The organism is Stenotrophomonas sp. YJH_SMC_32, from assembly GCF_059369975.1.
This window is the reverse complement of the sequence record NZ_JCAFTE010000003.1, coordinates 166,269-219,758: the sequence shown is the minus strand read 5'-3', so window position 1 is coordinate 219,758 and position 53,490 is coordinate 166,269. Positions and strand designations below refer to the sequence as shown.

Here is a 53,490-nt window from a genome sequence, read left to right as displayed (position 1 = left end):
CGGCTGCATCGGCTGTGGCTGCCTGTCACTGCAGCATTGCCGCCTGGCCAACCCTGGCGACGTTCTCGGCGAACGCGGCGATGGCCCGATGCGCTGGGAATGAAAAAGGGGACGCGCTCCCGGTAGCGCCGGGCCATGCCCGGCGGACGAAAACGACTTGATCCCCTCCGTCCCCTTTTTCTTACCAGACCGTGATCGTCTCGCCGCTCTGGATGCCTTCCACTGCACGCTGGAAGGCCAGCGCCGCGCGTTGCGCGCTTACCGCTTCAAAGCCCGGGAAGTAGGGGCCGTAGGCCGCCATCGATTCGATCAGTACGTTCGGGCTGACCACGTTGATGCGCAGGCCGCGCGGCAGCAGCTCCAGTGCGGCAGCGCGCACGAAGCCTTCCAGTGCGGCATTCACTGCGGTGGCGTTGACGCCGTCGCGGATCGGCTGCGCGCTGATGATGCCGCTGGTCAGGGTGATCGAGCCACCGGCATTGAGGTGGTGCTGGGCGGCCAGTGCCAGCCGCACCTGGCCCAGCAGCTTGTCCTGCAGGCCGCTGTTGAACTGTGCCGGCGTCATCTCCTGCAGCGGTCCGAAATGCACCGAGCCGGTGGTGGAGATCACCGCATCGACTGCACCGGTGCGGGCGAACAGTTCGGCGACGCTGGCGTCGTCAGTCAGGTCCACACGCAGTTCGCCACTGCGGCGGCCGGCGGCGAGAATCTGATGCTGTTGGCCGAGCTGACGGGCGACTGCCTGGCCGAGGGTGCCGCTGGCACCGACGAGGAGGATCTTCATGGCCGTTCCTTGCGTGTGGGAGTGAGCGCAGTCTGCGCCGTCACAGCGTGGTTAGGTAAGCGGCGTATGATTTGCAGATTCCTAACTCTGGATTAGCAATGGATACCCTTCGCTGCATGCAGGCCTTCGTCGCCGTGGCCGAACGCGGCAGCTTTGCAGGGGCCGCCGAACAGCTGCAGGTGTCGGCGGTGATGGTGGGCAAGTACATCCAGCAGTTGGAAGCACATCTGGGCACCGCGTTGCTGCAACGGAACACCCGCCGCCAGCGCTTGACCGAAGCCGGCAGCGCCTACCTGGCCGGGTGCCGGCAGGTGCTGGAGCAAGTGCAGCAGGCCGAGGCCGATGTGGCCGGCCTGCAGGTACAGCCGCGTGGCCTGTTGCGGGTCAGCGCGCCCACCACCTGGGGCAGCTGCGTGCTGGCGCCGCAGCTGGCTGGCCTGCTGCGTGCGCAGCCGCAGTTGAATATCGAGCTGGACCTGAGCAACCGCCGCGTGGACCTGATCGAAGATGGCTTCGACGCGGCGATCCGGGTCGGGCCGTTGCCATCGCAGGAGGTGGTGGCGCGGCCGCTGCCGCCGTATGCGATGAGCCTGTGCGCGGCGCCGTCTTACCTGCGCAGGCGCGGCACGCCGCGAACACCGGATGACCTGCAGGGGCACGACTGCCTGAGCCATCTGGCCTGGCGCGGCGGGCATGGCTGGCAGTTGGCCAACGGCGAACAGGTCGACTGGGAGGCGCGGCTGAGCAGCAACGATGGCTTCGCATTGCGTGAAGCCGCCGTAGCCGGGGCCGGGCTGGTACTGCAGCCCACCGCACTGCTGGCGGCGGAGATCGCAGCGGGGCGGTTGAAGCCGCTGCTGCGCGACTACCTGCCCGAACCGCGGCCGATGCACCTGATCTACCTGCCCGATCGACGCCCGCGCCCGCGTTTGCAGTGCTTCGTGGATTTCGTCATGGCCACGTTGGGGCAGTGATCATCGGGGTAGATGGGGTCAGATCCCTTTGCCTCGGCAAAGGGATCTGACCCCAGGGGATCAATCATTCGCCGCAGACAATTCCTGTCCACGCACCTGCGCGGCGCGCAGTGCGGTGTCCACCAGTGCCTCGAAGCCGCCAGCCTGGAAGCTCTCGATCGCGGCCTGGGTAGTGCCGTTGGGTGACGTCACGCGTCGGCGCAGCTCTGCGGGGCTCTCACCGGCCTCATCCAGCATGCGCGAGGCGCCCAGAAGGGTCTGCACCACCAGCGTGCGCGCGGCGTCGGCCGGCAGGCCCTGGGCAATACCCGCCGCTTCCATCGCTTCGGCCAGCAGGAACACGTAGGCTGGTCCGCTGCCGGACACGGCAGTCACCGAATCCATCAGCGCCTCACTATCGATCCACACCGTGCGCCCGGCACTGGCCAGCACCTGTTCGGCCTGCGCGTGCTGCTGCGCATCCACCGATGCAGTGGCATACAGGCCGGTCACGCCGGCGCCGAGCAGAGCGGGGGTATTGGGCATCGCACGCACCACCGGCAGGTTGCCACCCAGCCAGCGTTCCAGCTGCGCGCTGGTGATGCCGGCGGCGATCGACACCACCAGCGGCCGGTTTGCCTGGGCCAGTGCCTGCAGCGACTGGCAGACCTCACGCAGCACCTGCGGCTTCACCGCCAGCAACCAGGTGCCGCCCTGTGCGGCGGCATCGGTGGCGTTGTCGTGCACTTGCACGCCGAAGTCGGCAGCCAGCGACTCGCGCAGCGCTGCAACCGGTTCGGCCACATGGATGTGCGCGGCGGGCACGCCCTGGCGGATCAGGCCGGTGATCAGGCTGCGCGCCATGTTGCCGCCGCCGATGAAGGTGATGGAATCAGCTGCCATGGATGTCTCCTTGGAAAATCAGGCCGGTCGCGCGCGCGCGCCGAACAGGGCGGTGCCGATGCGCACCAGGGTGGCACCCTCGGCGATGGCTTCGGCGTAGTCGCTGCTCATGCCCATCGACAGCGTGTCGACCTGTGCATGCTGGGCGGCCAGCGACTGGAAGAGTGTGCGCATGCGCACGAACGCATCCCGACGGCGCTCGGCCTCGGGCCACGGCGCGGGAATCGCCATCAGGCCACGCAGGCGCAGGGTGGGCTCGGCGGCAATCGCCGCGGCCAGCCCCTCGACATCCTCCGGTGCACAGCCGTGCTTGCTGGATTCATCGTCGATGTTGACCTGGATCAGCACGTTCAGCGGGCCGCGTGCGGCCGGGCGATGGCGCGCCAGCGCCGTTACCAGCTTGGGCCGGTCCACGCTCTGCACCCAGTCGAAATGGGTGGCCACCGCCTCGGCCTTGTTCGACTGCAGGTGGCCGATCAGATGCCACTCCAGCGCCAGGTGCTGCAGCGCCTGCATCTTGGCCAGCGCTTCCTGCACATAGTTCTCGCCGAAGGCCTGCTGGCCCTGTGCGGCCAGCGCAGCCACGGCCTCGGCCGGTTGGGTCTTGGAAACGGCCAGCAGGCGCGGATCGGGCCGGCCGGCCGCCTCGGCGGCGGCATGCAGGTTGCTCAGGATCTGGGGCAGGGGAGTGGCCACGTAACGCGTTCCGTTGAATCAGGAGGCTATACTGCCGCCCGGGGAAAGATCCTTCCAGTCGAAGCCGTTATTGGGGAGTAGCCGCTCATGGATATCGCCGAACTGCTGGCGTTTTCCGTAAAGAACAAAGCGTCCGACCTGCACCTGTCTGCAGGCCTGCCGCCGATGATCCGCGTGGACGGCGACGTTCGCCGGATCAACATCCCGGCCCTGGACCACAAGCAGGTCCACGCGCTGGTGTACGACATCATGTCCGACAAGCAGCGCCGCGATTACGAGGAATTCCTCGAAGTGGACTTCTCCTTCGAGATCCCGTCGCTGGCGCGCTTCCGTGTGAACGCGTTCAACCAGAACCGCGGCGCCGGTGCGGTGTTCCGTACCATTCCGTCCGAGGTGCTCACCCTCGAAGACCTGGCCTGCCCGCCGCTGTTCCGCGAGGTGATCCAGCAACCGCAGGGCCTGATCCTGGTGACCGGCCCGACCGGCTCGGGCAAGTCGACCACGCTGGCGGCGATGATCGACTACATCAACAAGAACGAATACGGCCACATCCTCACCGTCGAGGATCCGATCGAATTCGTGCATACCTCGCAGAAGTGCCTGATCAACCAGCGCGAAGTGCACCGTGACACGCATGGCTTCAACGAAGCACTGCGCTCGGCACTGCGTGAGGACCCGGACATCATCCTGGTCGGCGAACTCCGCGACCTGGAAACCATCCGCCTGGCACTGACCGCCGCGGAAACCGGCCACCTGGTGTTCGGCACCCTGCACACCAGCTCGGCGGCCAAGACCATCGACCGTATCATCGACGTGTTCCCGGCCGGCGAAAAGCCGATGGTGCGTTCGATGTTGTCCGAGTCGCTGCGTGCGGTGATCTCGCAGGCACTGCTGAAGAAGGTCGGTGGCGGCCGTACCGCAGCGTGGGAAATCATGGTCGGCACCCCGGCCATCCGCAACCTGATCCGCGAGGACAAGGTGGCGCAGATGTACTCGGCCATCCAGACTGGCCAGCAGTACGGCATGATGACCCTGGACCAGCATCTGCAGGACCTGGTCAAGCGCAGCCTGATCACCCGCAACCAGGCCCGCGAGTACGCCAAGGACAAGCGCCTGTTCGAGTAAGGCGGGACAGCGGCGGGCGGCGCGCGCAATGGCGCGGCCGCTCCGTGTTGTTTCCTCCACCGACCGTTACCTGGTACACCGCTTTCCGGGAGCCCGCCGTGAACACCACCGCGACCACCATCGATTTCACTTCGTTCCTCAAGCTGATGGCGCACCAGCGCGCCTCGGACCTGTTCATCACCGCCGGCATGCCACCGGCGATGAAGGTCAACGGCAAGATCTCGCCGATCACGCAGACGCCACTGACGCCGCAGCAGAGCCGCGACCTGGTCCTCAACGTGATGACCCCGGCACAGCGCGAGGAATTCGAGAAGACCCACGAATGCAACTTCGCCATCGGCCTGTCCGGTGTCGGCCGTTTCCGCGTGAGCTGCTTCTACCAGCGCAACCAGGTCGGCATGGTGCTGCGCCGCATCGAGACGCGCATTCCGACCGTGGAAGAGCTGAGCCTGCCGCCGATCATCAAGACGCTTGCGATGACCAAGCGCGGCATCATCCTGTTCGTCGGTGCTACCGGTACCGGTAAATCGACTTCGCTGGCGGCGATGATCGGTTACCGCAACCAGAACTCGACCGGCCACATTATCACCATCGAAGACCCGATCGAATTCGTGCACAAGCACGAGGGCTGCATCATCACCCAGCGCGAAGTCGGCATCGATACCGACAGCTGGGAAGCCGCGCTGAAGAACACCCTGCGCCAGGCGCCGGACGTGATCATGATCGGCGAGGTGCGTACCCGCGAAGGCATGGACCACGCCATCGCGTTCGCCGAAACCGGCCACCTGGTGCTGGCCACGCTGCATGCCAACAATGCCAACCAGGCGATGGACCGCATCGTCAACTTCTTCCCGGAAGACCGCCGCAACCAGCTGTTGATGGACCTGTCGCTGAACCTCAAGGGCGTGGTCGCGCAGCAGCTGGTGCCGTCGCCCGATGGCCGCTCGCGCAAGGTGGCGATGGAGATCCTGCTGGGCACGCCGCTGGTGCAGGATTACATCCGCGACGGCGAGATCCACAAGCTGAAGGAAGTGATGAAGGACTCGGTCCAGCTGGGCATGAAGACCTTCGACCAGAGCCTGTTCGAGCTGTACCAGGCCGGCGAGATCAGCTACGAGGACGCGCTGCGCTACGCCGATTCGCAGAACGAGGTGCGCCTGCGCATCAAGCTCAGCCAGGGCGGCGACGCGCGCACCCTGTCGCAGGGGCTGGATGGGGTGGAGATCTCCGAAATCCGCTGACCTGGCCGGCAACGGTCATGACCGGATTGATGAATTCCAGTCATGACCGACTGCGGTCCAGCCGGCTCAATCCATCGCCACCGCAGGCGTATCGTCAGCGCTCCCCCTCTGGAGTACGACGATGCAGACACGTGAACTCGGCCGCAGCGGCCTGAAGGTTTCCGCTCTGGGCCTGGGTTGCATGGGCCTGACCCATGCCTACGGCCAGCCGGTCGAACCGAGCCAGGGCATCGCCCTGCTGCACGCTGCCGTCGAGCGCGGCGTGACCTTCTTCGACACCGCCGAGGTGTACGGCCCGTACACCAACGAAGACCTGCTCGGCCAGGCCTTGGCGCCCTACCGCGACAGGCTGGTGATCGCCACCAAGTTTGGTTTCAAGGACGCGCGCACCGATGCCGGCCTGGATAGCCGCCCGGAGAACATCCGTGCCGTGGCCGAAGCCAGCCTCAAGCGCCTGCGTACCGACCATATCGATCTGTTCTACCAGCACCGCGTCGACCCGAACGTGCCGATCGAGGATGTGGCCGGCACCGTGCGCGACCTGATCGGCGAGGGCAAGGTCGGCCACTTCGGCCTGTCCGAGGCCAGTGCTGCCACCGTGCGTCGCGCGCATGCCGTGCAGCCGGTCGCCGCCGTGCAGAGTGAGTACTCGCTGTGGTGGCGCGAACCGGAGCGTGAGCTGCTGCCGACGCTGCAGGAGCTGGGCATCGGCTTCGTGCCGTTCAGCCCGCTGGGCCGCGGCTTCCTGACCGGTGCGATCAACGCCGATACCACCTTCGACGCCAACGACTTCCGCAATACCGTGCCGCGTTTCGAAGTGGAGGCGCGCCGCGCCAACCAGGCGTTGGTGGATCGCATCAGCACGATTGCGGCAGCGCGCGGTGCGACGCCTGCGCAGGTCGCACTGGCCTGGCTGCTCGCGCAGGCACCGTGGATCGTGCCGATTCCGGGCACCACCAAGGTTCATCGCCTGGAAGAAAACCTGGGCGCGGCCGACCTGCAGCTGGCGCCGGAAGAACTGCAACGCATCGCGCAGGCGCTGGACGAAGTGTCGATCGTTGGCGAGCGTTACAACCCGCAGCGTGCGGCACAGGCCAAGGGCTGATCACCGGGTGCGGACCGAGGTGGGTGCGGACCGTTGGTCCGCACACCTCATCCAGCCATCGGCCCGCGCAGCGCATCAAGCACCGTCCGCATCGCCACGGTCACGTGGCGGCGCGAAGGGTAATACGCGTAGTAACCATCGAAGTGCGGGCACCAGTCGTCCAGCACTGATTGCAGCCGTCCATCGTCCAGCATCGGCTGCACCTGGTCTTGCGGCAGCCAGGCCAACCCGCTGCCGGCCAGCGCAGCGGTGCGGGTCATGCCCATGGTGTTGAACGTCCACTGGCCGCTCACGCGCACGCTCAGTTCATTGCCGTCCTGGCCGAAATCCCACGGCATCAGCCCACCATGCGTAGGCAGCCGCAGGGTCACGCAGTTGTGCCCGGCCAGGTCGTCCGGGTGCCGCGGCACCACGTGCTGGCGGAAGTAGCTGGGCGCCCCGACCACGCGCATGCGCAGCGGCGGGCTGATCGGTACGGCGATCATGTCGCGCGCCAGCCGCTCGCCCAGGCGGATGCCGATGTCGTAGCGCTCGGCCACGATGTCGGCCAACCCGTAGTCGGCCGCCAGTTCCACCTTCAAATCCGGGTACTGCTGCAGCAGCGGCGCCAGCCTGGGCCAGGCGATGTACTCGGCGGCGTGGCCGGTGGCATTGATGCGGATGGTGCCGGCCGGGCGTTCACGGTACTCGGCCAGCGCGGCCAGCCCGTCCTCGATCTCGGCCAGGCGCGGGCCCAGGGTATCGAGCAGGCGGGCACCGGCTTCGGTGGTCGAGACGCTGCGGGTGGTGCGGGTCAGCAGGCGCACGCCCAGGCGCTGCTCCAGTCCGCGCATGGCATGGCTTAGCGCGGACTGGGACACGCCCAGCTGGGCGGCAGCCTTGGTGAAGCTGCCCTCGCGGGCAACGTGGACGAAGGCCTGCAGGTCGTTGAGGTTTTCGCGGGGCATGAGGGGATGATACGGCCGGGCTGCGCCCGGCACCTGCTTCAAGCCAAGGCAACGTCAACGTCAAAAGCGGGCATTCCGTGGAATGGCGGGGCGGTGTCGGATTGCGGGGACGCCGCAAGTACGTCCATGTAGCCTCGGTCGTCGCTTGCTCGTGTGCGCTGTCCTGCGCACACGGCAAGACCGGGGTTGGGCGTCTTGCCCAACCCGCCCGAGGCATGCCTCGGGCCCATGCGGCTCACGCCCCCTCAACCGGACCCGCCCCGCCTTCGACAGTTTCCCGCGAGCTGTTGGAACGGCATTCTGCTTTGGTGGGTGCCGACCGTTGGTCGGCACTGGGTCGGGCGTGTAGGGATGTCGATTTCAGGGACTGTGGTTCGTCGAATGAATGACTTCAACGGGAGCTGCAGATGAGCACTGACATCAAGCCGAAAGGCCCGGCCTCGTATTTCCCCTCCATCGAGAAGACCTACGGGCAGCCGGTGGCGCACTGGTTCGGGCTGCTGGCGGGGAAGAACGGCCTGAAACACATGGAACTGGTCAGCTTCCTGAAAAGTGAGCACGGTCTGGGCCATGGGCACGCCAACGCGCTGGTGGCGCACCATCTGGCCGGCAAGGGGTGACCGGCGGCCGGCGGAGCGGGCTGGGGCGCATTCAGCTGAACGATTTCATCTGCAACTGTCATGCAGATCGTGTCTAATACCGCTCCCCACCTGCTGTTCCCCACCCGCATGTCCCTTCCCTCCCATGGCCCCGCGCCGTGCGACGACGCTGACGGCCACCTGGTCACCGCCGGTCCGCTGACCCCGCCGCCCGACAGCGCCGGCACCACCGCCGACGACAAAGCGCTGCGTCACTCGATCGCCGAGGACGTGCAGGGCATGGTGCTGGCCACGATGGTGGCCTCGCTGGGCCTGGCCATCTTCGCCAAGGGCGGGCTGATGATCGGCGGCATGGCGGGCATGGCCTTCCTGCTGCACTACGCGATGGGCTGGAACTTCGGCCTGGTGTTCGTGCTGGTCAACCTGCCGTTCTACTGGGTGGCGCTGCGGCGCATGGGCTGGGAATTCACCCTGAAGACCTTCGCCGCGGTCACCGCCTGTGGCGTGCTGACCGACCTGCTGCCGCGCTGGATCGACTTCTCGCACATCAACCCGCTGTACTCGGCGATTGTCGGCGGTGCGTTGTCCGGCCTGGGCATCCTGTTCTTCATCCGCCACCGTGCAAGCCTTGGTGGCATCGGCATCCTGGCGGTGTACCTGCAGCGCACCCGTGGCTGGAGCGCGGGCAAGGTGCAGATGTCCTACGACGCGTGCCTGATGGTGGCCGCGTTCTTCGTGTTGTCGCCGTCGAAGGTGCTGTACTCGGCCATCGGCGCGGTGGTGCTCAGCCTCGTGCTGATGTTCAACCACCGCCCTGGCCGCTACATGGGCGTGTGACGTTCAACGGTGTTGCCGGCCAGCGGCCGGCACTACCGGAACCCATGCATGGCAGCGCCGGGCCATGCCCGGCGGATATCCATCAGCGGGCGGCGGCCTTCAACCACGGCGGCGACAGCATCAGCAGCCGCGCATGCACCGGGCAATCCTCGGCGTGCGCACCGGGCAGGTAGCCCAGGCTCATCAGGAATTCGCCGGTGATCTCGCCGCCGGTGAAGCGGAAGGTCTTCTTGAACAGCTTCACCCAGTCGGCCTTGCTGCGCGGGTGGTGTGCATCCAGCCACGCCGCGAAGCTGCCATGGCTGGCCCGCAGCTGCTGAATCACCTGCGCGTTGTGGATCGCCGCCAGCACCTTCAGGCGGTTGCGGATGATGCCCGCGTCCGACAGCAGGCGCTCGATGTCCTGCTCGGCATACGCGGCCACGCGGTCCACATCGAAGCCGTCGTAGGCCGCGCGGAAGCCCTCGCGCTTCTTCAGGATCGTTTCCCAGCTCAGGCCGGCCTGGTTGATTTCCAGCACCAGTCGCTCGAACAGCTCGCGCTCGTCACGCTGCGGGAAGCCGTACTCGTTGGCGTGGTAATAGTCGTGCACCGGATGGCCCGGGGCGATGAGGCAGTAGCCGCTCATGGGGAAGGCTCGTTGGAATCGGATTCGGATTCGGGATCGATGGCCACCGCAGGGTGCCCGCCGATGGACAGCATCGGCCAGCGCGGTGGAATGAGCGTGAGTCTGCCGTCACGCAGGGCCTGGTTGATCGTCTCGGCCTGGCCGCTGACGGTGCCGAACAGCGCACCGGCCCGGCGCCACTGCGAATCCTTGCCACGTGCGTACAGTACGCAGTCCGGTCCACGGTGGGTGTTCAGCTCGCACAGCAGCACCTCGCCGGTACCATCGCCGTCCAGGTCGCGATGCACGATCAGGCAGTCGCGCTCGCTCTGGGCGCAGGATTCGCCATTGATCGATCGGGTGGCCAGTGCTTTCCACCAGTCGTCCGGTGGCGAACTGGATCCCTTGGCCAGCTTCAGCGCGCGCTGAAGCGCGGCGACGTCCTGCGGCCCCTTGTCGAGGCGATGGCCGTCGTCCCAGCGTGAGGTGCGTGCCAGTGCAGCAGCGATCACCTGTGGCGCGTTGGCATCGGCGGTGATGGCCGGATCGCGCTGCAGTTCGCGCAGCGCCCGCACGCCACGGCGCCCCAGATCGAAGCGCAGCACGTTGACGTCGCTGCTGGTGATCGCCGGCGGATCCGCACGCAGGCGCGCCAGCTGGCTGGACAGGGTCAGCCGCACCGGATCCAGCAGCGGCGAGTTGCCCAGCAGTGCCAGTGCCAGCACCGCCCAGCACATCCAGCGGTTGACCGGTTCCAGCGCCTGCAGCCAGCGGCCCTGGCGACGCAGTACCGCCAGCGCATAGCCCAGGGCATAGCCGGCCACGGCCAATGCGACGAGCACCGCCCAGAAGCGATCCAGGGTCCAGCCGTACTGCGCCACGCGCAGGCCCAATGCATACAGTGCCAGCGCGGCGTAAACTGGCAGTGTCAGCAGGCTGGCTTCGACCAGCCTGCGCAGCACCAGAGGGTAGGAGACACTGTCTTCCCCCTGCTGGTAGACCGCATTGGTGAACGTCACCAGCAGCAGCGACACCACCACCAGCAGGCTGGCGGCCGAACGGGTCTTCCACAGCGGCTCCAGCCCGGTAAGCGGCAGGCTCAGCACGAACAATACGGCGATGAACGACAGCAGCGGCAGCAGCCCGCGGCAGATCGCGAACAGCACCTGGCGGGTGATCTGGATCGCGCGGTGCTGGGTGCGCCCGATCAGCACGCCGAACCCGGCCAGGCTGCCGGTGGCCAGTGCGATGAAAGCGTCCTGCCGGAACAGGTCGCGGAAGACATTCACGTCCAGCAGTTGGAACAGCGCTGCCCACAGCCACAGCAGCAGCCAGGTCAGCCCGGTGAACAGCGCCGCCAGGGCCAGGGTCAAACCGTTCTGCCAGGCGCGCTCGAACAACTCGGGGTAGCTGGCGCGCCAGTGCCCATGCTGCAGCTGGAACTGCCACCAGGGCAGGGCCACGAACACCGCCACGGCCATGCCCAGGGTCAACGGAAACTGCAGTGCGCCCGATTCCAGTGCTGCCTCGCCAGTGAGGTTCCATCCGATCCAGGCGGCCAGCGCCAGCACCACCGTCGAGCCAAGCACGGCCTGCAGCCACAGGCGGCGCTGGCCCAGTTCCACCAGGCTCAGCGCCACTGCGCTGGGAATGGCCAGCACCCAGGCGTACCAGCAATAGCGCCAGCCGATATCGCGGAACGGCCACGCATCGGACAGCTCCTGCGCGGCATACAGCATCAGGCCCTGCAGCAGGGCAAGCAGGACGATGGCGCTGCGTGCCGGCAGGGTCAAGGGCGATGAAGACGGCATCAATGACCTTCCGTGGCAAAGCACCATCCTAGCCCATCGTGGTTCGGCGCCATCGCGCGACCATCCCGCCCCCAGCAGGTAGAATGGGCCCATGCCTGTAATGCCGACCTCCCTTGCCGATCACCTGCTCGTCGCGCTGCCGTCGCTGCTCGACGCGACCTTTGCCCGCAGCGTCGCGCTGATCTGCCAGCACGACGAGAACGGGGCGATGGGCGTGCTGGTCAACCAGCCTTCCGAATACACGCTGGGTGAAGTGCTCGCGCAGATGGACATCACCACCGGTGATGGCGAGCTGCAGGCGCGCATGGTGCTCAATGGCGGCCCGGTGCATCCCGAGCGCGGCTTCGTCATCCATGACGACGCGCGCGCGTGGGATTCCAGCCTGACCGTGGGCCACGGCCTGTACCTGACCACCTCGCGCGACATCCTCGAAGCGATGGCGCGCGGCGAAGGCCCGGCCAATGCCGTGGTCACCCTCGGCTGTGCCGGTTGGGGTGCAGGGCAGCTGGAAACCGAGCTGTCCGAGAACAGCTGGCTGACCGTGCCGGCCGATGCCGAGCTGGTGTTCCAGCTGCCGCTGGAGCAGCGCTGGCAGGGGGCGGCTTCGCGCATCGGCGTGGATCTGTTCCGGCTGACCGACTACAGCGGCCATGTCTGAGCCGGCCGCGCCCGCACCGGTTCCTGCAGCCCCGGCGATCCGCCGTGACGGCACCGTTCTGGGTTTCGATGTTGGCTCGCGACGCATCGGCGTGGCCATCGGCAGTGCTTTCGCCGCCCATGCGCGCGCGGTGGCGGTGGTCGATGTGCACGGCAACGGCCCGGACTGGACCGCGATCGAACGCCTGCTCAAGGAATGGAAGCCCGACGGCCTGGTGGTCGGCGACCCGCTGACCCTGGACGGCCAGGACCAGCCCAACCGCAAGCGTGCGCAGGGCTTTGCCCGCCAGCTGCGGGAGCGCTTCAAGCTGCCGGTGGTGATGATCGACGAGCGTTCCAGCTCGGTCGAGGCTGCCCGCCGTTTCGCCGTCGAGCGCGCCGAAGGGCGCAAGCGTCGCCGTGATGCGGCCGCCCTCGACGCCGTGGCCGCGGCGGTGATCATCGACCGCTGGCTGTCGTCCCCCGACGACGCCACCCCCATTCCCTGACTGCACGACTCCCGCCATGACTGCCCAGCAAATCGATGCCTCCGGACGCCTGCGCCACCTGCTGACCCTGGAGGGCCTGCCGCGCGAAACCCTGCTGCAGTTGCTCGATCGGGCAGGGCAGATCCGCGACGCCGCAGTCGGCCGTGTCGGCAACAAGCGCCACGTGCTGGCTGGTTCGGCGGTGTGCACGCTGTTCTTCGAGCCGTCCACGCGCACCCGCAGCTCGTTCCAGCTGGCCGCGCAGCGCCTCGGGGCCGATGTGCTGAACTTCGATGCCTCGACCTCGTCCACGCGCAAGGGCGAAACCGCCTGCGACACGCTGCGCAACCTGGAAGCGATGGGCGTGCGCGGCTTCGTGGTGCGCCACCCCGATGACGGCGCCGTGGCCGCGCTTGCCGACGCTGCGGGCGAGGGCACCGCGCTGATCAATGCCGGCGACGGCCGCAGCTCGCACCCGACCCAGGGCCTGCTCGACATGCTGACCCTGCGCCAGGCCAAGGGCCCGGATTTCTCGAAGCTCAAAGTGGTGATCGTCGGCGACGTGAAGCACTCGCGCGTGGCCCGCACCGACCTGCATGCGCTGCGCACGCTGGGCGTGGGCGAGATCCGCGTGTGCGGCCCGCAGTCGCTGCTGCCGGATGATGAGACCCTGAAGGGCTGCGTGGTCGGCGATGATTTCGACGCGATGCTGGAAGGCGTCGACGCGCTGATGATGCTGCGCCTGCAGCGCGAGCGCATGGAAGAAGGCCTGGTGCCGTCGCTGGAGCAGTACCACGCGCAGTACGGCCTGACCCGCGAGCGCCTGGCGCGTGCCGGCAAGGACGCTGCGGTACTGCACCCGGGGCCGATCAACCGCGGCGTGGAAGTGACCGACGACGTGGCCGATGGCCCGCAATCGTGGGTGCTGCGCCAGGTCGCCAACGGCGTCGCGGTGCGCATGGCCGTGCTGGAAACCTTGCTGGGCTGACCACTTTGGTGGGTGCCGACCGTTGGTCGGCACTGAACCATCAGTGCGGTGAAGTGCGGGCCTGGCCATTGAATGGTTTCGGGCCTACCTGTATTGACGTGTTGCCCGATAGAAGAGAGATACCGGCAGGCGCACGCTTGGGCCCATGAACCGCGCACGCCTACGCCTTGGCCGCCATTCCCGGATCGGGCAATCCTGCATCCTGACCACCGTCACCCAGGAACGTCGACGCTGCTTCGATGATGCCACTGTGGCACAGGAGGTGATGGATGTGTTCCGTCGCATTGATGATGAGGGCCTGACGCACTCACTTGCCCATGTGGTCATGCCGGACCACATCCATTGGCTTGTGGAGATCCGTGCGTTCTCGCTGGACTACATCATGCAACGCTTCAAATCGAGCAGTGCATTGCGGATCAACCGCATGCTGGGCAAGACAGGACCATTTTGGCAATCGAGCTATCACGATCACGCCATTCGTTCTGAAGAATCACTGTTTCGCCATGCGATGTACATCGTCGCCAACCCGGTCAGGGCGAACTTGGCGAGCTGCGTGGGAGAGTATCCGTATGCCTGGTGCCGATGGGAGATTGATGGGAGGTACCAAGCAGTGGATTACCCCGAAGCGGAGAGATAGTGCCGACCAACGGTCGGCACCCACCCATACCCAAGCCGACCAACGGTAGGTATCCACCAACAGATGTTTCCCAGCAGAAGCCGCGGTTCAGCGCTTCTGCGCGAACAGCCATGCCCACATCGCCGGGTCCGCGTAGGTGGCGTCCCAGGCATTGTGGTTGCCCTCCGGGTACTCGGTGTAGCGCACGTCGCGTGCAGCGGCGCTTTGGAAGGCGGCGTGCAGCTTGCGGTCGTCGTCCGGCGGCACCACGTCATCCAGCGCACCATGGAAGATCCAGATCGGTGTGTGCCGAAGCCGCTTGGCGATCACGGCATACGGATCGGATTCCTGGGCCACCTGTTCGACGAACAGGGTCGGACGCACCGCGCGCGGCGCCAGCACCGCGCCGCATACCGGCACGATCGCGGCGAAGCGGCCGGGGTCATCCAGCGCGATGTTCCAGCTGCCATAGCCGCCCATCGACATCCCGGTCAAGTACTGCCGCGAGGGATCGGCACCGAACTCGGCGATGGTGGCGTCCAGGGCGGCCAGCGCAACGCGGTTGTTGCGCCCGCTCCATTCCTGGCGGCCCGGCACCTGCGGGAATACGGCCAACGCGGGGAAGTCGGCCGCGTGCCTGCGCAGGTGCGGCCCCAGCCCGGCATGGGTCTGCTTGACGCCGTCGCCGCCACGCTCGCCGGATCCATGCAGGAACAGCACCACCGGCAGTGCGCCAGGCGTGCGCGCCGCGGTGGCCGGAATGAACACCTGGTAATAGGCGGTACGGCCATCCACTTTCACCGCACGCGATTCGAAGTGGCCGCGCGCGCTGTCCGGCTGCGAGGCGCAGCCGGCCATCATCAGGATCGCCAGCATCGGCAGCCAGCGCATCATCGTACGGACCATTGACGTTCCAGGAGCGGTGGGTTCAGCCGCATCCTAGTCCGCCGCAGGTCAATGCGGCATCATGCGCCGCATCACTGCGGGCGCGGAAAGCTGGCGATGATGTCCAGCTGTTCCTGCGCTTCGGCATTGCCGCTGGCGGCCGCGGCCTGCACCTGTGCCATGTCCGGATGCAGCACCACCAGCAACGGGTTTTCGCAGACCGGACAGGCGTACTCGGTGGCGTCCTCGTCCAGCTCCATCTCCATGGCACGCGAGCTGCCCTTCCATTCGCAGGCCGGGCAGGTGTGCTGCTGGTCGCGCCAGCCGGGCTGGAAATAGTTTTCGATCGTGGTGGCCATGAGGGTCCAGTTGGAATCGGGTCAGAGCCCCGCGCTGCGGGGATCCGACCCTGGGTCTTGGTGTGGGTCGGAGCTCCGCGTTGCGGGGATCCGGCCCGGCAGGGATCAGTGCAGCAGCACCAGCGTGGCCAGGCCGAGGAAGGTGAAGAAGCCCATCGAGTCGGTCACGGCAGTCAGGAAGATGCCACTGGCCAGCGCCGGGTCGAAGCCGAAGCGTTTCAGGGTCAGCGGCACCAGTACGCCGGCCAGCGCCGCAAACAGCAGATTGCAGGTCAGCGCGATGGCGATCACCGCCGACAGCCCGGGCGAGTGGAACCAGGCCAGCACGATCAGCCCCAGGATCGAGCCGAGCAGCAGGCCGTTGAGCGCGGCCACCCGCACTTCCTTCCACAGCAGCGTGCGCGCGTTGGAGGCGCCCACCTGGCCCAATGCCAGGCCGCGCACCATCAGCGCCAGCACCTGGGTGCCGGCATTGCCGCCGAGGCCGGCCACGATCGGCATCAGCACCGCCAGCGCCACCAGCTTGTCGATCGTACCCTCGAAGTGGCCGACCACGCTGGAGGCCAGGAAGGCCGTGCACAGGTTGATCGACAGCCACATCAGGCGGCGGCGCATGGCGCGCCAGACCGGGCTGAACAGGTCCTCGTCCTCGTCCAGGCCGGCGGCGCCCAGCGCCTGGTGCTCGGCCTGGCCGCGGATGATGTCGACCACGTCATCGATGGTGATGCGGCCAACGAGGATGTTGTTCTCGTCCACCACCGGTGCGGAGATCCAGTCATGGTCGGAGAACTGCCGTGCCACTTCCTGGTCGCTCTCGCCGACGTCGATGGCCGGCTGCTCGTCGTCGATCAGGCGGTTGATCGGGGTGGTGTCCTCGTGGGTCACCAGTGCCGCCAGCGACACCCGGCCGAGATACTGGTGCCGCCGGCTGACCACGAACAGGTGGTCGGTGTGGTCAGGCAATTCGCCGCGCAGGCGCAGGTAGCGCAGCACCACGTCGACGTTGACGTCGGCGCGCACGGTCACCACGTCCGGGTTCATCAGGCGGCCGGCGCTGTCCTCGGGATAGGACAACACCTGTTCCAGCCGCTCGCGGTTCTCGCGGTCCATCGACTTGAGGACTTCATCGATGACCGTATCCGGCAGGTCTTCGACCAGGTCGGCCAGATCGTCGATGTCCAGGTCTTCGACCGCGGCGATGATCTCGTCCGGGTCCATGTCCGCGAGCAGGCTTTCGCGCACGTCCTCGCCGACGTGGACCAGCACCTCGCCGTCGTCTTCAGGATCGACCAGGCCCCACACCACCTCGCGCTTGCCCGGCGGCAGCGATTCAAGCAGGTTGCCGATCTCGGCCGGGGCCAGGGTGTTGACCAGGCGACGTACCGGGCCCAGCCGGCCGCTGTCCAGTGCATCGGACAGCATCCGCAGTTGGCGCGCAGTCTTGTCGTGGCGTACAGCTTCAGCCATCGCAGCTCCCGCGGGATAAGAAAAGCCGCGATCCCGGCAAGGATGCGGCAACAGGGGTGTTCAGCGCGTCATTATCGCAAGGCGATGTTTCACCGGATACCCCGCTGGCCTGCGGCCACCGGGGTCCACGCATTCAACCTTATCCCCCGCCTGTCGGCGCGCCCCTTGAACAACAAGGGGCTGCTTCTGCGGATCGAATCTGCGTCGGGCCAGCGGCCAGCGGTTCCACATGTTTCGCCGGGCCATGCCAGGCGAGCGCGTAGCGCGCAAATCAGGACGCGTCCGCCACCAGCGCCAGCCAGCGTTCGATGGCGCGGCGGTCGCGCGCGGCCAGCAACTTTGGGGCACGGGCGCGCAGCGCACCCAGATCGGCTTCGCGTATCGCGCGGCGTACCTCCAGCAACGTACCCGGGTGCAGGCTGAACTCGCTCAGGCCCAGCGCCAGCAGCAGCGGGGTCATCCGGGCATCACCGGCCATCTCGCCGCAGACCGCCACCGGGATGCGGTGACGCGCGCCGGTCTCGATCACCATCTGCAGCAGCCGCAGCACGGCCGGGTGCAACGGTGAATACAACTCGCCCAGCGCCTCGTTGTTGCGGTCGGCAGCCAGCAGGTACTGCACCAGATCGTTGGTGCCGATCGACAGGAAATCGACCAGGTCGATGAAGCTCTCCAGCGCCAGCGCAGCGGCGGGGACTTCGATCATCGCGCCCAGCGGTACGTGGTCGGACACCATGTGCCCTTCGCCGCGCAGCTGTTCGGTCAGTTTGAGCATGCGCCGGCGCACGGCCAGCAGCTCCTCGCGGGTGCTGACCATCGGCACCAGTACGCGCAGCTTGCCGTATGCAGACGCGCGCAGGATCGCGCGCAGCTGGGTGTCGGCCACTTTCGGCCGTGCCAGCGACAGGCGCACCCCGCGCAGGCCGAGTGCAGGGTTCTCTTCGTTGCTCAGGGTCAGGCCGGTACGGTCGGCCTTGTCCGCGCCCAGGTCCAGCGTGCGTATGGTGACCGGCCGCCCGCTCATGCCCAGCGCGGCATCGCGGTAGGTCTGGAACTGCTCTTCTTCGTCCGGCAGCTCATTGCGCTGCAGGAACAGGAATTCGGTGCGGTACAGGCCGAGCCCCTGCGCGCCCAGTGCATGCGCCTGGGTCACGTCTTCCAGCGATTCGGCATTGGCCAGCAGGGCAATGTCGACCTGGTCGCGGGTACGGCTGGGCTTGCTGCGCAGGCGGCCGAGCTCGCGCTGCTCGCGCGCATGTTCCTTCAGCCGGACGCGGTAGTCCCGCAGGTTGTCGGCCTGCGGGTTGACGGTGATGCTGCCGTCGGCGCCATCGATGATCAGCACATCGCCATCGGCGATGCGGCTGAGCAGCTGCGGCACGTTGACGATCAGGGGCAGGTGCAGGCTGCGCGCCAGGATCGCGCTGTGCGACAGCGCGCTGCCGGCGGCCGTGACGATGCCGACTACGCCCTGTGCCTGCAGCTGCGCCAGCTCGGAGGGCGCGATGTTGTCACAGACCAGGATCTCGCCGGCCAGGCCTTTCACTGCCGACGGCCGTTCGGGTTGCAGGAAGGCGTGGATGCGCCCGATCACATGGTCGAGATCGTCCATGCGGCTCTTCAGATAGGCATCGTCCATGCCATCGAAGACCTTGGCCAGGCGGTCGCGCTGCAGGCGCAAGGCATAGCCGGCGCTGTACGGGCCACTGCGGATCAGCTCGTCCAGGCCGTACAGCAGCTCGGGGTCGTCCAGCAGCAGCGCGTGCAGGTCGAGGAACTCGCCTACTTCCTGGTTCAGGGCGCCATGCAGGCGCTGGCGCAGCTCGTGCATTTCCGTACGCGCGGCATCCAGCGCCCGGTGCAGGCGCGCCAGTTCGGCCTCGACCTGGTGGGCGGCCACGCGCTGCTCGGCCACCTCCAGCGCATGCGGCAGCCGCACGCGTGCCCGGCCCATCGCCGTTCCGCGCGCGGCGCCGTGGCCGGCCAGCAGCTGTACCGGCCGTTGGCCGGAAGGGACCTGGCTGGCGCGTGCGCGCGGCACGCTCAGCTGTCCTCGTCGAAGCGGCGTTCGAACAGGCCGACCACCGCTTCCATCGCGGCGGCTTCGTCCTCGCCGTTGATGCGCACGGTGACCGGGGTGCCCTGGCCGGCGGCCAGCAGCATCACGCCCATGATGCTCTTGGCGTTGATCTCACGGCCCTTGGCGGCCATGGTCACGTTGCAGCGGAACGGCGCCAGGGTCTGCACCAGCTTGGCGGTGGCCCGGGCATGCAGGCCCAGGCGGTTGCTGACGGTGAGTTCTCGTTCAAGCATCGTCGACTATCGCTCCATTACGGGTACCCGCCGCGGCTGTGGCGGGCAGTTGATCCAGTCCCTGTTCCGGATAATTCATCACCCGCAGCAACATCGGCAGGCTCAGCGCCGATACCCGGCGAACCGGGGTCCCCAGCCGGGCCAGCTGCCCGGCAAGGTTGGCGGGGCTGGCGCCGTACAGGTCGGTCAGGATCAGCACGCCGTCACCTCCATCGACCCGCCGCAAAGCGGCCGAGGCGAGCGGGAGCAGGGCGTCCAGGTCTGCGTCGAACGGTACTTCGAAAGCTTCGGTTTTCAGCGGCAACTGCCGCAGGAGCCGGGTCGCCACGTCAAGCAGGGCGGTCCCGACCCCGGGATGTGTTACGAGGAGAATGCCACAGGTCATTACTGCACGTTAACAGGTCAAGGTGAATCGGCGATAGCAGCAGATGAGGGGTACTGTGTCCCGTATTCAGTGTTGCTCGGGTCGGGGCCCTTTTTCATTGAAAAAGGGATCCGACCCCATGCGTTTTTCGATGCCTGGCAGCGATTCATCCACGCATGGCGTGGATCCATCGTGTCGACCAAGGTCGACACCTACCAACAGCGCACGGAATCTGTCAGAGGCGGGGCGGTGTGGGTAGGCAGGACCGTTGGCGCCATGGATGGCGCCATCGAGCCCCCATGGACGGGTTCACGGCGTGTCCTGCCTACCCACACCGCCCCGCCATCCCACGGAATGCCGCTTTTGCTTTTGCTGTTGCTGTTGCTGTTGCCGGCCAGCGGCCGGCACTACCGGTGGGTGCCGGGCGCAGCCCGGCCGACCACCCTCAATCCTGTTCGCGGTGGTAGGTGGCCACGTCCTGCCAGCCCATCTCGCGGGCGTGCCGGGCCATGCGCTCGGCCAGGAACACCGAGCGGTGCTTGCCGCCGGTGCAGCCGAACGCCACGGTCACGTAGCTGCGGGTGCCATCCCCCAGTTTCGGCAGCCACGTATCGAGGAAATCCATCAGCTGGGCCAGGTAGCGCTGCACGTCCGGCTGCGCTTCCAGGTAGTCGCGCACGCCGGGTTCGCGGCCGCTCAGCGCGCGCAGGTCCGGGTCCCAGTGTGGATTGGGCAGCACCCGCGCATCGAACACGAAGTCCGCCTCGGCCGGTACGCCGCGCTTGTAGGCGAATGATTCGAACAGCAGCGACAGGCCAGTGGCATGGTCCATCGCGAACTCGGTGATGATCCGCCGCCGAAGCTGGTGCACGTTGAGGGTGCTGGTATCGATCACCGCATCGGCCTCGCGGCGCAACGGTGCGGTCAGCTCGCGCTCGCGGGCGATCGCTTCGGGCAGCGACAGGCCCAGCTGGCTCAGCGGATGGCGACGACGGGTGTCGGCGTAGCGCTTGAGCACCGTTTCGTCGCTGGCCTCGAAGAACAGTACCTTCACTTCCACGCCGGCGTCGGTGGCCAGCTGCCGCCAGTCGCCCAGCTGGCTCAGGTCGGCCTGGCCGCGGACATCGATGCCTACGGCCAGGCGGCGCGGTGCGCTGCCGTCGTGGTTGGCCAGCAGGCTGCGCACGAAGTCCGGCAGCAGGTGGATCGGCAGGTTGTCCGAGCAGTAGTAGTCCTGGTCCTCGAAGGTCTTCAGGGCGACGGATTTACCCGAGCCGGACAGGCCGCTGACAATGATCAGGGTCGGGGCGGTGGGGATTGCGGTGCTCATGGACAGGCTCTTCGAGGGGCAGGAGGATCAGGGAGTTCGCCGTTCCAGCAGGTTGCTGTGGCGGGCGATGAACATGGCCGCCGGGTCAATGCCCTTGGTGCGCAGGATGTGCAGGCGGGTGGCGGCTTCGGTCAGCACGGCCAGGTTGCGGCCGGGCATCACCGGCAGGGTGATCAGCGGAACGTCCAGATCCAGCACATGGCGGGTGCCCGAGTCGCCGGTCAGGCGCTCGTAGCCATGCGGGGTGGGTTCGGTCATCGGCTTGGTCAGGTGGACGATCAGCCGAAGGTACTTGTTCTTCTTTACAGCCGTGTCGCCGAACATCTCGCGCACGTTCAGCACGCCCAGGCCGCGCACTTCCAGCAGGTCCTGCAGCAGTTCGGGGCAGGTGCCGTCGAGCACGTCCGGGGCGATCTGGGTGAACTCGGGGGCGTCGTCGGCGACCAGGCGGTGACCACGGCTGAGCAGTTCCAGTGCCAGCTCGCTCTTGCCCGACCCGGCCTCACCGGTGATCAGCACGCCAATGGAATAGATCTCCATGAACACGCCGTGCAGGATCACCCTCGGCGCGAGCGTGCGCGCCAGGTGGTAGGACAGGTGGTTCAGCAGTTCGTGGCCGCGCTTGGGCGACAACCACAGCGGCGTGCCGGATTCATCGGCGGCGGCGCGCAGGTCTTCGGGGCAGGCCTGGTTGCGGGTCAGCACCAGCGCAAGCGGGTGCGACTGCATGATCTTTTCGATGGTCTCCCAGCGCTGGCGCGGTTCCAGCGCATCCAGCCAGGACAGTTCCTCGGTGCCCAGGATCTGCACCTTGTTGGGATAGATGGCGTTGAGGTAGCCGGCCAGCGAGGGACGCCGCGAGACCGTATTGCCGGCCTCCAGCTCGCGCTTCTCACCGGATTTGCCTGCGGCCCAGCGCAGCCCCAGCCGCTCGCGCTGCTGTTCGAACAGTTCACGGGCGGTGATGCTGGTATTCATGCGGCGCTCGCAGGTGGGGGCATGTCCAGCGCCTCGCGCAGGGACCGGGCATCGCCGGCTTCACGCAGGGCCTGGCGGATATCCGGCGCGGAAAACAGCTCGGCCAGCTCGGACAGCAGCATCAGGTGCTGGTGGGTGTAGTGGGCCGGGACGGCCATCGCGAACACCAAGTCCACCGGCTCATCGCCGCCGAAGTCGACCGGGGTCGCCAGGCGCAGCAGCGCGCCACGGGGGCGGTCCAGGGTCGGTGCGCGGCCGTGGGGGATGGCGATACCGTGGCCGATCGCGGTGCTGCCCAGGGCTTCGCGCTGGCACAGGTTCAGATAGATCTGTTCGGCATTGGCCTGGCGGCAGGCCAGCAACCCGGCGGCGGCCTGCAGGACGCTGTCGCGGTCGGTGGCCGCGCAGAGCTGGGTCTGCACGGCCGCCAGGAGGTCAGTCAGGGGCATGTCTGCGGGGAACGGTGGCGATCAGCCACCATTGTCGCCCACCGGCAGCGGTGCGTGCTGCTGTTTTTTCTCCTTGTGCTTGATGACCAGGCGGTCAAGCTTGTCCGCAAGCAGGTCGATCGCGGCATACATGGTCTGGCCGCCGGCCTCGGCGTGCAGGGTCTGCCCCGGGATGTTGAGGCTGGCGTCGACGTGGTGTTCGGTCTTCTGCAGCTTGAGGGTCACCCGCGCTTCGCAGTGCTGGTCGAAGTGTTTTCCGATCCGGGCCAGCTTCTCCTCCACATAGGACTGCAGGGCCGGGGTGACTTCGACGTCTTTGCCAAACGTTTCGATGCGCATCGGGTTTCTCCTGTGTTCGGATGTGCCAATGAACCTCTCCGCCGGGCGCGGCGGCGCGTCAAGCGATTCTGACCCTTTCGTGCGAGGCGGAGATGTTCATGGCTTCACGATACTTCGCCACGGTGCGTCGCGCTACTGGAATTCCCGACGATTTGAGCAGGTCAGCCAGCTTGGCGTCAGAAAGCGGCTTGCGCGGGTTTTCGTCGTCGATCAGGCGCCGGATCATCGCCTGGATGGCGGTGCTGGACGCCTCGCCACCGCCTTCGGTATCGATGCCCGAGGCAAAGAAGGCACGCAGCGGCAGCGTGCCGCGCGGCGTGCGCACATGCTTGCGGGCGATCGCGCGCGACACCGTCGACTCGTGCAGGCCCAGTTCGGCGGCGATCTCGCGCAGGGTCAGCGGACGCAGCGCCTGTTCGCCGAACTCGAGGAAACCGGCCTGCTGGTGGATCAGGCTGCGCACCACCCGCAGCAGGGTTTCACCGCGCTGCTGCAGGCCCTTCAGCAGCCAGCGCGCCTCCTGCAACTGGCCACGCAGGTAGCCGGCGTCGGCCTCGCCACAGCGGCGGATCAGCTGTTCGTAGCCACGGTGGATCACCACCTTTGGCCCGGCATGGGCGGCCAGCGCCGCGCGCCAGATGCCGTTCTGCCGCCACACCACCACGTCGGGCACCACGTAGGTATCCTGCGAAAGCGGTGCGATCTGCGTGCCCGGGCGCGGGTCCAGCGAGCGCAGCAGCGCCACGGCAGTCTCGACCTCGTCTAGCGGCTGCTTCAACTCATGGGCAAGCCCGGCGACGCCGCTGCGCGGCAACCGTTCCAAGGGGCCTGCGGCAATCTGCCGCGCCAGGATCAGGCCGGGCGTGTCGCCGGCCAGCACATCCAGCTGCAGCAGCAGGCATTCGCCCAGCGTGCGTGCAGCCACACCCACCGGATCGAAGCGCTGGATGCGATGCAGCACGGCGAGGATCTCGTCCTCGTCGGCGTGGATCGCCGGCAACAGGGTTTCAGCGATGGTGGCCAGCGGCTCGCGCAGGTACCCGTCGTCGTCCAATGCATTGATCAGTGCCGCGCCGATGCTGCGATCACGCGAGGACAGATGCGACAGATGCAGCTGCCACAGCAGATGGTCGGCCAGTGTTTCGGTTTCGGCTACGCGCTCGGCAGCGCTGCCGTTGTCGTCGTCATCGTCGAAGCTGCCGCCACTGCCGGCAGCGCTCCAGTCGAGCTCGGCCGGTGCCCAGTCGTCGCCATTGTCGGCGCGTTCGGCCGGCGTGTCGGCGTCCGTGTTGTCGCCGCCTTCATTGGCGGCACTGCTGTCGTTGCTGTCGGCCCAGTCCAGCAGCGGATTGCTTTCCACGGCCTGGGCGATTTCAAGCTCCAGCTCGGTCGTGGACATCTGCAGCAGCTTGATCGCCTGCTGCAGCTGGGGGGTGAGCACCAGCTGCTGTCCCAACGATGTCTGCAGCCGAGTCTTCATGCCTGTGCCGAACGGAAGGAAAGGGACCCAGCACCTGCGGTCACAGCTTGAAGGAATCCCCAAGGTAGACGCGACGTACGTCAGCGTTGTCCAGGATCGCCTCCGGCGAGCCCTGGGCCAGCACGGTGCCCTCGGCGAGGATATACGCGCGGTCGCAGATTCCCAAGGTCTCGCGCACGTTGTGGTCGGTGATCAGCACGCCGATGCCACGCTGCTTGAGATGGGTGACGATGCGCTGGATTTCGCCCACCGAGATCGGGTCGACACCGGCAAACGGTTCGTCGAGCAGGATCAGGCGCGGCTGCGCGGCCAGTGCGCGGGCGATCTCGCAGCGACGACGTTCGCCACCGGACAGGCTGGCACCGAGCTGGTCGGCGACATGGCCCAGCTGCAGCTCGTCGAGCAGGCTGTTCAATTCGCGTTCGCGGCCGGCCGAATCCAGGTCTTCGCGCAGTTCAAGCACCAGGCGGAGGTTGTCGGCCACGGTCAGCTTGCGGAACACCGACGGCTCCTGCGGCAGGTAGCCCACGCCCTGCTTGGCACGGGTGTACATCGGGTCGCTGGTGATGTCCTTGCCGTCGAGCACGATGCTGCCTGCATCCGCAGCGACCAGGCCGACGATCATGTAGAAACAGGTGGTCTTGCCGGCACCGTTGGGGCCGAGCAAACCGACCACTTCACCGGCATCGAGGGTCAGCCCGAAGTCCTTGACGACTTCGCGCTGCTTGTAGCGCTTGCGCAGGCCCTTGGCGACGAGCATTACTTCTTGCTCCCCGCCGGCTTGGCCGGCGTGCTGGCCGGAGCCGCTGCCTTGGGTGCGGCGGCCGGCTGTGCTGCCGCGTTCTTGTTCTTCGGCGGAATGACGGTGCGCACACGGCTGCCATCACCACCGGAGTTCATCTCCCCGGTGCGGGTGTTGTAGACCATGCGCTGGCCGGCATTGGTGCCGCGCGCGCTGGTGACCTTGTAGTTGCCGGTCAGGGTGATGATCTCGGTCTTGATGTCGTAGTCGATGCGATCGGCCACCGCGTCCATCCAGGTGCCATCGTCCAGCTGCTGCTTCATCGTGGCCTGCTTGCCGGTGAATACCGCACGCACGGCCTCGCCGTCCTTGAGGTAGATCTCTGCTTCGGACGCGCGGATGTCCAGCGTGCCCTGGGTAACGGTTACACCCTGCGAGAGCACGGTCTTGCCATCGCCGGTGAGCACGCCCGACTGGGCGCCCGAGTCGATGTTCATGTTCTCGTTGCGGTCGGTGGACTTGGCAAAGGCAGCGCTGGGAACCAGGAGACCGAGCGCGAGTACGGCTGCAAAGGGAATCTTCATCGGGGTCCGTTCTACCGGTGGGGCCGTCCGGGAAACCGGCGGCGGGTGGGTGGGCCGCCTTCCTTGCGCCGGTCCGGGGACGTCGCAGGAGGGTGGCGGAATCAGCGTCGGGGCGTGTAACGGCCCTTGGACTGGCTGAGGAAATGATACGTGTTGTTCTTGGAATCCACCTCGAAGCCGACGCCGGACTGTTCCATGCCGGGGCGGGTCATGGTGACCCGCGCATCGGTGCGGGCACGGTTCTCCTTCGGGAACACGTCCAGGTGGTCGGTGCGGAACGTGGTCGGCACCACGCCCGGATCGGCCGGGCTGTCGCCAGCGACATTGCCACGCAGTTTCATTTCGTCGCCCTTGGCGCTGAGCCAGCCGGTCTCGGCGCGCAGGGTCCAGTGCTTGCCATCCTTGTCCGGCATCTCGAACAGTGGGGTGGCGATGTTGATGGTCTGGTCAACACGCTGGCGTTCCAGCCGCGGTGCGCGCAGGGTGGTCGATTCCTTGCCCTGCTCATCCAGCGCGACGATCTGGAAGTCGTGCAGGATGTAGTCCACGCCGGCGTCCTGGCCGGCAGTGGCCGGGCCCTTGTCGCGGTTGCGCAGGGCGGCCCAGCTGCTGAGCAGGGCCGCCAGCAGCAGGCCGATGCCGAGCACGGTGCGCCAGTTCAGGGTGGGCAGGTTCATGCGCCGAACCTCGCCAGCACCGCGTCCACATGGCCCTGGGCGGCCAGCAGGATGTCGCACAGTTCACGGGCGGCGCCACGTCCGCCATCGGCGCGGGTCTGCCAGTGCACGCGCTCGGCGATCCACGGGTGGGCGTTGGCTGGCGCCACCGCCAGGCCGACCGCGCCCAGCGGCGCCAGGTCCGGCAGGTCGTCGCCCATGAAGGCCACCTGCTCCAGGCCGATGCCATGCTGTGCGCACAGCGTCTGCACGCTGGCCAGCTTGTCGCCCACGGCGATCTGGGTGTCGATGCCGAGGTCGGCGCCGCGCTTGAGCGCGGACTGGCTGTTGCGCGCGGTGATCAGCACGGGGTGGATGCCGTGCTGCTGCAGCAGTTTCAGGCCCAGACCGTCCTGCACGAAGTACGCCTTGCTCTCGTTGCCGTCCTTGTCGTAGTACAGCCGACCGTCGGTGAGGGTACCGTCCACGTCGAAGCAGGCCAGGCGGACGCGGGCCGCAGCGGCATGCAGGTGGGCGGGGAACGCGGGCAGCGGGGACCAGGGCATCAGGCGATCAGGCTCGGTGGGGGCGGGTGGGGCATTACAGACTGAATGGGGTCTACGGACTGTCGGTTAAACCACCCGGGCCCGCAACAGGTCATGAATGTTCAGGGCGCCGACCGCACGGCCCTGGCCATCGACCACGATCAGGCCGTTGATTTTCTGGGTCTCCATCTGCCGCGCGGCCTCTACGGCCAGCTGGTCGGCACCGATGGTGCGCGGGTTGCGGGTCATCACATCGGCGATCTTCGCGGTGCGCACGTCCAGCGCGCTGTCCAGCGCCCGGCGCAGGTCGCCGTCGGTGAACAGGCCGATCAGCACGCCATCGGCGTCGACCACGGCGGTCATGCCGAGGCGCTTGCGGCTCATTTCCACCAGCGCCTCGCTGAGGCTGGCATCGGCGCCCACGCTGGGCAGGTCCTCGCCGGTGTGCATGACATCGGTGATGTGCAGCAGCAGGCGACGGCCGAGGCTGCCGGCCGGGTGCGAGCGGGCGAAGTCGTCGGCGGTGAAGCCGCGTGCGTCAAGCAGGGCTACGGCCAGCGCATCGCCCATCGCCAGCGAGGCGGTGGTGCTGGAGGTCGGCGCCAGCGCCAGCGGGCAGGCCTCGGCCGGCACGCTTACATCCAGGTGGATGTCGGCGGCGGTGGCCAGGCTCGACTGCGGGCGGCCGGTCATGGAAATCAGCACGTTGCCCTGGCGCTTGAGCACAGGCAGCAGCATCAGCACCTCATCGGACTCGCCCGAATAGGACAGGGCCAGTACCACGTCGGCTTCGGTGATCATGCCCAGGTCGCCGTGGCCGGCTTCGCCGGGATGCACGTAGAACGCCGGTGTGCCGGTGGAGGCCAGGGTGGCGGCGATCTTGCGGGCAATGTGGCCGGATTTGCCCATGCCGGTGGCGACCACCCGGCCGCGGCTGGCCAGGATCGCCTCGCAGGCCTGCTGGAAGGCCTCGCCAAGGCGGTCGGCGACGGCATCCAGCGCCTGCCGCTCGATCTCGAACACGCGGCGGCCACTGGCGACCAGGCCGGCAGGGTCGACGGAACGGGGGGGCAACAGGGATTCGGCCATGCGGACGCCACGCAGCGGAAGTAGAATGGAGGCACATTTTATTAGGAAAGCCCGTTGGACGCCGACACCATCCGCAATCTGATCGAAACCGGCCTGCCTGGCGCCCGCGCCGACGTGCAGGGCGATGATGGCGTGCATTTCGAAGCGACCGTGGTCTGCGAGGCGTTCGCCGGCAAGATGCCGCTGGCCCGCCACCGCATGGTCTATGCCACGCTGGGCGACCTGATGGGCGGCGCGATCCACGCGCTGGCGCTGAAAACCGTGACCCCGGCCGAAGCCGGCTGAACCGCAGAAGATCCCGAATACATGGCCAAGATCGTTGTGACCGGCGGCGCTGCGCTGCACGGTGAAGTGAGCATCTCCGGCGCCAAGAACGCCGTCCTCCCCATCCTCTGCGCGACCCTGCTGGCCGATGAGCCGGTGGAGATCACCAACGTGCCGCACCTGCACGACGTGGTCACCACGGTCAAGCTGCTGGGCGAACTGGGTGCCAAGGTCACCATCGACCAGGGCACGCTGTCGCGTGGCAGTGCGATCGTGGTCGACCCGCGTTCGGTCAACCAGCACGTTGCGCCGTACGAGCTGGTCAAGACCATGCGCGCCTCGATCCTGGTGCTGGGCCCGCTGCTGGCCCGCTTCGGCGCGGCCGAAGTGTCGCTGCCCGGCGGCTGCGCGATCGGTTCGCGTCCGGTCGACCAGCACATCAAGGGCCTGCAGGCGCTGGGTGCCGAGATCGTGGTCGAGAACGGCTTCATCAAGGCCACTGCCAAGCGGCTGAAGGGCGGCCATTTCACCTTCGACATGGTCAGCGTCACCGGCACCGAGAACGTGCTGATGGGCGCGGTGCTGGCCGAAGGCACCACCGTCCTCGACAACTGCGCGATGGAACCGGAAGTGACCGATCTGGCGCATTGCCTGATCGCGCTGGGCGCGAAGATCGAAGGCCTGGGCACTGCCCGCCTGGTCATTGAAGGCGTCGAGCGCCTGTCCGGCGGCCGCCACGAAGTGCTGCCCGACCGCATCGAAACCGGTACCTTCCTGGTCGCTGCGGCGATGACCGGCGGCAAGGTCACGGTCAACCGTGCGCGCCCGAACACCATGGACGCGGTGCTGTCCAAGCTGGTCGAGGCCGGTGCGAAGATCGAGACCACCGAAGACACCATCACCCTGGACATGCAGGGCAAGCGGCCGAAGGCGGTCAACCTGACCACCGCGCCGTACCCCGCATTCCCGACCGACATGCAGGCGCAGTTCATGGCACTCAACTGCGTGGCCGACGGCGTCGGCGTGATCAACGAAACGATCTTCGAGAACCGTTTCATGCACGTCAACGAACTGCTGCGCCTGGGCGCGGACATCCAGGTCGAAGGCCACACCGCCATCGTGCGTGGCAGCGAGACCCTGAGCGGTGCGCCGGTAATGGCCACCGACCTGCGTGCCTCGGCCTCGCTGATCCTGGCCGGCCTGATGGCCAGCGGCGAGACCACCATCGACCGCATCTACCACCTTGATCGTGGCTACGAGAACATCGAAGAGAAGCTGTCTTCGCTCGGCGCCACCATCCGGCGCGTGCCATGATCCTGCGCGGCAAGTTCAGCCCGCGCCGCAAGGCGCTGCTGGCCCTGGTGCTGATCGTGCTGGCGTGGTTGGGCTATGCCTGGTACGCCAACATCGCCATCACCCAGGGCATCGAGCAGAAGGACATGGACTGGAACGGCGACGGCACGGTCTCGCGTGACGAGATCATCGAATCGTTCTACGCGGTCGCGGTGAACGACAGCCAGGACGGCAACCGCCATTGCCGCACCTTCGTCTGGCGCAGCACCGGCGAGCAGATCCGCGTGGACTGCCGCACCGAGTTCAAGCCGGCCGCGGCCGAGCAAAAGAAGTAAGAACAACGCCCGCGAAAGCGGGCGTTTTTTTACGGTAGATCCACGCCATGCGTGGATGAAGGCGCCGGGTCGCTGTCGGGGTCAGAGCCCTTCCCGTTGGGAAGGGATCCGACCCCGGGCGCTCAGTTCATCGCCTTGATGGTCAGGTCCAGCGCATCGCGGCCGCTCTCACGCTGCAGCATGCGCGCCGGCACCGGGAATTCCGGCACGATCCAGGCGATCAGCTCCTTGTTGCCGTCGGCACGCGAGACCTTGGTGGCCTCGTAGCTCTTGCCGCCCACGGTGATCGATTCCTTGCCGACCACGCGGTAGGTCATGTTCTTGATGCGGCCTTCGTCGACCATGCGATAGGTCAGCGGCTTGCCGGCGGCCAGGTCGCGGGCGATCGCCAGATTGATCAGCAGCGCGTCCATGTCGCCCGTCTTCAACGCGATGGGGCCCGCACGGTCCGGCTTGATGTCGCCGGTCCAGGTGGCCTGGTTGCTGGTCCAGTTGTAGTTGGCCTGCACATTGCGCTTCTTCACCAGCAGTGCCGAACGGTCCTGGCTGCTGAGCGGGCGCAGCTGGCCGCGCACCTCTTCGAACACGGTGCTCTGGCTCAGGTCGGCCAGCTGGTTCTTCACCTGCAGCGTGTAGCGCCACTTGTTGGCTCCCTCGCTGCTCAGCGTCATGCTGCCATTGGCCTGCATGCCCATGTAGCTGGCCAGGTAATCGGCCTTGAATGGCTGCAGGGCCATGGCCGGCAGGCTGGCCACCGACAGTGCGGCTGCAGCGATCCAGGTGAGGGGGCGGGTCAGGGTGCTCATGCTCAGACTCCTTGGTATTCGATCAGGCGCAGATCGACGCGGTCTTCGCCGTCTTCGCGTTGCAGGATGCGCACCGGGGTGGGGACACCGTTGGCGATCCAGAGGATGGTTTCGTTGTTGCCGCCGTTGGTCCGGTAGACCCGCAGCGCGTTGTAGGACAGGTCGCCGACCTCGACGTTCTCGGTCTGCGGCGCGGCCTGGTAGTCGTGCTGGCGGACCTTGCCCATGTCCACGTAGCGGTAATGCATGGTGGCGCCCGGGCGGGCATCACGCATGATCGCCAGATTGATCAGCAGCGCGCTCTGGTCGCCCGGCTGCAGCGGGATCGGTTGCGCACGTTCCTTCTTGACGTCGCCGCTCCACTGCGCGGTGCCGGCCTGCCAGTTGTACGTGCCGACCGCCTTCTTGCCCAGGAACAGGCCCTTGCGCACCGTGCTCTGGCTGAGCGGCGCATAGACGCCGCTGCGCTCTTCGAACACCGTGCTCTGTTCGATGTTCAGGCCCAGCACGCTGGCAAAGCCGCGGCGGCCGACCACCTGCATGTCCACCCGCCACTGGTTGCCGCCGGTGTGGGTGACCTGCATGCTGGCGTCGCCGGCCTCCTTGCCTTTGTAGAAGGCCTGGTAGGTCGCGGTGAACGGCTGCAGCAGCGGCGGCTCCCAGGCCAGCGCCGGCGGCATCGGCACGGCCGGTTCCGCAGGCGGTTGGACTGCAGGCGCCGGCTGCGCAGGGGCCGCAGGCGCTTGCACCTGGCCCCAACCCACGCCGGGAAGCACGACAAGCGACAGCAGCAATGAAGTGGACAGCAGGGTCGTGGTCTTCATGGAGGACAGGAGCTGCAGGAGGGGGGGCAGGATGCCAGCCCCGCAGTCAGCGGGGCGTGTGCGTGGGCGTTACCGGTTCAGGTTCCCGGCGGAATCTAGGGCCAGTGGGCTAAACAGGGGGTGACCGTCCAGGTGCGGCTGCCCCTCCCGTTCAGTCAGGCGGCCGGCGCACAGCAGCTGGAGGGTGGCGATCAACAGGGGATGCTCCACCGCCAGCACGCGCGCGGCCAGGCTGTCGGCGTCATCGCCGGGCATCACCGGTACCCGTACCTGGGCCAGCACGGCGCCGGCATCCAGTTCGGGAACGACCAGATGCACGCTGGCCCCGTGCTCGGCATCGCCGGCGTCCAAAGCCCGCGCATGCGTATCCAACCCTTTGTGCAGTGGCAGCAGGGAGGGGTGGATGTTGACCAGGCGGCCATTGAAGCGCTGCACGAAGGCGGCGCCGAGAATGCGCATGTAGCCGGCGCAGACGATCCAGTCCGGCGCGGCCGCGGCCAGTGCATCGCCCAAGGCCTGCTCGTAGGCGGCGCGGTCGTCGAATTCCTTCGGCGCATGTGCCCAGCGCAGGCTGGCGCCGACCCGTTGCAGCGCGGCGGCGGCCGGGCGGTCGGAGAACACGCCGACGACCTCGGCGGGCAGGCGCCCGGCCGCGATGGCATCGAGGATGGCCTGCAGGTTGCTGCCGCGCCCAGAGGCGAGCACCGCGATGCGGGTGGGCGCGGTCATTGCGCGGCACTCCGGCGGATCAACGGCCAGCTCAGCAGGCTGCCCACGGTCGCCAGCAGCATGTCGGCATGGGCGTCCCACATGTCGCCCTGCTGCCCGTTGTAGGCCTCGGCGGCGTCGGGCGAAAGGGCCAGTGCGATGGCCCACTCGAACCACTCGTAGACCAGGCTGGCGCACATCACTGCCATCACCGCCAGGGTGAAAGCCTGGCCGCGGCGCAGCGCCGGCCAGGCATGGCGTGCCAGCTGCAGCAGCGCAGGCGTGAAGCAGACGCCGAACAGGAAGTGGATAAGCCGGTCGAAATGATTACGCTGCCAGCCAAACGCCGCATTCGGCGACCAGCCGGTCAGCGCCTGCGCCCATGCGTCGTAGGGCACGTTCGAGTACAGCCAGCGCGCAGCCACGCAGTGCAGTGCAATGAAGCCGCAGATCGCGATGAAGGCACCGTTGCCCAGCCAGCCACCCCGGCGGTCGACCCATAGCAGTGCGGCCAGCCCGATCACGGTCAGGGTGCTGTGCAGGGCCTGCTCGGTGGGCCACAGCGGGTGGATCCAGCTGATCGCGAACACCGCCAGCACGGCGGCGAAGGCCAGCTTCTTGGGGCCCGTGAAACGGGAAGCGGCAGGCGAGGCGGTCGTGGAGAGGGCAGGCGCGGACATGGGGAGTCGATCAGGGGAGGGAGGCGTCTGCCGGCAAGCTCAGACGCTGAGATGGTCGCCACGGTCGAACAGTGCGGCCATGTCAGGCTTGGACAGAAACACCCAGGCATAGGCGGTCAGGGCCATGCCCAGCGGGCCAGCCAGTACCGCCAGCCAGGCCGCGCGCTGGCACCAGGCCAGCCCGGTGCGGCGCGACAGCAGGCGTGCGGTGTGCAGCTGCACGACGCCAAGCGCGGCCGCCAACAGCGAAATGACCCCGTACACCGTGGCCAGTACCGCGCCATCGGCCAGCCCGCGTGAGCTGGCGACCAGGCCGATGAAACCGAGGAACGCCAGCGCGGCCATCCAGTGGAAAACCGCCAGCGCGTAGAACAGCACCTTCAGCGTCTGCAGGTGGCTGGCCAGCTGCAGCTGCGCCAGGGTCTGCTGTGGTAGCGGCGGTGGTGCGCCGGGTGTCGTCATGTCGTTGCACCACTTGCATCGAAGGCGGCCTTGACCTGCGGGCGCAGCAGCGTAACCAGGGTGAATACCCCCAGAACGGTGCCCAGCGGCGCGCACAGGCAGAGCAGGCCGGCCACGATCAGGCACAGCAGGTGGCGACGACGCTGGGCCAGGCAGCGTCCGGCCTGGATGACGAATGCGGCCATGCCCAGGCCACCGGCGACGAACACGGTCCCCAGCACCGTGAACACCCAGCCGAACAGGCGCTGTTCGGCCGGCGACGAGGGCTGGCCCCCGGAGTTCATCGGCAGATGGCCGCTCAGCGCACTGATGCCGAGCACGATGTACAGAATGAAAAACAGCGAGAGCAGCGCGATCAGGCCACCGAACACATAGTGCGCGATGGACAGCGCGCGTAGGTGGTCGGCGTCCTGCCTGCTGAAGACCGGCACGGCCGCCAACGGCGGCGGTACCGGGGTGGGTGCCAGGGGGGGCGTTGCGTCCATGCGGGCTCCTCGGGGTCGGGTTCAGCCGATGCGGACGCGTTCGGCGCCTTCGGCGGTGACCACCTGGCCGATGGTCCAGTGCTCCAGGCCCTGGGCTTGGACCGCCTCGGACACGGCAGCGACCTGCTCCGCTGCCACGATCAGCACGAAGCCGATGCCGCAGTTGAAGGTGCGCCACATCTCGCTGTCGGCGACCGCGCCTTCCTTCTGCAGCCACTGGAACACTGGCGGCAGGGTCCAGGACGAGGCCTGGATGTCCAGGCCGAGGCCATCGGGCACCACGCGGATGATGTTCTCGGTCAGGCCGCCACCGGTGATGTGGGCCATGCCGTGGATGGCATCGCCGTGCGACTTCAGCAGCGACAGGATCGGCTTCACGTACAGGCGGGTCGGTGCCATCAGTGCGTCGACCAGCTTCACGCCACCTTCCAGTTCCAGATCGGCCGGGCGGCCGGCGCGGTCGTAGATGCGGCGCACCAGCGAGTAGCCGTTGGAATGCGGGCCGGACGAGGCGATGCCGATCAGCACGTCGCCGGCGGCCACGCTGGCGCCGTCCTTCAGCTCGCTCTTCTCGACCGCAGCCACCGTGAAGCCGGCCAGATCGTACTCGCCCGGGGCGTACATGTCGGGCATTTCAGCGGTTTCACCGCCGATCAGCGCGCAGCCGGCCTCGGTGCAGCCGTTGGCGATGCCGCCCACCACCGCCGCGGCGGTATCGACGTCCAGCTTGCCGGTGGCGAAGTAGTCCAGGAAGAACAGCGGCTCGGCGCCCTGCACCAGCACGTCGTTCACGCACATCGCGACCAGGTCGATGCCGATCGTATCGTGGCGGTTCAGTTGATGGGCCAGCTTCAGCTTGGTGCCCACGCCGTCGGTACCCGACACCAGCACCGGCTCGCGGTACTTGTTGGACAGGTCGAACAGGGCGCCGAAGCCGCCCAGACCGCCCATCACTTCCGGGCGGAAGCTGCGCTTGACCAGGGGCTTGATCCGCTCGACCAGCGCGTTGCCGGCGTCGATGTCGACACCCGCGTCACGGTAGGTGAGGGGGGAGGGGGCGGAAGACGGGGTGTTGGTCACGGGCGTCGGCGCTGGCAAGGGTTGAACGGGCGATTTTAACAGGCCGCATTGGCGCAAAGGCCGTATTCGGGCAACAATTCCCCCGGATTCGTCGAGCCAATGGATGTCCTGATGCGCCGCAGCCTGATTCTGACCCTGCTCCTTGCACTGAGCCTGCCGGTGGCCACGATGGCCCAGAGCGGCCTGCGCACCGAGGGAGATGTTGCCACCGCCTCGGGTGCGTACGAGGCCGAAGTGCCCGTCAACAGCCAGGCCGAAGCTGATCGCAACGGCGCCCTGGCCCGTGCCCTGAGCGTGGTGCTGGGCAAACTGTCCGGCGACCGCAACGTGATGTCCCGCCCCGGCGTGGTGCAGGCGCTGCGCAACGCCAAGGACTACGTGGCCAGCTACGACTACAAGCAGGACCAGAGCGTGGGCGCCAGCGGCGCGCCGAGCTTCAGGACCCTGCTGGTGGCCCGCTTCCGCGAGGATGACGTCGACTCGCTGGTCTCGGCGCTGGGCCTGCCGCTGTGGCCGCAGCCGCGGCCGAAACCGGTGGTGTGGTTGGCCGTCGACGACGGCAGTGGCCCGCGCCTGGTCAGCGTGCAGCAGGCCAACGCCGCCCGCCCGCTGCTGAACCGCGCCATCGAGCGGGGTTACAAGCTGGGCCTGCCCAGCGGCGGTGCCGCCGAACAGGCGCTGGCCGGTGCCATCTGGCGCCAGGACAGTGCCGCCGTGGCCCGCGCCTCGTCACGCTACTCGCCGCCGATGCAGCTGATCGGCAAGCTCTACCGCGCCAACGGCGGCTGGCAGGCGGACTGGGTGTTCGTCGACAACGGCCGCGAGCTGAACAAGTGGACCAGCAAGGACGCCAACGCCATGCGTGCGATGGCCGCCGGTGCCGATGGCGCCGCCGACGCGCTGGTCAAGCGCTATGCCAAGGCGGGTGCCGCCGTCGGTCAGGCCGGGACCTACCGCGTGGTGGTCACCGGCATCAACAGTGCCGACGACTACCTGCGCCTTGCCGCCGGCCTGCGCGAGGTGCCGGTGGTGCGCAACGTCACCCCGCTGCACGCTTCGGCCGGCCAGCTGGAGCTGAGCCTGGAGATGACCACCGGCCTGGCCGGCTTCAACCGCATGCTGGGCGACAATGGCGTGCTGGTGCCCAGCGCGACGCTGCCGGCCCTGCCGACCCCGATCGATGACACCACCGGTGCCCCGGTGGCCGCGCCGGTCAGCAACGAGTACCGCTTGCGATGACCCTGACCCCGGAAGCCGAAATCGCGCAGTTCCTGCGCCGCCTGAAGTACATCCTGTTCGCCGGCCTGGTCGGCTGGGTGGTGTGGCTGCTGGCACCGATCCTGACCCCGTTCGTGCTGGCGCTGGCGCTGGCGTGGCTGGGCGATCCGCTGGTGGACCGCATCGAGGCCACCGGCCGTTCGCGCATGACCGGCGTGGTGCTGGTGTTCGCTGCGATGGTGCTGGTGATCGTGGCGCTGCTGCTGGTACTGGTGCCGATGATCGAGCGCCAGATCACCACCCTGATTGCGGTCGCGCCGCAGGCACAGGCGTGGCTGATGGAGAAGGGGATCCCCTGGTTCGAGCAGAAGACCGGCCTGGAAGTGATGCAGTGGCTGGATCCGGACCGCCTGATCGAATGGGTGCGCAGCCACTGGCAGCAGGCCGGCGGCTTCGCCACCACCTTCATGGGCTACGTCTCGCGTTCGGGCTTTGCGATGGTGACCTGGGTGGTCAACATCCTGCTGCTGCCGATCCTGGCGTTCTACTTCCTGCGCGACTGGGACAAGCTGGTCGAGCGGGTGGCGTCGGTGATTCCGCGCAACCACATCGGCACCATCAGCGCGTTGGCGCGCGAGTCCAACGAGGTGCTGGGGGCGTTCATCCGCGGACAGTTCCTGGTGATGCTGGCGCTGGGCGTGATCTATGCCGGCGGCCTGTCGCTGGTCGGCCTCAAGCTGGGCCTGCTGATCGGCCTGATTGCCGGCCTCATCAGCTTCATCCCATACCTGGGCGCGACCACTGGCGTGCTGATGGCGGTGATCGCGGCACTGGTGCAGGCGCAGGGCTTCGACCTGAAGCTGCTGATCCTGGTGGGCGTGGTGTTCACCGTGGGCCAGCTGCTGGAAAGCTACGTGCTGACCCCGCGTATCGTCGGCGACAAGATCGGCCTGCACCCGGTGGCAGTGATCTTTGCGGTGATGGCCGGCGGCCAGCTGTTCGGCTTCCTCGGCATGCTGCTGGCGCTGCCGGTGGCGGCGGTGACCAACGTGCTGCTGCGCTATGCGCATCAGCGCTACCGCCAGAGCGAGCTGTACGTGGGCGAGAAGCCGGCGATCGTGCTTGATGGCGTAGTGGACGCCCCCCATATCATCGTTCCGAACGACAAGGGCCCCGACCTGAAGTGATGGGTGTGCCGCAACTGCCGCTGGCCCTGCATTACCCGCGGGACCAGCGCCTGGAGACCTTCATCGGCGCGCCGGACGGCGCGCTGGCGCAGCTGCGCGCGATCGCGGTTGGTGCCAGCCACGACTGGGTCTACCTGGAAGGTGCGGCGGGAACCGGCAAGACCCACCAGGCGCTGGCGATGTGCTCCAGCGCCGAGCAGGCCGGGCGCCTGCCGACGTACGTGCCACTGGCCAGCGCCGCCGGCCGCGTTCGTGCAGCGCTGGATGGGCTGGACGCACGCGAACTGGTGGCGCTGGACGGGCTGGACGAGGTTGCCGGCAATCGCGAGGACGAGATCGCGCTGTTTGATTTCCACAACCGCGCGCGCGCTGCAGGTGTGACCGTGCTGTACACGGCGCAGAAGGCGCCGGGCGAGCTGGGTCTGGTGCTGCCGGACCTGCGTTCGCGCCTGGGCCAGTGCGTGCGCGTGCTGCTGCAGCCGCTGGATGAGGAAGGTCGTGCTGCGGTGCTGCGCGAGCGTGCACTGCGACGTGGCCTGGCCATCGACGAAGCGGCCATCGAATGGCTGCTGTCGCACACCGGCCGTGAGCTGGGTGGATTGATCACCCTGCTGGACTGGCTGGACCGCGAATCGCTGGCGGCGAAGCGGCGGATCACCGTGCCGTTCCTGCGCCAGGTGCTGGAAGAAGGCCGGCCCCGCTACTGAGGGTGGGGTTTGTTTGCAGGGCTGCGCCCTGCACCCGCCGAAGCCGAAGCAACGTCAACGTCAAAAGCGGGCTATCCGTGGGATGGCGGGGTGGGTCCGGTTGCGGGGGACGCTGCAAGTACGTCCATGTAAGCTCGGTCGCCGCATCCATGCGGCTCACGCCCCCGCAACCGGACCCACCCCGCCTTCGACAGCTTCCCGCAGTCTGCCGGGACTGCGTACTGCACTGCTGTTGGTGGGTGTCGACCTTGGTCGACACGTGTCTTGCTTGTGGTGGGTGACGACCGTTGGTCGTCACTGGAGCAAGCGCAGCGAAGCGACACGCTTTTGCTCTTCTTTCTTTCTTCCGTGGCTGGACGCGCACGGAAACTGTCAGAGGCCGGGCGGGGTGGGTTCGCGGGGGTGTCCGCGGCATGGATGCCGCGGCCAAGCCCCCAGGGACGGGTTCATGGCGTCCCCCGCGAATCCACCCCGCCCGGCCAAGCAAGGCTTCTGCTCTCAAAACACCCAGCCACGAGGGGCTCAGCCGTTCGCCGCCAACTCAGCATTCAGCGCGCGCAGGCGATCCACGGTACCCACATCGGTCCAGCGCCCACGATGGTGCTGCCCCGTCATCAACCCCTGCGCCATGAAATGCTTCTGCAGCGGCACCACCGAGAACTTCGGCGGAACACGCTCGCTACCCGGCGCATCGCCGATCACCGTGCGCCAGTCGGCCACGATGGAGGGGCGATACACGCCGATGCCGGCATAGGTCAGGCACGGCCCTGCGTGGTCGTGGTGCAGCAGGCCCTGCGCATCGAGTCGGTAGTCACCGTTGGGGTGTTGCGCCGGATTGTCGACCAGCACCAGGTGTGCCTGGCCCTGCGGCTCGCGCGGCAGCGTGGCGAAATCGAAATCGGTCCAGATATCGCCGTTCACCACCAGGAACGGAGCATCGCCCAGCACCGGCAATGCGTTGAGGATGCCGCCGCCGGTTTCCAGCGGGGTCTGCCCTTCGTAAAGGAAATGCAGACGCAGGCCCCACTGGCTGCCATCACCCAGCGTCGCCGGGAACTGCTCGGCCAGCCACGCGGTGTTGACCACTACCTCGCGCACGCCGAGCGCCGCCAGGCGTTCCAGGTGCCAGACGATCAACGGCTTGCCGGCCACTTCCAGCAGCGGCTTGGGTGTGTGCAGGGTCAGCGGGCGCATGCGCTCGCCGAGCCCGGCGGCAAACACCAGCGCCTTCATCGGGCCACGCGCATCGGTGCGCCGAGGTCGGCCAGCGCCGGCTTGATGCGGTTTTCCAGCAGCTGCTGCAGGGGGGCCAGCTCGCGATAGCGTGGCAGCACTTCATCCAGATAGCCGATGAAGCGCGGTGCGTCGTCCAGGTAATGGCCCTTGTTGTCGCGGTAGCGCAGGCGGCAGAACAGGCCGAGGATCTTCACGTGGCGCTGGATGCCCATCCAGTCGGCATCGCGCAGGAAGGTGGCGCGGTCGGGCACCGGCAGGCCGGCGTCGCGCGCGCGTTCGTGGTACTGCGCCAGCCACTCGTCAACGCGCTGCAGCGGCCAGCTCAGGAAGGCGTCCTTGAACAGGCTCACCGCGTCGTAGGCGATCGGGCCACGCACCAGGTCCTGGAAATCCAGCACCGCGGGGCCGTCGTCGACCGGCATCAGGTTGCGCGGCATGTAATCGCGGTGGGTCATCAGCTGGGCCTGGCCCAGCGCGTTGTCCATCAACCGGCGATGCACCAGCTGCAGCCCCTCGAGCTCACCGCAGTCCAGTTCCAGGTTCAGGTGCCGCTGCAGGAACCATTCGTCGAACAGCCCGGCATCGCGTTGCAGCAGCGCCTCGCCGAACTGGCCGAAGTCGGCTGGCACCGCAATCGCCTGCAGGCGCAGCAGCTGTTCGATCGAGCGGCCAAACCATTCATCGGCATTGCGCGCGTCGAGGATCCTGGCCAGGGTCGGACCGCCGAGATCTTCCAGCAGCAGGAAGCCGGCCTCCAGGTCCTGTGCCAACAGCGCGGGCACGCGCAGGCCGTGGTCGTGCAGCAGGCCGCGCATGCGCAGCCACGGCCGCGGATCTTCCAGCCCCGGTGGGGCGTCCATCACGATGTGGCTGCCACGGGTGCTGGTGGTGCGCCAGTAGCTGCGCATGCCGGCATCGACCGAAGCGCGCTCGACCACCGCGCTGGCATCGTCGAGCTGGGTACGGGCCCATTGCAGGCGCCGCGCGCTGCGCTGGGGATCGGAGGCGGGTTCGGTCATGCGGGCATATCCGGGGGCGCTGGGCGCGCCAACGTCGGGAACAGGAGGGGAAGGAGGGACGGGGTCAGCGGCGGCCGCTGAACAGGCGCAGGACGGCCAGCACGGCCACCGCGCCCACTACCGCACCGAGGAAACCGGCCGGTTCGCCGGGGGCGTACCAGCCCATGTACTGGCCGAACCAACCGGCCAGCAGTGCACCGAGGATGCCCAGCACGATGGTCAGCAGGCAGCCCATGCGGTTGTTGCCGGGCATGAAGAAACGCCCGAGCAGGCCGACGAAGAAGCCGACCAGCAGGATGTACAACCAGCTGCTGCTGCCGAACAGACCATTCATGCGCGCGGATTCCGCTTGAGTGTGGACGCAGCCTAGCAAGGCCAGGCTGCGTCCGTCACCGGTGCCGGATCAGCAGCAGCCGTGGTCGCCGTGGCGGGTGCCGCTGTCGGCAGCCACCGGCGAACCGCTGGTCTCGCCACGCAGGCTGGCGGCGTAGTGCTCGCTGATCACCTTGGACACGCAGGCGGTGACCTTCTTGCCCATCGGGATGTGCAGGAACTCGTTCGGGCCGTGCGCATTGGAGTGCGGGCCGAGCACGCCGGTGATCATGAACTGCGCACCCGGGAACTTCTCACCGAGCATGCCCATGAACGGGATCGAGCCGCCTTCGCCCATGTACATTGCCGGCTTGCCGAAGAAGGCCTGGCTGGCATCGTCGATGGCCTGGGTCAGCCACGGCGCCATGGCCGGGGCGTTCCAGCCAGTGGAGGCCTTTTCCAGGTCCAGGGTGACCTGCGCGCCGTTCGGCGGGTCGCGCAGCAGCGCTTCCTTCAGCAGCTCGCCGCAGGCCTTGCCATCGGCGGTCGGCGGCAGGCGCAGCGACAGCTTCACCGAGGTCTGCGGGCGCAGCACGTTGCCGGCCGATTCCAGCGGCGGCATGCCGCCCACGCCGGTGACTGACAGCGCCGGCCGCCAGGTGCGGTTGAGCACCAGCTCGGTCAGGTCCTCGTTCATCGGGCGCAGGCCGTCGACCATGGGGAACTTCTCGAAGATCTCGGTATCGACCACTTCGGCCGCGCGCTTGGCCTGTTCCAGGCGTTCGGCCGGGATTTCGACGTTCATGCCGTCGATCAGGATGCGGCCGGTGTCCTGGTCCTCGATGCGCGACAGCAGCTGGCGCAGCAGGCGGAAGCTGGACGGCACAACGCCGGAGGCATCGCCGGAATGCACGCCTTCGTTGAGCACCTTCACGGTGAAGTTGCCGCCGGTCAGGCCGCGCAGCGAGGTGGTGCACCACAGCTGGTCGTAGTTGGCGCAGCCCGAATCCAGGCAGACCACCAGCGAGGGCTTGCCGATGCGCTCGGCCAGGTGGTCGACGTACGCCGGCAGGTCGTAGCTGCCGGACTCTTCGCAGGCCTCGATCAGCACCAGGCAGCGGGCGTGCGGCAGGCCCTGGGCCTGCAGTGCCAGCACCGCGGCCAGCGAGCCGAAGATGGCGTAGCCGTCGTCCGCACCGCCGCGGCCATACAGCTTGTCGCCGCGCAGGACCGGGGTCCACGGGCCGAGGTCGTCGTCCCAGCCGGTCATTTCCGGCTGCTTGTCCAGGTGGCCGTAGAGCAGGATGGTGTCGTCGCCGGTTTCGGCGCCGGTCGCTGGAATTTCCAGGAAGATCAGCGGCGTGCGGCCTTCCAGGCGCACCACTTCAACCTTCAGGCCGGGCAGCTGCTGGGCCCTGGCCCAGTTCTCCATCAGGGTGACCGCCTGTTCCATATAGCCGTTCTGCACCCAATTGGCGTCGAACATCGGCGACTTGTTGGGAATGCGGATGTAGTCGACCAACTGCGGGACGATTTCGCTGTCCCACTTGTCATTGACGAATTGGCCGAGCTTGGCGCTGTCCATCTGAAACTCCGGTTGCATGGGCTGATCCGGCCATTCTACGCCTGTGCCACGGGTAGGGTTTTTCCTACATCACGTCGGGTATTTGGCTGGCTTACGGAAATCCGGGAAACCGATAGGCTGTGCACATGTGGTGACGGACACTGTTCCTGCCGACGGGATTGCCGGTCGGGGCGGCCAGAATCACAGGGAGATACACGTCGTGCCTTGGAGTGTCGTGTTGAGGGCACTGGTGCTGGTAGTGGGGATCGCTGGGGCGCATGCCGCCGAACCGATCGACATCAACCGCGCCGATGCCCAGGCGCTGCAGCAGGGATTGACGATGGTCGGAGCCGCCAAGGCCGAGGCGATCGTCGAGCACCGGCGCAGACACGGCCCGTTTCATCGCGTCGAGGACCTGGCGCAGGTGAAGGGGATAGGGAAAGCGATCGTCGAACGGAATCGACAGCGGATCACCGTAGGCAACAGGTTGTTGCCGGCGGATCCGGTACCCGGATCGGTACCGGTGCGGACCGTACCCAGGCGCTGACAGCAGGAATCGTCGGAACCGGCAGGAGGCTGGTTCAGCGGTCACGGACAGGACGGCCGTGACCACCGACCGCCGCAGGATGCGGCACCAATCACCAGGATGGTGGCATCACAGACCTGTGGAAGGGGCTGAGATACAAACAGGACAGACGCGGCCGCGTGCAGGACGCAACGCTTCCCCCACAGCGCAGGATGCGAGGGGGCGGCAGCAGGCCGACAAGGACGTAACGATTGCCCGGTACGACACATGGCTGTGTCGCCGGGCAGTTTCATTTCCGGCGCCAGGTTTTGCCGCGGCCACCACGGGCCGATGGTGTACGGTGGCGGCTCCGCATGGAAAGGACCCCCGCTGGATGCTTCTGCACCGTCCAACCACTCTGATGCTCGCTCTTGCACTGGCCCTGCCGCTGCTGGCCCATGCCGCTGCGCCGGCACCGGCTGCCAAGCCCGCAGCTGCCACTGCCGGCACCGCCGAGGTGCGCGGGCCGACCGACCTGAAACCGGGCGAATACCTGTGGCATCCGGAAATCTCGCCGACCGGCCCGATCGTGCTGGTGGTCAGCCTCGATGAGCAGCGTGCCTACGTCTACCGCAACGGTATTGCCATCGGCCTGACCACGATCAGCTCGGGCAAGGCCGGGCACGAGACACCGACCGGTGTGTTCACCATCCTGCAGAAGGACAAGGACCACAAGTCCAACCTCTACAACAGCGCGCCGATGCCGTACATGCAGCGGCTGACCTGGGACGGCATCGCCCTGCATGGCGGCAGCCTGCCCGGGCATCCGGCCTCGCACGGCTGCGTGCGCCTGCCGCAGGCCTTCGCGCAGAAGCTGTTCAGCGAAACCCAGCGCGGCGATACCGTCGTGGTGGCCGATGCCAAGAGCTCGCCGATGACCCTGGCCTATCCGTCGGTGCTGGCACCGGTCAATGCACGCGGCCAGGCCCTGCCGGAGACGGAGGGTGGGGCGCCGGCACAGGCCTGGTGGAACGACAGCGCGGCGCCGGCCGGGCAGGTCGGCATCCTGGTCAGCCTGCACGACCAGCGCCTGTACGTGCTGCGCGATGGCGTGATGATCGGCGAGTCGCCGCTGAAGGCGGACGCGCTGCCGGCCTTCCAGGGCACTACCCTGTTCGTGATGGGGCAGGGTTTCAGCGATACGCCCAGCCCGCTGGACGCGAACCAGCGCCTGCACCGGTGGACGGCCTACCCGTTGCTGGGCCAGGACCGCGCCCAGGCCACGCCGGACCTGCTGGCCACGCCCTCGCTGCCGATGGCGCTGCCGGCCGATTTCGCCCGCCAGCTGTACCAGGTGCTGGTGCCGGGCACGACCCTGCTGGTGACCTCGCTGCCGGCGGTCCGCCCAAGCCCGGCTGAATCCGGAATGCAGCCGGTCTTGGAATCCGAGCCGCCAGGGTCCACCCTCAAGGGCAACTGAGTCCCTTCGTTGTGCCCATGACTGCATCCTGCCTGTGCCGGCTGGCCGCGTTCGGCCTGCTGGCGACCTCGGCCAGCGCCCCGGCGCTGGCACAGACGCCCGCCCTCGCCACCAGTGCCGATGATCTGGCTGCCCTGCTGTCGCGCAGTGCGCCCAAGGCCGACCGCCACGTGTTGCAGCTGGCGGCGCACGCCATGCGCTGTGCGTTGCAGCGGCCGGAGCTTGGCATCAACGGTGATCGACTGAGCGTTATCGATTACTCGCGACCGTCCACCGAGCCGCGCCTGTGGGTGTTCGACCTGGCCCACCAGCGCCTGCTGTTCGAGGAATGGGTGGCGCATGGCCGCAACAGCGGCGAGAACCGCACCGAGCACTTCTCCAACCGCGATGGCAGTTTCATGTCCAGCCTCGGCGCGTTCACCGCGCAGGAGACCTACATGGGCGGCAACGGCTATTCGCTGCGCCTGGCCGGGCTGGAGCCGGGCTTCAATGACCGCGCGCGCGATCGCGCGATCGTCATCCACGGCGCGCCGTATGTGAACCCGGCCACCGCGCAGCTGCAGGGGCGGCTGGGCCGCAGCCTGGGCTGTCCGGCGGTGCGCCTGTCGGTGGCCAAGCCACTGATCGATGCGTTGCGTGGCGGCACGATGGTGTTCGCCTATTACCCCGACCAGGACTGGTTGAAACACTCGCAGCTGCTGGCCGGCGGGTGCGGCGGCCAGGGTACGCTGGCCACGCGGTGATGCACGATGGCGCGCGGCGTGATGCAATGCGCCGATGAACGTCGACTCCCTGCTGCACACTCCGAGCCAGGTCATCTCCAGCCTGGACTACCGCCGCGAACGCTGGCGCAACGGCCTGGGCTGGACCCGCGAGATCCTGCGCCTGCCCGCGCAGGGGGATGACTGGGCGCTGCGCCTGTCGGTGGCCGAGATCGAGCAGGACGCGGCGTTCTCCGCGTTTCCCGGTGTGGAGCGTGAGCTGGTGCTGCTGCAGGGCAATGGCGTGCGCCTGCGCTTCGAGGATGGCCGCGTGGCCGAAGTCCTGCCGCCGCATGGGCGCGTGCGCTTTGCGGGCGAGGAAACGCTGCACGGCGAACTGGTCGACGGCACCACCCACGACTTCAACCTGATGTGGAAGCGCGACCTGCTGCAGGCCGAACTACTGCATCGGCCGCTGGTGGGCTCGATGTTCTTCTTCTGCGAACCAGGCGTGGCCTGGGCGCTTTACCTGTTGGCCGGTCATGCCGAATTTGGGGCTGACAGCGGTCTGCCGCCGATGCACGCTGGCGATACCGCGTGGTTGGCGGCCGGTGAACGGCAAAGGCATGCGTTGCAGGGCGGGGGCGAGTTGTTGGCGATCAGGGTGAGTGCGGCGGGATGATTCCTGGGCGCCGGTGGGTACCATCCACGCATGGCGTGGATCTACTTGCACTGCGGTTGCCACCCTGCCTGGACACGCGGTTCAGTAGATCCACGCCATGCGTGGATGGGGCAACCTCAATACACATCGCGCCGGTAACGACCGGCCAGCAGTAGCGCTTCCTTGTCCGCAGTCCCCAGCACCTGCTCGATCACCGCATCCACCGCCGGGGCCATGCCCTGCAGGCTGCCACAGACCAGGATCGTCGCGCCTTCATCCACCCACTGCCGCAGTGTTGCTGCTTCGGCCAGCAGGCGGTCCTGCACATAGCGATGCACACCGCCATCGCGGCTGAACACTGCATCCAGCCGCGCCAGCGTGCCGTCTTCCAGCATTGCCTGCAGCTCTTCGCCAAAATGGAAGTCATGCGCAGCAGTGCGCTCACCGAACAGCAGCCAGGTACGGCGCGCGCCACTGCGCACGCGTTCGTGCAGGTGCGCGCGCAGGCCGGCGATGCCGGTGCCGTTGCCGATCAGCAGCAGCGGTACCTCGGCGGCGACGCCGTGGAAATTGTCGTTGCGGCGCAGGCGCAGCTGCACCGGCTCGCCGATGACCGCGTGGTCGCACAGCCAGCCGCTGCCGATGCCAGGCGTGCTGTCCGCGCGCAGCTGGCGACGCAGCAGCAGCTCCACCGCGCCGTCGGCCATCACCGAGGCGATGGAGTACTCGCGATGCGGCAGCGGCTGCAGGGTCGCCAGCAATGCGGGCAGGTCACCCGGCGGAACCAATGAAGGCAGGTGCGAGTGCGCGACGCGTGCCAGCAACGTCTGCCCGTCATCCAGCACCCTGTCCGCATCGAAGCGCTGTGCGTCCAGCCAGGCACGCACGGTGTGCGACGCATGCTGCGGGCCGATCTCGGCGATGTCGCCGGCCTGCCACTGCACATCTGCGCCGGCCGGTGGCCGCAGGCGCAACCAGTACACTGGACCGCCGGGGCTGCCCGGGTTCAGATGTTCGCGCTGCAGCAGCGTCCACGGCTGGTATTCGGCCGGGCTCCAGTCGGGCAGTTCACTGGCGCCACCACCGAGTTGTCCCAGCAGCTGTTGCCAATGACGCAGCGCTGCCGGATCGGCGTTGTCGACCTCGATCACATCGAACAGCGCATGCGCGCCGTGCTGCCGCAGCCATTGGTCAAGCTGGTGGCCGAATCCGCAGAAGTGGCCGTAGCTGCGGTCGCCCAGCGCGAGCACGCCGTAGTGCAGGTGCTGCAGTGAAGGCGGCGAGACCATGACATCGCGCAGGAACGGCAGCGCGTGGTCAGGCGGATCGCCCTCACCGGTGGTGCTGGCGATGAACAATGCACGCTGGCTGCCGGCCAGCAAGGCGGCGTCGACCTCATGCAGACCGCGCACGCGCACCGGCACGCCGGCACCACGCAATGCCTCGCCACTGCGTTCGGCCAGCTCGCGGGCAAAGCCGGTCTGGCTGGACCAGACCAGCAGGAGGGGCGCGGTGTCTCCGGTTGCGACATCGTCGCGCGCGCGCCCACTCCACCACAGTACAGCGCAGGCCAGCGCATACAAGGCCGTGGCGAGTGCCGCGATCTGCGAGTGTCGAATCGGTGGCGCGCCCTGCCACCATGCCTCACCGAGATGCAGGCGCAGCAACGCCCCGCCGATCAGCGCCAACAGGAGCAGGGCCAGGGTGTTGCCGAGCCACGCGCGCGACCGGCGTCCGCTCATGCGCCCTGCTCGTCAAGAAGACGCTGGAAGGCGCTGCTGAGGAACTCCTGTGGGCCGCCTGCAGCGCGCTGCAGGTAGCGCGCCGCCAGGCCTTCGCGCTCGGCCAGCGCCATGCCCTGGTCGCGACCGAGTACGGTCAGCGCGGTTGCCCAGGCATCGGCGTGCATCGCATCGCCGGCCACCACCGTGACTGCCGCAGCGACCTGGCGCACCGGCCTGCCAGTACCCGGATCGAGGCTGTGGCTGTAAGCCTCGCCATCGGCGTGGTACTGGTGCCAGCGATCGCCGGAGGTGGCCACCGCCCGGCCATCCAGTGCCAGCACGCGAGGCGGGGTGTCGGTCCGCGCATCTTCTTCCGGTGCGGACTCCACCAGCACGCGCCACGGCTGGCCATCCGGTTTGCGGCCGTAGCCGGCCAGCTCGCCGCCGACTTCGATCAGCGCTGCCGCAATGCCTTGACCACGCAGCCAGGCAGCCACGTGATCGACGCCGAAGCCCTTGGCGATCGCAGAGAGATCCAGTTGCAGTCCGCCCGGCTGCTGCAGCGCATCGCCGCGCCATTGCAGGCGCTGCCAACCGCAGCGCTCGCGCGTGGCCTGCAGGGTAGCGTCGTCGGGCGGGCGGCGTTCGCCGGCGTGTGCACCGAAGCCCCACAGCGCAACCAGCGGACCGATGGTGGGATCAAAGGCGCCGCCACTGGCGGCAGCGATGGCCTGTGCGCAGGCCAGAACGTGGCGGGTCTCGGCCGGCAGCACGCACCATTGGCCCGCGTTGGCGCGGTTGTAGCGACTCAGGTTCGAGCCGGGCTCCCAGGTGCTCATCTGCGCCACCACCGCATCCAGCCGCGCCTGGATGCCGGCATGCAGTGGATGCAGGTCGCGCTGGCGCGGCGCGACCAGCGACACGCTCCACGTGGTGCCCATGGTGGTGCCGCCGAGGCGGGCGATGTCGAGCTGGGGATCGGTCATGGTGGTCTACCGCAGGCACGATGCCGGGGCCTGCCCGGCATCGCGGTCCACATCTATTACTGCGGCAACACTTCCAGCGTGGCGACGTAGCTCAGGCGGCGCTTGGCGGCCTGCTTCACCGAGGTCTTGTTGTCTTCGGTGCCGGTTTCCAGCCAGTACATGCCGGCTTCCGGCCAGGTCACCTTGATCTCGCCCCTGGCGTCGCTGGTGAGCTTCAGTTCGTCCTGTGCGTTGCGGTAGCGGGTGGCACCCCGCACGATCTCGAACTCCAGGCCAGCGGTCGGCTTGCCATCGACCAGCACGCGGAAGGTGGCTTCCTCGCCGGCGAACAGGTCGTTCGGGTGGCCGACGGCGACCAGCTCGATGCCGCGGTTGGTCGGCTTCAGCGCGGTGTCGTTCGGCGCACCGTTGGTGACGAAGGTCTCCACGCGGCCCACCGACTGGCTCAGTTCGAGCTTCTTCGCGTCCTTGGGCAGTTCGCCAAGGGTCGCCACGCTGCCGCGCCAGCGCTTGCGCTCGCCGTTCTGCTCGTAGGTGGCGAACAGGCCGTCATTGACCGAGGCGATGCGGTAGGTGCCCGCCTGCTTCAGTTCGATGTCGAACACGCTGCGGTACTTGCCGGTGGTCGCGTTCTGCGGCAGCACGGTGCTGCCGTCCGGCGCGGTGATCACCAGCGATTCCAGTCGCAGCGGCACGTGGTTGAAGTAGAACAGGTCGTTGGAGACCGCACCGTCGACGGTGATCCACGGTGCGTTGCCGGCGATCACGGTCTGCGAGGGCAGCAGCCAGGCCTTGTGGGCCAGGGCGGAGAAGGGAAGGGCAGCGGCCAGGGCGGCGGCGAGGACGAGCGTGCGCTTCATGCGGAAGACTCCAGTTGGAAGGGGTCGGATCCCTTTCCAACGGAAAGGGCTCTGATCCCGGGGATGTGGCGATGGGGTCAGAGCCCTTCCTGTGGAAGGGATCCGACCCCGGCTCAGACAATTACGGTTTGACGGACAGGGTGACCTGCCCCAGTTCGGTGGCGCCCTGCGCCTTGCCGTTCTGCGCGGCGGTGGCCGGCCAGGTGAAGGGGATCTTCAGCAGTTCGCGGCCGCCGACTTCGCGCACCGCCTCCACCACCAGGGTGTAGTTGCCCGGGGCCAGCTGCTTCAGTGCCGGCTGCCTGTCGCTGAACGACAGTGCGTGCCTGCCGGCCGGGCGGGTCGGGCCGGTCACGCCGTCCACCGGCACCTGCAGGGTACGGCCACTCTTGCGCCACCACTGGCGCAGGTCGGGCAGCCACTTGGTGCCGTGGCCCTCGCTGTTGCTGGTCTGCTGGTACCAGACCGACAGGTTGGCCGCGACCTTCTGGTCGGCGCCTTCCAGCCACACCGCCACATACGGGCGGTGGTACTCGGCCACGTTGAGCTTGGGCACTTCGACGTTGATGTCGAGGGTGGTGGCATAGGCCGGCGAGGTGGCCAGCAGGCCGCTGAGGGCGATGGTCAGGGTGACGCGCATGGGGCGGCTCCGGAGGAACGGATGGAATTCACGGTGGAAGTCAGTGGATCAGCAGCAGGGCGATCAACAGCGGGATCATCAGGCCGAGGCCGACCAGCGGCCAGGTCATGCGCCGTTGCCGCGCATGCAGGTGCAGCAGGAACAGGCCGGTGATGCAGAACACCAGGCAGGCCACGGCGAACAGGTCCAGGAACCAGCCCCATGCCGGGCCTGCGTTGCGGCCCTTGTGCAGGTCGTTGAGGTAGGAGACCACGCCGCGCGAAGTCGATTCGTACTCCACCGCGCCGGTTTCGCGGTCGATGCTCAGCCAGGCGTCGCCACCGGGGCGCGGCAGCGACAGGTAGATCTCCTCGGCCGACCATTCGGCCGGGCGCCCACCGATGGCGATGCCCAGCTGCGTGTCCAGCCATTGCCGGGCCGGGCGCGGAATCGGCGCGTTGCCGTCCTCGCGCGTGCCCAGCTGGCCCAGCAGCGCGGCCGGCAGTTCCAGGTGCTGGTTCTGCACCTGGGGTTTGGCCTCGATCTTCGCGGCATGGTTAAGAGTCAGGCCGGTCACCGCGAACAGCAGCATGCCGATCAGGCAAACTGCGGAGCTGATCCAGTGCCACTGGTGCAGCGTCCGCAGCCAGAAGCCACGGTTCTGTTGCTGCTGCACGGTGGAAGAGGCAGGACGGCTCACGGCACGGTTCGAAGCGGACGGGGACTGCCCATTACATCATTGATGAGAATGGCTCGCAATTGCGTGTCGTTCTGTATCCCGGAGCAGGCATTCCGGGGTGCCGGCCAGCGGCCGGCACTACCGATCGGTAGATCCACGCCATGCGTGGAGCAGGAGCAGGGCGCGGCGATCAGAACTTCGCGTTCAGCGAAATCCAGTAGCTGCGGCGCTGGTCCTTGGTCGCATAGTCGTCCACGCAGTTGAATTCGCTCTGGCTGATCAACAGGCACGACTGCGAGACGAAATCCTTGTCGAGCAGGTTGTTGACCCGCGCGTTCACCGTAAGCCAGGGCGTGGCCTTCCAGCTGCCACCGAGATGGAAGATCGTGTAGTCCTCGTAGTAGCGGGTGTTGCTGGCGCCGTTGGCATCCAGCAGCGTGTCGCGGTAGCGGTCGTAGCGGCCCTCACCGATCAGCGACAGGCTGACCGCTTCATTGATCTGCCAGTTGAGGCTGGCGTTGGCCATGTGTGTTGCCGGCATGGTGCCGCTGATCGGCAACCCCTTCTGTGCGCCACTGGTCTGCTCACTCTTCGTCCAGGTGTAGTTGCCGCGCAGCTGCAGAGTGTCGAGCAGGTCGACATGCGCGGCCAGTTCGGCACCGCGGGTCTCGGCCTTGTCGATGTTCACGCTCTGGGTGAAGGTGCTGTAGCCCAGTGCCGCCCAACCCGGGCCGATGTCCACGCAGTAGCCGCTGCCGGCGCGCGCCACTTCGCAGTTGGGGAAGGTGCCGCCGCTGGCGATCTTGTCTTCGAACGTGTTGAAGAAGCCGGTGACGTTGAAGCCCCAGCGCTGGCCCTCGTAGTACGCGGCCAGCTCGTAGTTGGTGCTGGTTTCAGGCTTGAGGTTCGGCGAACCGACCAATGGCAGCACGCCCTGGCCACCGAAGCCGGTGATGCCCGGGAACAGCTGGTCCGGTCGCGGGGTCTTGTAGCCGGTGCTGACGCCGCCCTTGAAGGTCCACGCATCGCTGGCGTTCCACACCAGGTAGCCACGCGGGCTGACGTGGCTGCCGAACACGTTGTGGTCGTCGTAGCGCAGGCCGAAGGTGGCGGTGAGGGTGTCGGTCAGCGCCCAGTTGTCCTCGGCGAACAGCGCCCACATGCGGTGCTTCTGCCTGGTGTTGCTGCGGTAGCCAGCGCCATCCATGCCGAACACGCCATCGACCATGTCAGTGTTGTTGTACTGGCCACCCACGGTCAGCTTGTGTGCGCCGAAGTCCAGGTCGAGCATCGTGTCGAGCACGTAGCCTTCCAGCTCCATGGTGCGCAGCGGGCGCGGCAGGAACGCCTGCAGGCGCGCCATCTCGCTGGGATGGAGTGCGGCCAGCGCATTGCCACGGCCGGCCGCGCAGTTGTTGGAAGCGCCGGTGCGACGGCAGACGTCATTCCACAGCGCCTGCAGGTTGGCACGCTCGTCCAGTGTCAGCGGCAGAGAACGGCCGAGATTGCTGCTCTTGCTGTGGGTCAGCGAAGTCTGCCAGGTGCCGAAGCTGTAGCGGCCCTGGTGGGTCAACGATAGCTGATCGCGCTCGTAGCGCTGGTAGGCGGTGTAGCCCACGCGCGGCTGCACCACACGGCGGGTGACGGTGCCGCTGCCGTTCGGGTTGGGGATCACCGCATTGCCGACGCGCCACAGGCTGGCCAGGCTGTCCAGCGTGCCGGTCTGGCCTTCGCGGTTGTCGTACTTCTGCCGAGACACGTCGTAGTCCAGCCACAGTTCGTGGTCATCGTTGACATGGAAGTCCAGGCGCACCCCGGTATTCCAGTTGGTGTTGGCGACCGACTTGCCGCCACCGCCGAAGCCGATGCTGCGCTCCCACAGGCTGCCGTCGGGCAGGGACAATGCATCCCATTCGGGGTTGGATGCCTTGGCATCGTAGTAGCTGCCGCGTACCGCCAGGCTGAGGCGATCCTTCAGCAGTGGGCCGCTGAGGTAGAGGTCGGTGGTGCGCGCATCGCCGAACTGGTCGTCCTGCTGCACGGTGAAGCTCTGGCTGACCGAGCCGTGCCAGCTGTCCTGGTTGCGGCGGGTGATGATGTTGATGACGCCGCCCATCGCGTCCGAGCCGTACAGCGTGGACATCGGCCCGCGCACGACTTCGATGCGTTCGATCGCCTCCAGCGGCGGCAGGTAGGCGAACTGGCCGCCACCGAAGTTGTTCGGATAGATCTGGCCGACATTGCTCTGGCGGCGGCCGTCGATCAGCACCAGGGTGTACTCGGACGGCAGGCCGCGCATCGACACGGTGGCGCGGCCGTTCTTGTCGGTCGCTTCCAGGCCCACGTCGATGCCTTCGACGTCGCGCAGCGCGTCGACCAGGCTGGTATAGGGGCGCTTGCTCAGTTCCTCGCGGCTGACCACGCTGATGCTGGCCGGGGCATCGATCACCTTCTGTTCGAAGCCGGAGGCAGTGACCACCACCTTGTCCAGCGTCTGCGGTGCGCCGGCGGCGTCACCGTGGGCGAAGGCGGGGCTGGCGAAAGCCGCCAGCACGGCGCTGGTCAGCAGGGTACGGGACAGGGACGAACGGACACGATGGCGCTGGGCCATGGCAGTTACCTCGAAGGATGCAGGGTGGCGCGATGCCGTGCGCGAAGGGCGCGGCAGGCACGGAAGGCCCGGTCAGGGGCGGCAGGGATGAAGCAGACAGCGGCGTGCAGGCGCGACCGCGCAGGCGGTCACGCCAGGCCGTGGATCAGGCGAGCGGCGGCGCCTGGCCGCGTTGCTGGCGGCGCCCGGGCGCATCGGCCCAGGGCGTGTCCGGAGCGGCCAGCGGCCAGTCCGGGCGCACGCCGGGCATGGCCGGCGTGGCGGGTACGAGTTCGAGTTCAGTGCGCAGCCAGTGGCTGGCCAGCAGCAACGGCGGGTGTGCCTGCTCGGCCGCTTTCACAGGGGTGGCGGCACAGCGGCGCAGCTTGGCCGGCGCCTCTTCCTGCAGGGGGCTTTCGCCACCGCGCTCTTCCAGCGGCATCTGCATGGCCATTCCGGCCTGGGCCTGTGGCAGCAGTGGCAGGGTGCCCAGCAGCAACGCCAGCATCGCCACCCATGCCAGCAGGCTGGCCAGCGCCGGACGCTGGCCGCGCATGGCGGTGCCCATCTTGCGATGGATGAGTGGGCG

Annotated in this window: 61 protein-coding genes (1 of these 61 cut by a window edge); 21 read left to right on the top strand and 40 right to left on the bottom strand. The window is 67.6% G+C overall.

Annotation, left to right across the window (positions count from 1 at the left end):
• A protein-coding gene (gene soxR, locus AC5P7S_RS07050; protein ID WP_005415534.1) for a redox-sensitive transcriptional activator SoxR crosses the window boundary here: on the top strand, positions 1–103 show its 3' end. It extends 332 nt beyond the left edge of the window; only the last 103 of its 435 coding nucleotides appear in the window; the start codon falls outside the window, past its left edge; it ends in the stop codon at positions 101–103.
• Positions 104–181: 78 nt separating this feature from the next.
• Here soxR and AC5P7S_RS07045 read toward each other — a convergent pair whose 3' ends face one another.
• Entirely contained in the window at positions 182–784 is a 603-nt protein-coding gene (locus tag AC5P7S_RS07045) for a short chain dehydrogenase (protein ID WP_005415535.1), read from the bottom strand.
• A 98-nt stretch (positions 785–882) separates the two neighbouring features.
• On the opposite strand from AC5P7S_RS07045, the gene AC5P7S_RS07040 reads away from it, so the two are divergent.
• Complete coding sequence (locus AC5P7S_RS07040; RefSeq protein ID WP_095377013.1) at positions 883–1,758, top strand: LysR family transcriptional regulator; 876 nt, start codon at positions 883–885, stop codon at positions 1,756–1,758.
• Between the two features lie 60 nt (positions 1,759–1,818).
• Here AC5P7S_RS07040 and proC read toward each other — a convergent pair whose 3' ends face one another.
• Together proC and AC5P7S_RS07030 are read right to left on the bottom strand one after the other, a co-directional pair.
• Positions 1,819–2,640, bottom strand: a complete 822-nt coding sequence (gene proC, locus AC5P7S_RS07035; RefSeq protein ID WP_095377012.1) for a pyrroline-5-carboxylate reductase — start codon at positions 2,638–2,640, stop codon at positions 1,819–1,821.
• 18 nt (positions 2,641–2,658) lie between these two features.
• Entirely contained in the window at positions 2,659–3,336 is a 678-nt protein-coding gene (locus tag AC5P7S_RS07030; protein ID WP_095377011.1) for a YggS family pyridoxal phosphate-dependent enzyme, read from the bottom strand.
• 87 nt (positions 3,337–3,423) lie between these two features.
• Here AC5P7S_RS07030 and AC5P7S_RS07025 point away from each other — a divergent pair, with 87 nt between their 5' ends.
• From AC5P7S_RS07025 to AC5P7S_RS07015, 3 genes are all read left to right on the top strand, one after another.
• On the top strand, positions 3,424–4,461 hold the full coding sequence (locus tag AC5P7S_RS07025) for a type IV pilus twitching motility protein PilT (RefSeq protein ID WP_004147099.1): 1,038 nt from the start codon (positions 3,424–3,426) through the stop codon (positions 4,459–4,461).
• Positions 4,462–4,559: 98 nt separating this feature from the next.
• Positions 4,560–5,702, top strand: coding sequence for a PilT/PilU family type 4a pilus ATPase (locus AC5P7S_RS07020; protein ID WP_005415539.1), 1,143 nt, complete (start codon positions 4,560–4,562; stop codon positions 5,700–5,702).
• 121 nt (positions 5,703–5,823) lie between these two features.
• Positions 5,824–6,807 (top strand): aldo/keto reductase, encoded by a 984-nt coding sequence (locus AC5P7S_RS07015; protein ID WP_095377010.1) that lies wholly within the window; start codon positions 5,824–5,826, stop codon positions 6,805–6,807.
• Positions 6,808–6,854: 47 nt separating this feature from the next.
• Here the strand turns inward: AC5P7S_RS07015 and AC5P7S_RS07010 are convergent, their stop codons facing one another.
• Positions 6,855–7,754, bottom strand: coding sequence for a LysR family transcriptional regulator (locus AC5P7S_RS07010; RefSeq protein WP_095377009.1), 900 nt, complete (start codon positions 7,752–7,754; stop codon positions 6,855–6,857).
• Between the two features lie 407 nt (positions 7,755–8,161).
• Between AC5P7S_RS07010 and AC5P7S_RS07005 the strand changes: the two genes are divergently transcribed.
• Together AC5P7S_RS07005 and AC5P7S_RS07000 are read left to right on the top strand one after the other, a co-directional pair.
• Positions 8,162–8,374: a DUF4287 domain-containing protein gene (locus tag AC5P7S_RS07005; protein ID WP_095377008.1), complete on the top strand. Its 213-nt coding sequence runs from the start codon at positions 8,162–8,164 to the stop codon at positions 8,372–8,374.
• A 108-nt stretch (positions 8,375–8,482) separates the two neighbouring features.
• Positions 8,483–9,190, top strand: a complete 708-nt coding sequence (locus tag AC5P7S_RS07000) for a YitT family protein (protein ID WP_005415543.1) — start codon at positions 8,483–8,485, stop codon at positions 9,188–9,190.
• 82 nt (positions 9,191–9,272) lie between these two features.
• On the opposite strand, the gene AC5P7S_RS06995 is transcribed toward AC5P7S_RS07000, so the two are convergent.
• Positions 9,273–9,818: a DNA-3-methyladenine glycosylase I gene (locus AC5P7S_RS06995; protein WP_072168202.1), complete on the bottom strand. Its 546-nt coding sequence runs from the start codon at positions 9,816–9,818 to the stop codon at positions 9,273–9,275.
• The gene (locus AC5P7S_RS06990; RefSeq protein WP_095377007.1) at positions 9,815–11,608 is read right to left on the bottom strand and encodes a DUF4153 domain-containing protein; all 1,794 of its coding nucleotides are present in this window, start codon (positions 11,606–11,608) and stop codon (positions 9,815–9,817) included. Before AC5P7S_RS06990 ends, AC5P7S_RS06995 begins: the two co-directional genes overlap by 4 nt.
• Before the next feature lie 91 nt (positions 11,609–11,699).
• On the opposite strand from AC5P7S_RS06990, the gene AC5P7S_RS06985 reads away from it, so the two are divergent.
• The 4 genes from AC5P7S_RS06985 to AC5P7S_RS06970 all read left to right on the top strand — a co-directional run bounded on the left by AC5P7S_RS06985 (position 11,700) and on the right by AC5P7S_RS06970 (position 14,357).
• Positions 11,700–12,266, top strand: coding sequence for a YqgE/AlgH family protein (locus AC5P7S_RS06985; RefSeq protein ID WP_005415546.1), 567 nt, complete (start codon positions 11,700–11,702; stop codon positions 12,264–12,266).
• Complete coding sequence (gene ruvX / locus AC5P7S_RS06980) at positions 12,259–12,753, top strand: Holliday junction resolvase RuvX (RefSeq protein WP_005415547.1); 495 nt, start codon at positions 12,259–12,261, stop codon at positions 12,751–12,753. The genes AC5P7S_RS06985 and ruvX overlap by 8 nt, the downstream gene beginning before the upstream one ends.
• A gap of 16 nt (positions 12,754–12,769) precedes the next feature.
• On the top strand, positions 12,770–13,720 hold the full coding sequence (locus tag AC5P7S_RS06975; protein ID WP_049410639.1) for an aspartate carbamoyltransferase catalytic subunit: 951 nt from the start codon (positions 12,770–12,772) through the stop codon (positions 13,718–13,720).
• 145 nt (positions 13,721–13,865) lie between these two features.
• Positions 13,866–14,357, top strand: coding sequence for an REP-associated tyrosine transposase (locus tag AC5P7S_RS06970; RefSeq protein WP_095377006.1), 492 nt, complete (start codon positions 13,866–13,868; stop codon positions 14,355–14,357).
• 87 nt (positions 14,358–14,444) lie between these two features.
• On the opposite strand, the gene AC5P7S_RS06965 is transcribed toward AC5P7S_RS06970, so the two are convergent.
• The 16 genes from AC5P7S_RS06965 to AC5P7S_RS06890 all read right to left on the bottom strand — a co-directional run bounded on the left by AC5P7S_RS06965 (position 14,445) and on the right by AC5P7S_RS06890 (position 27,916).
• Positions 14,445–15,242: a carboxylesterase family protein gene (locus tag AC5P7S_RS06965; RefSeq protein WP_095377005.1), complete on the bottom strand. Its 798-nt coding sequence runs from the start codon at positions 15,240–15,242 to the stop codon at positions 14,445–14,447.
• 71 nt (positions 15,243–15,313) lie between these two features.
• Positions 15,314–15,580, bottom strand: a complete 267-nt coding sequence (locus tag AC5P7S_RS06960) for a hypothetical protein (protein ID WP_005415551.1) — start codon at positions 15,578–15,580, stop codon at positions 15,314–15,316.
• 105 nt (positions 15,581–15,685) lie between these two features.
• Complete coding sequence (mgtE, locus tag AC5P7S_RS06955; RefSeq protein ID WP_005415552.1) at positions 15,686–17,047, bottom strand: magnesium transporter; 1,362 nt, start codon at positions 17,045–17,047, stop codon at positions 15,686–15,688.
• Positions 17,048–17,318: 271 nt separating this feature from the next.
• On the bottom strand, positions 17,319–19,088 hold the full coding sequence (gene ptsP / locus AC5P7S_RS06950) for a phosphoenolpyruvate--protein phosphotransferase (RefSeq protein ID WP_049430201.1): 1,770 nt from the start codon (positions 19,086–19,088) through the stop codon (positions 17,319–17,321).
• A gap of 2 nt (positions 19,089–19,090) precedes the next feature.
• Positions 19,091–19,360, bottom strand: a complete 270-nt coding sequence (locus tag AC5P7S_RS06945; RefSeq protein WP_005408385.1) for an HPr family phosphocarrier protein — start codon at positions 19,358–19,360, stop codon at positions 19,091–19,093.
• Complete coding sequence (locus AC5P7S_RS06940; protein ID WP_005408386.1) at positions 19,353–19,745, bottom strand: PTS sugar transporter subunit IIA; 393 nt, start codon at positions 19,743–19,745, stop codon at positions 19,353–19,355. The genes AC5P7S_RS06945 and AC5P7S_RS06940 overlap by 8 nt, the downstream gene beginning before the upstream one ends.
• Before the next feature lie 424 nt (positions 19,746–20,169).
• Positions 20,170–21,054: an RNase adapter RapZ gene (rapZ, locus tag AC5P7S_RS06935; protein WP_005415554.1), complete on the bottom strand. Its 885-nt coding sequence runs from the start codon at positions 21,052–21,054 to the stop codon at positions 20,170–20,172.
• A 27-nt stretch (positions 21,055–21,081) separates the two neighbouring features.
• Positions 21,082–22,032 carry an HPr(Ser) kinase/phosphatase gene (hprK, locus tag AC5P7S_RS06930; protein WP_005408388.1) on the bottom strand — a complete coding sequence of 317 codons (951 nt, stop codon included), beginning with the start codon at positions 22,030–22,032 and terminating at the stop codon, positions 21,082–21,084.
• Positions 22,029–22,481, bottom strand: a complete 453-nt coding sequence (locus AC5P7S_RS06925; RefSeq protein WP_095377004.1) for a PTS sugar transporter subunit IIA — start codon at positions 22,479–22,481, stop codon at positions 22,029–22,031. Before AC5P7S_RS06925 ends, hprK begins: the two co-directional genes overlap by 4 nt.
• Before the next feature lie 21 nt (positions 22,482–22,502).
• Positions 22,503–22,820 (bottom strand): ribosome hibernation-promoting factor, HPF/YfiA family, encoded by a 318-nt coding sequence (hpf, locus tag AC5P7S_RS06920; RefSeq protein ID WP_005415556.1) that lies wholly within the window; start codon positions 22,818–22,820, stop codon positions 22,503–22,505.
• Between the two features lie 58 nt (positions 22,821–22,878).
• Positions 22,879–24,300: an RNA polymerase factor sigma-54 gene (locus AC5P7S_RS06915; protein ID WP_095377003.1), complete on the bottom strand. Its 1,422-nt coding sequence runs from the start codon at positions 24,298–24,300 to the stop codon at positions 22,879–22,881.
• A 40-nt stretch (positions 24,301–24,340) separates the two neighbouring features.
• Positions 24,341–25,060, bottom strand: coding sequence for an LPS export ABC transporter ATP-binding protein (gene lptB, locus AC5P7S_RS06910; protein WP_005415558.1), 720 nt, complete (start codon positions 25,058–25,060; stop codon positions 24,341–24,343).
• Positions 25,060–25,626: a lipopolysaccharide transport periplasmic protein LptA gene (gene lptA, locus AC5P7S_RS06905; protein ID WP_095377002.1), complete on the bottom strand. Its 567-nt coding sequence runs from the start codon at positions 25,624–25,626 to the stop codon at positions 25,060–25,062. The genes lptB and lptA overlap by 1 nt, the downstream gene beginning before the upstream one ends.
• A gap of 101 nt (positions 25,627–25,727) precedes the next feature.
• Entirely contained in the window at positions 25,728–26,303 is a 576-nt protein-coding gene (gene lptC, locus AC5P7S_RS06900) for an LPS export ABC transporter periplasmic protein LptC (RefSeq protein ID WP_095377001.1), read from the bottom strand.
• Positions 26,300–26,848 carry a KdsC family phosphatase gene (locus AC5P7S_RS06895; RefSeq protein WP_065177942.1) on the bottom strand — a complete coding sequence of 183 codons (549 nt, stop codon included), beginning with the start codon at positions 26,846–26,848 and terminating at the stop codon, positions 26,300–26,302. The genes lptC and AC5P7S_RS06895 overlap by 4 nt, the downstream gene beginning before the upstream one ends.
• Positions 26,849–26,914: 66 nt before the next feature.
• Entirely contained in the window at positions 26,915–27,916 is a 1,002-nt protein-coding gene (locus AC5P7S_RS06890; protein WP_005415562.1) for a KpsF/GutQ family sugar-phosphate isomerase, read from the bottom strand.
• Positions 27,917–27,970: 54 nt separating this feature from the next.
• On the opposite strand from AC5P7S_RS06890, the gene AC5P7S_RS06885 reads away from it, so the two are divergent.
• The 3 genes from AC5P7S_RS06885 to AC5P7S_RS06875 are packed head-to-tail and all read left to right on the top strand — an operon-like array spanning position 27,971 to position 29,808.
• Positions 27,971–28,201, top strand: a complete 231-nt coding sequence (locus tag AC5P7S_RS06885; RefSeq protein WP_005408396.1) for a BolA family protein — start codon at positions 27,971–27,973, stop codon at positions 28,199–28,201.
• Positions 28,202–28,222: 21 nt separating this feature from the next.
• On the top strand, positions 28,223–29,494 hold the full coding sequence (gene murA, locus AC5P7S_RS06880) for a UDP-N-acetylglucosamine 1-carboxyvinyltransferase (RefSeq protein WP_065185828.1): 1,272 nt from the start codon (positions 28,223–28,225) through the stop codon (positions 29,492–29,494).
• Positions 29,491–29,808, top strand: coding sequence for a hypothetical protein (locus AC5P7S_RS06875; RefSeq protein WP_053500219.1), 318 nt, complete (start codon positions 29,491–29,493; stop codon positions 29,806–29,808). The genes murA and AC5P7S_RS06875 overlap by 4 nt, the downstream gene beginning before the upstream one ends.
• A 122-nt stretch (positions 29,809–29,930) precedes the next feature.
• Here the strand turns inward: AC5P7S_RS06875 and AC5P7S_RS06870 are convergent, their stop codons facing one another.
• The 7 genes from AC5P7S_RS06870 to purM all read right to left on the bottom strand — a co-directional run bounded on the left by AC5P7S_RS06870 (position 29,931) and on the right by purM (position 34,853).
• On the bottom strand, positions 29,931–30,614 hold the full coding sequence (locus AC5P7S_RS06870; RefSeq protein WP_065177940.1) for a DUF3108 domain-containing protein: 684 nt from the start codon (positions 30,612–30,614) through the stop codon (positions 29,931–29,933).
• A gap of 2 nt (positions 30,615–30,616) precedes the next feature.
• A complete protein-coding gene (locus AC5P7S_RS06865) occupies positions 30,617–31,438 on the bottom strand; it encodes a DUF3108 domain-containing protein (RefSeq protein ID WP_095377000.1) in 822 nt (273 codons plus the stop codon).
• Positions 31,439–31,507: 69 nt separating this feature from the next.
• Positions 31,508–32,167, bottom strand: coding sequence for a phosphoribosylglycinamide formyltransferase (gene purN / locus AC5P7S_RS06860; protein WP_065185831.1), 660 nt, complete (start codon positions 32,165–32,167; stop codon positions 31,508–31,510).
• The gene (locus AC5P7S_RS06855; RefSeq protein ID WP_005415568.1) at positions 32,164–32,826 is read right to left on the bottom strand and encodes a DUF2238 domain-containing protein; all 663 of its coding nucleotides are present in this window, start codon (positions 32,824–32,826) and stop codon (positions 32,164–32,166) included. The genes purN and AC5P7S_RS06855 overlap by 4 nt, the downstream gene beginning before the upstream one ends.
• A gap of 39 nt (positions 32,827–32,865) precedes the next feature.
• Positions 32,866–33,288: a hypothetical protein gene (locus AC5P7S_RS06850; protein ID WP_005415569.1), complete on the bottom strand. Its 423-nt coding sequence runs from the start codon at positions 33,286–33,288 to the stop codon at positions 32,866–32,868.
• Entirely contained in the window at positions 33,285–33,773 is a 489-nt protein-coding gene (locus AC5P7S_RS06845) for a hypothetical protein (protein ID WP_061480736.1), read from the bottom strand. The genes AC5P7S_RS06850 and AC5P7S_RS06845 overlap by 4 nt, the downstream gene beginning before the upstream one ends.
• 21 nt (positions 33,774–33,794) lie before the next feature.
• Entirely contained in the window at positions 33,795–34,853 is a 1,059-nt protein-coding gene (gene purM / locus AC5P7S_RS06840; RefSeq protein ID WP_095376999.1) for a phosphoribosylformylglycinamidine cyclo-ligase, read from the bottom strand.
• A 99-nt stretch (positions 34,854–34,952) separates the two neighbouring features.
• Here purM and AC5P7S_RS06835 point away from each other — a divergent pair, with 99 nt between their 5' ends.
• The 3 genes from AC5P7S_RS06835 to hda are packed head-to-tail and all read left to right on the top strand — an operon-like array spanning position 34,953 to position 37,965.
• Positions 34,953–36,092 carry a DUF2066 domain-containing protein gene (locus AC5P7S_RS06835; RefSeq protein ID WP_032953985.1) on the top strand — a complete coding sequence of 380 codons (1,140 nt, stop codon included), beginning with the start codon at positions 34,953–34,955 and terminating at the stop codon, positions 36,090–36,092.
• On the top strand, positions 36,089–37,258 hold the full coding sequence (locus tag AC5P7S_RS06830; protein WP_053500214.1) for an AI-2E family transporter: 1,170 nt from the start codon (positions 36,089–36,091) through the stop codon (positions 37,256–37,258). Before AC5P7S_RS06835 ends, AC5P7S_RS06830 begins: the two co-directional genes overlap by 4 nt.
• Complete coding sequence (hda, locus tag AC5P7S_RS06825; RefSeq protein ID WP_053500213.1) at positions 37,258–37,965, top strand: DnaA regulatory inactivator Hda; 708 nt, start codon at positions 37,258–37,260, stop codon at positions 37,963–37,965. Before AC5P7S_RS06830 ends, hda begins: the two co-directional genes overlap by 1 nt.
• A 522-nt stretch (positions 37,966–38,487) precedes the next feature.
• Here hda and murU read toward each other — a convergent pair.
• The 4 genes from murU to AC5P7S_RS06805 form a co-directional block, all read right to left on the bottom strand.
• Positions 38,488–39,198 carry an N-acetylmuramate alpha-1-phosphate uridylyltransferase MurU gene (gene murU, locus AC5P7S_RS06820; protein WP_095376998.1) on the bottom strand — a complete coding sequence of 237 codons (711 nt, stop codon included), beginning with the start codon at positions 39,196–39,198 and terminating at the stop codon, positions 38,488–38,490.
• The gene (locus AC5P7S_RS06815; RefSeq protein ID WP_065177936.1) at positions 39,195–40,220 is read right to left on the bottom strand and encodes an aminoglycoside phosphotransferase family protein; all 1,026 of its coding nucleotides are present in this window, start codon (positions 40,218–40,220) and stop codon (positions 39,195–39,197) included. Before AC5P7S_RS06815 ends, murU begins: the two co-directional genes overlap by 4 nt.
• A 64-nt stretch (positions 40,221–40,284) precedes the next feature.
• The gene (locus AC5P7S_RS06810; RefSeq protein WP_005415577.1) at positions 40,285–40,554 is read right to left on the bottom strand and encodes a GlsB/YeaQ/YmgE family stress response membrane protein; all 270 of its coding nucleotides are present in this window, start codon (positions 40,552–40,554) and stop codon (positions 40,285–40,287) included.
• A gap of 69 nt (positions 40,555–40,623) precedes the next feature.
• On the bottom strand, positions 40,624–42,117 hold the full coding sequence (locus AC5P7S_RS06805) for a M20 family metallopeptidase (RefSeq protein ID WP_095376997.1): 1,494 nt from the start codon (positions 42,115–42,117) through the stop codon (positions 40,624–40,626).
• Positions 42,118–42,316: 199 nt separating this feature from the next.
• Between AC5P7S_RS06805 and AC5P7S_RS06800 the strand changes: the two genes are divergently transcribed.
• From AC5P7S_RS06800 to AC5P7S_RS06785, 4 genes are all read left to right on the top strand, one after another.
• Positions 42,317–42,643, top strand: coding sequence for a ComEA family DNA-binding protein (locus AC5P7S_RS06800; RefSeq protein WP_032953992.1), 327 nt, complete (start codon positions 42,317–42,319; stop codon positions 42,641–42,643).
• Positions 42,644–42,995: 352 nt separating this feature from the next.
• Positions 42,996–44,081 (top strand): L,D-transpeptidase, encoded by a 1,086-nt coding sequence (locus AC5P7S_RS06795; RefSeq protein ID WP_095376996.1) that lies wholly within the window; start codon positions 42,996–42,998, stop codon positions 44,079–44,081.
• 17 nt (positions 44,082–44,098) lie between these two features.
• Positions 44,099–44,824 carry a murein L,D-transpeptidase catalytic domain family protein gene (locus AC5P7S_RS06790; protein ID WP_095376995.1) on the top strand — a complete coding sequence of 242 codons (726 nt, stop codon included), beginning with the start codon at positions 44,099–44,101 and terminating at the stop codon, positions 44,822–44,824.
• 34 nt (positions 44,825–44,858) lie between these two features.
• Entirely contained in the window at positions 44,859–45,464 is a 606-nt protein-coding gene (locus AC5P7S_RS06785; protein WP_095376994.1) for a HutD/Ves family protein, read from the top strand.
• Between the two features lie 116 nt (positions 45,465–45,580).
• On the opposite strand, the gene AC5P7S_RS06780 is transcribed toward AC5P7S_RS06785, so the two are convergent.
• The 7 genes from AC5P7S_RS06780 to AC5P7S_RS06750 form a co-directional block, all read right to left on the bottom strand.
• Positions 45,581–47,185 carry a sulfite reductase subunit alpha gene (locus AC5P7S_RS06780; RefSeq protein ID WP_095376993.1) on the bottom strand — a complete coding sequence of 535 codons (1,605 nt, stop codon included), beginning with the start codon at positions 47,183–47,185 and terminating at the stop codon, positions 45,581–45,583.
• Positions 47,182–48,153 carry an FAD:protein FMN transferase gene (locus AC5P7S_RS06775; protein ID WP_095376992.1) on the bottom strand — a complete coding sequence of 324 codons (972 nt, stop codon included), beginning with the start codon at positions 48,151–48,153 and terminating at the stop codon, positions 47,182–47,184. The genes AC5P7S_RS06780 and AC5P7S_RS06775 overlap by 4 nt, the downstream gene beginning before the upstream one ends.
• A gap of 56 nt (positions 48,154–48,209) precedes the next feature.
• Positions 48,210–49,013 (bottom strand): DUF4198 domain-containing protein, encoded by an 804-nt coding sequence (locus AC5P7S_RS06770; RefSeq protein WP_095376991.1) that lies wholly within the window; start codon positions 49,011–49,013, stop codon positions 48,210–48,212.
• 121 nt (positions 49,014–49,134) lie between these two features.
• On the bottom strand, positions 49,135–49,653 hold the full coding sequence (locus AC5P7S_RS06765) for a DUF2271 domain-containing protein (RefSeq protein ID WP_065177931.1): 519 nt from the start codon (positions 49,651–49,653) through the stop codon (positions 49,135–49,137).
• 40 nt (positions 49,654–49,693) lie between these two features.
• Positions 49,694–50,332, bottom strand: a complete 639-nt coding sequence (locus tag AC5P7S_RS06760; protein WP_053496843.1) for a PepSY-associated TM helix domain-containing protein — start codon at positions 50,330–50,332, stop codon at positions 49,694–49,696.
• Between the two features lie 169 nt (positions 50,333–50,501).
• Positions 50,502–52,922 carry a TonB-dependent receptor domain-containing protein gene (locus AC5P7S_RS06755; protein WP_005415587.1) on the bottom strand — a complete coding sequence of 807 codons (2,421 nt, stop codon included), beginning with the start codon at positions 52,920–52,922 and terminating at the stop codon, positions 50,502–50,504.
• 145 nt (positions 52,923–53,067) lie between these two features.
• On the bottom strand, positions 53,068–53,469 hold the full coding sequence (locus AC5P7S_RS06750; protein WP_053496847.1) for a hypothetical protein: 402 nt from the start codon (positions 53,467–53,469) through the stop codon (positions 53,068–53,070).
• Between the last annotated feature and the right edge of the window lie 21 nt (positions 53,470–53,490).

Bases quoted from the DNA above. Each gene is read 5' to 3' on its own strand.
- AC5P7S_RS07045 (WP_005415535.1), bottom strand. From the start codon at position 784: ATGAAGATCCTCCTCGTCGGTGCCAGCGGCACCCTCGGCCAGGCAGTC.
- AC5P7S_RS07040 (WP_095377013.1), top strand. From the start codon at position 883: ATGGATACCCTTCGCTGCATGCAGGCCTTCGTCGCCGTGGCCGAACGC.
- proC (WP_095377012.1), bottom strand. From the start codon at position 2,640: ATGGCAGCTGATTCCATCACCTTCATCGGCGGCGGCAACATGGCGCGC.
- AC5P7S_RS07025 (WP_004147099.1), top strand. From the start codon at position 3,424: ATGGATATCGCCGAACTGCTGGCGTTTTCCGTAAAGAACAAAGCGTCC.
- AC5P7S_RS07015 (WP_095377010.1), top strand. From the start codon at position 5,824: ATGCAGACACGTGAACTCGGCCGCAGCGGCCTGAAGGTTTCCGCTCTG.
- AC5P7S_RS07010 (WP_095377009.1), bottom strand. From the start codon at position 7,754: ATGCCCCGCGAAAACCTCAACGACCTGCAGGCCTTCGTCCACGTTGCC.
- AC5P7S_RS07005 (WP_095377008.1), top strand. From the start codon at position 8,162: ATGAGCACTGACATCAAGCCGAAAGGCCCGGCCTCGTATTTCCCCTCC.
- AC5P7S_RS07000 (WP_005415543.1), top strand. From the start codon at position 8,483: ATGTCCCTTCCCTCCCATGGCCCCGCGCCGTGCGACGACGCTGACGGC.
- AC5P7S_RS06995 (WP_072168202.1), bottom strand. From the start codon at position 9,818: ATGAGCGGCTACTGCCTCATCGCCCCGGGCCATCCGGTGCACGACTAT.
- AC5P7S_RS06990 (WP_095377007.1), bottom strand. From the start codon at position 11,608: ATGCCGTCTTCATCGCCCTTGACCCTGCCGGCACGCAGCGCCATCGTC.
- AC5P7S_RS06985 (WP_005415546.1), top strand. From the start codon at position 11,700: ATGCCTGTAATGCCGACCTCCCTTGCCGATCACCTGCTCGTCGCGCTG.
- ruvX (WP_005415547.1), top strand. From the start codon at position 12,259: ATGTCTGAGCCGGCCGCGCCCGCACCGGTTCCTGCAGCCCCGGCGATC.
- AC5P7S_RS06975 (WP_049410639.1), top strand. From the start codon at position 12,770: ATGACTGCCCAGCAAATCGATGCCTCCGGACGCCTGCGCCACCTGCTG.
- AC5P7S_RS06970 (WP_095377006.1), top strand. From the start codon at position 13,866: ATGAACCGCGCACGCCTACGCCTTGGCCGCCATTCCCGGATCGGGCAA.
- AC5P7S_RS06965 (WP_095377005.1), bottom strand. From the start codon at position 15,242: ATGGTCCGTACGATGATGCGCTGGCTGCCGATGCTGGCGATCCTGATG.
- AC5P7S_RS06960 (WP_005415551.1), bottom strand. From the start codon at position 15,580: ATGGCCACCACGATCGAAAACTATTTCCAGCCCGGCTGGCGCGACCAG.
- mgtE (WP_005415552.1), bottom strand. From the start codon at position 17,047: ATGGCTGAAGCTGTACGCCACGACAAGACTGCGCGCCAACTGCGGATG.
- AC5P7S_RS06945 (WP_005408385.1), bottom strand. From the start codon at position 19,360: ATGCTTGAACGAGAACTCACCGTCAGCAACCGCCTGGGCCTGCATGCC.
- AC5P7S_RS06940 (WP_005408386.1), bottom strand. From the start codon at position 19,745: ATGACCTGTGGCATTCTCCTCGTAACACATCCCGGGGTCGGGACCGCC.
- rapZ (WP_005415554.1), bottom strand. From the start codon at position 21,054: ATGAGCACCGCAATCCCCACCGCCCCGACCCTGATCATTGTCAGCGGC.
- hprK (WP_005408388.1), bottom strand. From the start codon at position 22,032: ATGAATACCAGCATCACCGCCCGTGAACTGTTCGAACAGCAGCGCGAG.
- AC5P7S_RS06925 (WP_095377004.1), bottom strand. From the start codon at position 22,481: ATGCCCCTGACTGACCTCCTGGCGGCCGTGCAGACCCAGCTCTGCGCG.
- hpf (WP_005415556.1), bottom strand. From the start codon at position 22,820: ATGCGCATCGAAACGTTTGGCAAAGACGTCGAAGTCACCCCGGCCCTG.
- AC5P7S_RS06915 (WP_095377003.1), bottom strand. From the start codon at position 24,300: ATGAAGACTCGGCTGCAGACATCGTTGGGACAGCAGCTGGTGCTCACC.
- lptB (WP_005415558.1), bottom strand. From the start codon at position 25,060: ATGCTCGTCGCCAAGGGCCTGCGCAAGCGCTACAAGCAGCGCGAAGTC.
- lptA (WP_095377002.1), bottom strand. From the start codon at position 25,626: ATGAAGATTCCCTTTGCAGCCGTACTCGCGCTCGGTCTCCTGGTTCCC.
- lptC (WP_095377001.1), bottom strand. From the start codon at position 26,303: ATGAACCTGCCCACCCTGAACTGGCGCACCGTGCTCGGCATCGGCCTG.
- AC5P7S_RS06895 (WP_065177942.1), bottom strand. From the start codon at position 26,848: ATGCCCTGGTCCCCGCTGCCCGCGTTCCCCGCCCACCTGCATGCCGCT.
- AC5P7S_RS06890 (WP_005415562.1), bottom strand. From the start codon at position 27,916: ATGGCCGAATCCCTGTTGCCCCCCCGTTCCGTCGACCCTGCCGGCCTG.
- murA (WP_065185828.1), top strand. From the start codon at position 28,223: ATGGCCAAGATCGTTGTGACCGGCGGCGCTGCGCTGCACGGTGAAGTG.
- AC5P7S_RS06875 (WP_053500219.1), top strand. From the start codon at position 29,491: ATGATCCTGCGCGGCAAGTTCAGCCCGCGCCGCAAGGCGCTGCTGGCC.
- AC5P7S_RS06870 (WP_065177940.1), bottom strand. From the start codon at position 30,614: ATGAGCACCCTGACCCGCCCCCTCACCTGGATCGCTGCAGCCGCACTG.
- AC5P7S_RS06865 (WP_095377000.1), bottom strand. From the start codon at position 31,438: ATGAAGACCACGACCCTGCTGTCCACTTCATTGCTGCTGTCGCTTGTC.
- purN (WP_065185831.1), bottom strand. From the start codon at position 32,167: ATGACCGCGCCCACCCGCATCGCGGTGCTCGCCTCTGGGCGCGGCAGC.
- AC5P7S_RS06855 (WP_005415568.1), bottom strand. From the start codon at position 32,826: ATGTCCGCGCCTGCCCTCTCCACGACCGCCTCGCCTGCCGCTTCCCGT.
- AC5P7S_RS06850 (WP_005415569.1), bottom strand. From the start codon at position 33,288: ATGACGACACCCGGCGCACCACCGCCGCTACCACAGCAGACCCTGGCG.
- AC5P7S_RS06845 (WP_061480736.1), bottom strand. From the start codon at position 33,773: ATGGACGCAACGCCCCCCCTGGCACCCACCCCGGTACCGCCGCCGTTG.
- AC5P7S_RS06835 (WP_032953985.1), top strand. From the start codon at position 34,953: ATGGATGTCCTGATGCGCCGCAGCCTGATTCTGACCCTGCTCCTTGCA.
- AC5P7S_RS06830 (WP_053500214.1), top strand. From the start codon at position 36,089: ATGACCCTGACCCCGGAAGCCGAAATCGCGCAGTTCCTGCGCCGCCTG.
- hda (WP_053500213.1), top strand. From the start codon at position 37,258: ATGGGTGTGCCGCAACTGCCGCTGGCCCTGCATTACCCGCGGGACCAG.
- murU (WP_095376998.1), bottom strand. From the start codon at position 39,198: ATGAAGGCGCTGGTGTTTGCCGCCGGGCTCGGCGAGCGCATGCGCCCG.
- AC5P7S_RS06815 (WP_065177936.1), bottom strand. From the start codon at position 40,220: ATGACCGAACCCGCCTCCGATCCCCAGCGCAGCGCGCGGCGCCTGCAA.
- AC5P7S_RS06810 (WP_005415577.1), bottom strand. From the start codon at position 40,554: ATGAATGGTCTGTTCGGCAGCAGCAGCTGGTTGTACATCCTGCTGGTC.
- AC5P7S_RS06805 (WP_095376997.1), bottom strand. From the start codon at position 42,117: ATGGACAGCGCCAAGCTCGGCCAATTCGTCAATGACAAGTGGGACAGC.
- AC5P7S_RS06795 (WP_095376996.1), top strand. From the start codon at position 42,996: ATGCTTCTGCACCGTCCAACCACTCTGATGCTCGCTCTTGCACTGGCC.
- AC5P7S_RS06790 (WP_095376995.1), top strand. From the start codon at position 44,099: ATGACTGCATCCTGCCTGTGCCGGCTGGCCGCGTTCGGCCTGCTGGCG.
- AC5P7S_RS06785 (WP_095376994.1), top strand. From the start codon at position 44,859: ATGAACGTCGACTCCCTGCTGCACACTCCGAGCCAGGTCATCTCCAGC.
- AC5P7S_RS06780 (WP_095376993.1), bottom strand. From the start codon at position 47,185: ATGAGCGGACGCCGGTCGCGCGCGTGGCTCGGCAACACCCTGGCCCTG.
- AC5P7S_RS06775 (WP_095376992.1), bottom strand. From the start codon at position 48,153: ATGACCGATCCCCAGCTCGACATCGCCCGCCTCGGCGGCACCACCATG.
- AC5P7S_RS06770 (WP_095376991.1), bottom strand. From the start codon at position 49,013: ATGAAGCGCACGCTCGTCCTCGCCGCCGCCCTGGCCGCTGCCCTTCCC.
- AC5P7S_RS06765 (WP_065177931.1), bottom strand. From the start codon at position 49,653: ATGCGCGTCACCCTGACCATCGCCCTCAGCGGCCTGCTGGCCACCTCG.
- AC5P7S_RS06755 (WP_005415587.1), bottom strand. From the start codon at position 52,922: ATGGCCCAGCGCCATCGTGTCCGTTCGTCCCTGTCCCGTACCCTGCTG.
- AC5P7S_RS06750 (WP_053496847.1), bottom strand. From the start codon at position 53,469: ATGGGCACCGCCATGCGCGGCCAGCGTCCGGCGCTGGCCAGCCTGCTG.